Source organism: Mucilaginibacter litoreus (assembly GCF_042676805.1).
Lineage (GTDB): Bacteria > Bacteroidota > Bacteroidia > Sphingobacteriales > Sphingobacteriaceae > Mucilaginibacter > Mucilaginibacter litoreus.
This window is the reverse complement of record NZ_JBHTHZ010000013.1, coordinates 403700-461370: the sequence shown is the minus strand read 5'-3', so window position 1 is coordinate 461370 and position 57671 is coordinate 403700. Positions and strand designations below refer to the sequence as shown.

Below are 57671 nucleotides of genomic sequence, written 5' to 3'. Positions count from 1 at the left end.
AAAGTAAGGCCTGAGCAGGGTTTATTAAAGATACGTAAAGAACTGGGGTTATATGCCAACCTGCGCCCTATCATGTTATTTGATGAGCTGCTGGATGCATCAAGCCTTAAGCCGGAGATTCTGCGCGGTACAGACATCCTGTTCTTTCGTGAGCTTACCGGTGATGTTTACTTCGGCGAAAAAAATCGCAGTGAAGACCGTAACACCGCCTCAGATCTGATGATCTATCATCGCTATGAGGTTGAACGTATCGCTACGAAAGCTTTTGAAGCAGCACAGGCACGTAATAAACGCTTATGTTCTGTTGATAAAGCCAACGTACTGGAAGCATCCCGCCTGTGGCGCGAGGTAGTGCAGGAGTTATCCAAGCAATATCCGGACGTTGAAACCGAGCACATGTTTATTGATAATGCCGCAATGCAGCTGGTGAAGAATCCTAAAAAGTTTGATGTGGTATTAACCGCTAACCTTTTTGGTGATATCCTTACCGATGAAGCATCGCAGATAGCAGGCTCTATGGGTATGCTGGCCTCTGCATCCGTTGGCGATGGTACCGGCTTCTTCGAGCCTATCCATGGTTCGGCGCATGATATCGCAGGTCAGGACAAAGCTAACCCGCTGGCCTCTATCCTTTCGGTAGCGCTGATGCTGGAAATAAGCTTCGGCCTTAAAGAAGAAGCCAAAAAGATCACCGACGCTATCGACAAAACTTTAAAGAACGGCTACCGCACCGGCGATATTGCCGATGCCAATACCGACAAAGCAAAAATATTAGGCACACAGGCCATGGGCCAAAAGGTGCTGGAGTATTTGTAAATAAGCCCCACTTAAGCCCTCCCCTGACGGGGGAGATTTAGAGGGGGCTAAAATGAACTAACATGAAGTGGAACGCTGAATTATATGATAACAAACACTCTTTCGTATTTCAATACGGCGAAAGCGTGCTGGAATTATTGGATGTAAAACAGGGCGAACACATCCTGGACCTGGGTTGCGGTACAGGGCATTTAACCAATGAGATACAAAAACTTGGCGCAGTGGCAACAGGTATTGATGCATCTCCCGACATGATCAAGAAAGCAAGGGACACCTATGGTAACGTTGATTTTTTTGTTGCCGATGGTGCCGACTTTCATTTCGACGAACAATTTGATGCGGTATTTTCAAATGCTACGCTGCATTGGATAAGGAACGCTGATTCAGCGATAAAATGCGTATATGATGCGCTTAAGCCCGGTGGCCGTTTTGTTGCCGAAATGGGTGGCAAAGGCAATGTATCTAAACTGATAGCTGCTACCAAGCGGGTGTTGGAGCAGCACGGCTATCACAAACAAGCCAAAACGCAGATATGGTACTTCCCATCCCTGTCGGAGTATACCAGCCGGTTAGAGGCACAAGGTTTCAGGGTAACATTTGCGGCACATTTTGATCGCAAAACGCCGCTGCAGGATGGCGATCAGGGTGTGGCTAAATGGATAACCATGTTTGCACCGTTGTACCTGGTTGGCATCCCCGAGGAAGAAAAAAAACAAATGTTAAAAGAAGTAACTGAACTGCTGGAACCGCAATATAATGAAAACGGCCAGTGGTATGCAGATTACGTTAGACTAAGATTTACAGCAGTAAAAGAGATGTGAGACATGAGATTGCTCACAAAATATTTTTCATCCTGAAATAAAATTAAAATTGATTAGAGGTACGAGTATAAAATCTCATATCTAAAATCTAATATCTAAAATCTAAAAATATGTTACACGATCCAAACCGCGTTTACGTTTTTGACACCACGCTTCGCGATGGCGAGCAGGTACCGGGTTGCCAGTTAACAACCCCCGAAAAGATTGAGATAGCCCGCGAGCTGGAAACGCTTGGCGTGGATATTATTGAGGCAGGTTTCCCGGTATCAAGTCCGGGCGACTTCCAAAGTGTTGTGGAGATATCAAAAGCGGTATCAGAACCAACAGTTTGTGCGCTTACACGTGCCAATAAAGGTGATATTGATGCGGCAGTTGAAGCTTTAAAATATGCAAAGCGCCCACGTATCCATACAGGGATCGGCTCATCAGACCAGCATATCAAACATAAATTTAACAGCACCCGCGAGGAAATTTTAGAGCGTGCTGTTGATGCTGTTAAGTACGCTAAAAAGTCGGTAGAGGATATTGAGTTTTACGCCGAAGATGCCGGCCGTGCCGATGTTGTTTTCCTGGCGCAAATGGTAGAAGCCGTAATAGCTGCCGGTGCAACGGTAGTAAACATACCTGATACAAATGGCTACTGCCTGCCCGACCAATATGGTGCTAAGATCAAATTCCTGAAAGAAAACGTAAAGAACATTGATAACGCCATCATATCCGTGCATTGCCATAACGATTTAGGTCTGGCTACAGCTAACTCTATTGCCGGGTTGCAAAATGGCGCACGCCAGATAGAAGGAACTATTAATGGTATTGGCGAACGTGCAGGCAATACCTCTATTGAAGAAGTGGTGATGATCTTGAAAACACACGGCACTCTTGGCCTGCATACTAAAATCAACAGTAAAAACTTTTATGAGATGAGCCGCATGATCAGCACCCAGATGCGTATGCCGGTTCAGCCCAATAAAGCTATTGTTGGGGCTAATGCTTTCGCTCACAGCTCGGGTATACATCAGGATGGATTCCTGAAAAACCGCGAGAACTATGAGATCATCAAGCCAGAAGATGTAGGTTTCCCAAGCGCCAGCATTGTACTCACTGCCCGTAGCGGCCGCCATGCACTGAAATTCCACCTGGAAAGGCTTGGCCATACCCTTTCAAAAGACGAACTTTACGAAGTTTACCAGCGCTTTTTGACATTGGCTGATAGTAAACTTGATATAAATGATGACGACCTGCAAGGCTTAATGGCCCATAAGCTGGTATAAAATTAAGTGATGGATACCGATACGCAATTGCATTTAGATTTTGATGCCGCCTACGCCAGGCTTAAGGATGTGGTGCGCCATACACCGCTGGAGTATAACATCCGTTTGTCTGAAAAATATGAATGCAATATTTACCTAAAGCGCGAAGACATGCAATTGGTGCGCTCTTATAAGTTAAGAGGTGCATTTAACATGATCAGTCAGCTAAGTGCCGAAGAACTAAGCCGGGGCGTGGTTTGCGCCAGTGCGGGCAACCATGCCCAGGGCGTGGCTTACTCATGCAAAAAAATGGGCATTAAAGGCGTCATCTTTATGCCCGAGATCACCCCAAAACAAAAGGTTAAGCAAACAGAAATGTTTGGGAACGGCAATGTAGAGCTGGTTTTAACCGGTGATACTTTTGACGATTGCCTGCGCGAAGCCCTGGTTTATACCCAAGAGCATGGCATGACCTTTATCCCCCCGTTTGACGATTACCGCACCATTGAAGGCCAGGGCACCGTGGGTGTTGAAGTACTGAAAGATCTGCCAGATCCGGAAGTTGCTATTATGCCTATTGGCGGCGGCGGTTTGGCGGCCGGTATGGGCAGCTACTTAAAGCAGGCCGTGCCTGGCATCACCTTAATTGGTGTTGAACCAGAGGGCGCCCCCTCTATGCTTACATCAATGCAAAACGGTGAAAACATTACACTTGCCGATATCGACCGTTTTGTTGATGGCGCCGCGGTTAAACGTGTAGGCGATAAAACATTTGCTATCTGCCGCGAGATTCTGGATGATATGCTTACCGTTCCGGAAGGGAAAGTTTGTACCACTATATTAAAGCTTTATAATGAGGACGCCATAGTAGTTGAACCGGCTGGCGCGTTATCTGTAACAGCGCTTGATGCTGTAAAGGACCAGATAAAAGGCAAAAACGTAGTATGCGTTATCAGCGGCGGTAATAACGATATCGACCGCATGGCCGAGATCAAGGAAAAATCTTTGCTGTACGAAGGATTAAAGCATTACTTCATTGTTCGCTTTCCGCAACGCCCGGGTGCGTTAAAACTGTTTGTAACCAAGGTTTTAGGGCCGGGTGATGATATTACACGTTTCGAGTTCATTAAAAAAACCTCAAAGGAAAACGGACCGGCGCTGGTAGGCATAGAGCTTAGAAACGCCGAAGACTACCCTGCCTTGCTGCAGCGTATGCAGGAAAACCGCTTTGATATCATTGAGATAAATAAGGACGCTACTTTGTTTGAGTATTTGGTGTAAGCTTAGCTTATAACAAATACCTTCATGTCTTTGCGGGGGAGGTACGACGAAGCAATCTTGGCATATCCGCTTGTCCTGTGAGATTGCTTCACTACCGTTCAGAATGACATGACTTTTTATCCTTTCAACATCTTCATAGCCTCTTTTGCAGCTATTTGCCCGGATATCAATGCAGGTGGTACACCAGGGCCGGGAACGGTGAGCTGACCGGTATGCAGTAAGTTTTTAACGTGTTTTGACCGCATGGCAGGTTTAAAAAAAGCGGTTTGAGATAAAGTGTTGGCGAGGCCATAAGCGTTACCCTTAAACGAGTGGTAATCGGCTTTAAAATCATCCAGAGCGTAACTGCGTTTAACAACAATGTTGTTGCGTATGCTTTGCCCGGTAATATGTTCAAACCGGTCCATCAGCAAATCAAAATACTTTTCCCTTGTTTCCTCATCATCCCTCAGATCCGGAGCTATAGGCATTAAAAAAAACAGGTTCTCCCCACCTTCGGGAGCGGCATCAGGGTCGGTTTTAGAGGTACAGCAAACATAGAACAATGGCTTTGTTGGCCATTGTGGCTGTTTATATATTTCATTGGCATGCGCATCAAAATCCTCGTCGAAAAACAAATTGTGATGCTGTATGCCTTCAATTTTTTTATCAGTACCTATATAAAATAATAAACTGGATGGCGACATGGTACGGCTATTCCAGTACTTCTCATTATAATTTTGGGCTTTCCGGGATAACAGGTGCTGATCTGTATGTTCATAATCGGCTCCGGAAATTACAAAGTCTGCTGTAAAATCGCCTTTGTTGGTTACAATAACATCGGCCCGACTTTCAAAAACGTTTATCCTGGTCACTTCGGTGTTCAACTTGATGTCAACGCCGTAGCTTTCTGCAATGCTTACCATCGCTTTAACAATCTCGTTCATGCCACCAATTGGGTACCAGGTACCCAGTACCAGGTCGGCATAGTTCATCATGCTGTACATAGCGGGTGTATCTTTTGGCGTTGCTCCTAAAAACAACACCGGGAACTCAAGCAATTTTATCAGCTTTGGGTTTTTAAAATATTTGCGTACATGGCTGCTCATGCTGGTAAGCAACTGCATACTCATACTCTTCATGATAAGCTGCAGATCAATAAACTCTGTCAGCGAGTGTGAAGGCCGGAAAACATAATCGCTCATGCTCACCCTGTATTTATAAGCAGCCTGTTTCAAAAACGCTCTTAGGCCGGCACTGCTTCCCGGCTCAATATCCTCAAACAGTGCTTCAAGCTGCTGCATACCGGCAGGAACATCTAATATATCACCTTTACCATAGTAAACCCGATATCCCGGATCAAGGCGCTTTAATTCATAAAAGTCAGACGGCTTTTTGTCAAACAATGCAAAAAAGTCCTCAAAAACATCAGGCATCCAGTACCAGCTTGGCCCCATATCAAAAGTAAAACCATCTTTTTCCCAAATACGGGCCCTTCCTCCTGGCTGGTCGTTTTTTTCTAAAAGGGTAACTTTATAACCCTTTTTTGCTAATAAGCATGCCGAAGCAAGCCCCGCGAAACCTGCACCAATTACAAGTATGTGCTCTTTTTTACTCATTTGCTGCCAATTTAAGCATTTACTAACAAGGCGCTGAAAAACAATACGAGTTTCCTTTTGTACATTTGGGTAATGAACCTATTTGACCAAACATGCTTTGAATGCAGCAAGCTTATTACCACTAAGTACAGCACATCGTTTAGTACTGGCATACGTGCGTTTGATAAACGGTTTCGTTACCCGGTTTATGCCATATACGGTTTTGTACGCTATGCCGACGAAATTGTGGATACTTTTTACGGCCACAATCAGCGCGAACTGATCGATGATTTTCAAGCGGAAACCTTCAAAGCTATCGATCGCGGCATCAGCACTAACCCGGTATTGCAATCATTTCAGCAGGTAGTTAACCAATATCACATCGAAAAAGATTTGATAGAGGCATTTATTACTTCGATGAAGATGGATCTTGACAAAACCGAGTACAATGATACCGGCTACAAAAACTACATTTATGGCTCTGCAGAAGTGGTTGGATTAATGTGCCTGCGCATTTTTTGCGAAAACGATCCTGATTTGTACAACAAACTGGTCCCTAAAGCCCGTAGCCTGGGTTCGGCGTTCCAAAAGATTAATTTCTTAAGAGATATAAAAGCGGACTATGAAGACCGCGGACGTACTTATTTCCCTGAGGTGGATTTCAGCAATTTTACTGAAGAAGACAAGCGACTGATAGAGGCAGACATTAAAAAGGATTTTGACGATGCTTTTGAAGGTATAAAGCAATTACCCAAAGGTTGCCGCCTGGGTGTATATGTTGCTTATATCTATTATCTTCAGTTATTTAAAAAAATAAGTGCTACCTCAGCCTGTACAATTATTAACAAGCGGATAAGAGTATCCGATTCGCAAAAGCTGCGTTTGTATTTTAAAGCCTTATTGCATCGCAAACTGAATTATATTTAACCGATGACTGTAACATTAAATATGCAGAAGCTATCCACTTTTGGACGTTTGTTGACAATATTGCTCATAACAACGCTTAGTACCGCTTTTACTACTGATGATGCCGTACAACCTAACCTGCACCACATACGCAAATTACTGGTTACTGCTCTTGACAGTAAAAAAGTTACCGATTCTTTATATAACAACCTTACAAGCATCAAAGACAGGCATCCTTTAATAAACGGTTACATAGGTACCCTGCAGGCTTTAAAAGCAAAACACGCCTGGAACCCGTATTATAAGATCAAACATCTTAACGATTCTGAAAAAACCTTTAAAGAGGCGGTCAGTCATGATCCGCATAATATCGAGATCCGCTTTATGAGGTTTTCGATAGAGCACAACGTACCAGGCTTTTTAGGCTTTAACAAAAACCTGGTTACCGACAGGCAGGAGATGGTGCGGCAAATTGAGAATAAAAACTATTCTTCAGCCGATAAAGCGCTGGTAAAAACGATCATTGACTTTTTAATAGAGTCCAAACGCTGTACACCTGCAGAAAACAACATGCTCAAGCAAACATTATCCGCTTTATAGTGAAATACACCTATCTGATCATTAACCTGCTGACAGTATTTTTCCCGGTGATATTATCATTTGATAAGAGGGTGCAGTTTGTCAAAAGCTGGAAATTCATCTGGCCGGGGATGGCCATTACCGGCTTGATATTTTTGTTTTGGGACGTATTGTTCACCATTTATGGCGTATGGTCATTCAATAATAAATATATCATCGGCCTTAAATTCTTCGGCCTGCCGTTAGAGGAGGTTCTATTTTTCCTGACCGTGCCGTTTGCCTGCATTTTTATTTATGCCTGCCTTAATTATTATATAAAATGGCAGATGAGCCCAAAAGCAGCAAAGTTTATCACTCTTGTTTTGATCGCCATTTCCTTTATAATGTTAATATCTTATTACAACCATCTGTATACAGCGGTAACTTTTGCGCTGCTGATTGTAACGCTACTGGTATTATTTAATAAGAGCTGGCTACCGCAGTTTTATTTGGCCTACCTTGTGTCGTTATTGCCGTTTTACCTGGTTAATGGGTTGCTTACCTCTATCCCGGTAGTATTGTATAATAACTCTCAGAACATGGCCTTCAGGGTTGGTACAATCCCTTTCGAGGATCATTTTTACAGCATGGCATTGCTGATGATGAATATCGCCTTTTTTGAATACTTCCGCAATCGCCGTAATTTTACTACATGACCGATCTGCCTTTATATACCCGATCACAACTTGCCCTGCGTAACGGGCAGGATAAACCGCAGATATGGGTCGCTTACAAAGGGGTTATCTATGATGTTACCCAAAGCCGGCTTTGGCGTAACGGCAAACACTACGAACACTGGGCCGGGCAAGACCTTACCGACGAGTTAGCTGATGCACCACATACAGCAATAGTGTTTGAAAAATTTGAAGCAGTAGGGTGTTTAAAGTTACAGGCATAAAAAAACCCGCCACGTAGGCAGGTTTCTTTATATATATGTTGAGTTTATTTGCTTATTCGTTTTCGGCATATACCGGTTTGGCAACACCATTATCATAAGCTTTTAAGTTCTTTTTAAGTAATTTACGAGCTACGTGTATGCGTGTTTTAACTGTACCGATAGGGATATCCAGGTGATCTGCTATTTCGTGATATTTATGGCCTTCAAAATACATGGTGAAAGGCACATAATAGTCAGATGGTAAACGGTCTAACGCGCGTTTGATATCGTCCATCACAAATTTTGATTCACCCTGATTTTTAGTTGAACTGAACACCAGGTTTGGAGACGAAATCTCATCGCTCTTGGTAACAAAAGTGCTCATCTTAACAAAACGGCGATAATTGTTAATGAAGGTATTTTTCATGATGGTATACAACCACCCTTTTAAATTAGTACCTTCTTTAAACTTATTATAATAAGTTATGGCTTTCAACATTGTATCCTGAACAAGGTCGTTAGCATCGTCTGCGTCATGAGTAAAGTGTAAGGCATAAGACCTTAATGAACTTGCTTGACGTAATACCAGGGTGTTAAACTCAATCTTTGTCATTCTGTTAATGTTTTGTATTTGTATTTATACAAACACGATACCATTAATGACAATACAGGTAAATTTGGACTGTGCTATACACCCTTAAGTTTTAGAAAATATAATTTGCCTTTAACAGTTATACATCATAAATAACTTATAATCAGCATATTAATTTAATCAACCATTATAAGCAGATTTAAGCCCTTCTTAAATGATTAAAAAAAATGTTACAACATTAAGTGTTTGTAAATGAGAGTTGTAAAAAACTTACCGGCTAAAACAGAGGCGCTATTGTATGATATTTACTTCACGTTGCAGGGTAACGCCAAATTTATGATACACACTGTCTATAATTTGCGACGAAAAATTATACACTTCTTCTCCGGTGGCCCCTCCATGGTTCACTAAAACCAGGGCCTGGTTCTTCCAGGTGCCAGTATTTCCTACAATTTTACCCTTCCAGCCGCATTGTTCAATCAGCCAGCCGGCAGCAAGCTTTACCTGGCCATCGCCTGCAGGGTAGTTTACTACATCCGGAAACTGTTGTTGCAGAGCTTGAAACTCCCCGAGGCCAATCACCGGGTTTTTAAAAAAGCTACCCGCGTTGCCGATAGTTGATGGGTCGGGCAGTTTAGATACGCGGATATGAGCTACAACCTGCGATACATCCTTAATAGTAGGTTCGGTAATATCACGGTTAGCCAGTTCCTGCTCAATTGCCCCATACTTCAGGTTGATATTTGGCTTTAGCGATAAATGAAATTTTACAGAGGTGATGATATACTGCCCCGCCAGTTCGCTTTTAAAAACACTTTCACGGTAACCAAATTTGCAGTCGGCCTTAGTAAACACTTTAAATGCGCCAGTAGCAATCTCAAAGGCACGGCAGCTTTCAAATACATCTTTAAGCTCTACCCCGTAAGCCCCTATATTTTGTATAGGCGATGCGCCTACAGATCCGGGTATCAGGGTCAGGTTTTCCATACCGGCGTACCCATGATCTACGCAGTAGTTCACCAGGTCGTTCCATACCTCTCCTGCCCCGGCCTCAACAAATACATCCTCATGATTGATGCGGTGTTCAATGCCGCGAATGTTTAGCCGTATTACTAAACCATCAAAATTATTTACCAGTAACATATTGCTACCGCCGCCCAGTACCAATCTTGGCAATTGCTTCCACTGCTCATCGGCAAACAACTCCGTTAAATCATCTTCGTGATTGATCTCGACAAAGTAGCGGGCATTTACATCTATACCAAAAGTGTTAAAGTTTTTTAGTGATATGTTTTCCTGAATTTGCAGCATGTGGCGGGTATATTTATAGTGTGGCGAATTTCGCGAAAAATCAGGAAGCGTTAGCGATTAACTGCCTGATTATTTAATGTGATCAGATAATACTGGTTTAAAGCCGTGTTTCTTTTAAAACTGTTAATAAACGGCATGGTCAGGTTTTCGCGGCCATAATTGTCAAAGGTTTTCAGCACATTGAATAATACTCCTTCGCTTTTCAATTGATCAAGCACCTGCCTTTCGGTAAAAATAATCTGTCCGGCTTGCTTTTTCGCATCATTGGCATCGATATATTTAACCGGCTGTTTCATGTAAAAGTCAAGGCGGTTGCTGGTAACAGATGATACAAGTGGTTTGCCAGGATAGTTTTTGTTCATAAAATCAGCCGCCGATACATCGCCTTTATAGCTAACCAGTAACGGATATACAACAGAGATAACATAAATGTTGACACAGATTACGACACAGCAACTCAACAAAAACACCGGCTGAAAGGCGGCGCCTCTGTTTTTATAAATGTAACCCGTTAACAACACCAGCAACATTACTATCACAATGAAAATCCACAGCTTTTGCGGTGCAAACAAAATATTTAAAGCTATCAGTACTATAAGCAATAACCCGCAAATGATGTATTGGCTGATATTAAAAAATTTAAGCTCTGCACCAACGGTAAGTCGTCTTAAAAAGACAGCGAGTATCATGGCGAAGAACGGGAACAGTATGTTGGTGTAAAAAGGCAGTTGAAATTTTGAGATGGAGAAGATGATCAGCATAGGAACCGATGCGCATAAAGCTACATACTCCGGCTGGCCCACACCTTTAAGTAAGTTGCGGATATTTTTAAAAAGCGCATAAAAAAACACAATAGCCCAGGGCAAAAAGGCCCAAAGCAGCGTATGTAAAAAGAAAAAGATGCTGCCGTGAGAATTGCGTATATAGCTGTTATTATTAAACCGGCCGAATTGGCTCTCCCACAAAAACCAGTGTATGCCCGACATCCCTGTACGACCGAACACTTCTTTCTCTGGATGAAGATCAAACTGGGTATATAATGTATAGATCTCTGGCAGGATAAATACTGCTGTCAGTAATACAGCCAGCAGCCATTTCCAATGAAACAAACCTTTAAAATTTTTCTTGAACAGGTAATCGCCGATAATGGCAAACCCTATCGGAATCAGCAGATAGATGCCTTTGGTCATTACGGCGCATCCGGCAAATAATGACGCGAGTAAGATATCGCCCCAGGTAAACCGTAGCTTTACCTTATAAAAGTGATAAACGCTTCCCATCAGTAAGCCCATTATATAAGGCTCTGCACGAACATCAGTATTAGACATGATGACATGTTGAGAGGTAAGCAAGATCAATACGCTTATCAAAGCGGTTTCAAAGCCGTAAAATTTTCTTGTCAGCAAGTAAGTGTACACTACTGACATCAGGAAAAATATTAGTGCGGGTAATTTATAGGCCACCGTATTTACACCGAACAACTTAAAACTTAATGCAGCCACCCAAAACGGGAAATGGGGTTTATCCAGCCAGTCGCGGCCATGATAGATGAGGTCCGCAAAGTTATTGGTATGCGCCATATTGCGGGCCAGCAGGCTGTACAATGCGGGGTCATCAGTAAAAAACTTAACAGTTATACCAGCCAGGTTAAGCAACACCCCCAACAATATAAATACAATTAAAGGCCTTGTTTGTATAGGTGTTGCGTGTAATGCCGTCCGGGTATTCATTTAAATAAATGTATAAATTAATTGTTCCACGGCAAAAATTTGGGTTGGGCGGCCGCAGCTACTGCAGGTTTAACCGCGTTGAGCTTTTCGCCATTCAGTACACGCTCATACATATCAAGGTACTGCAATGTCATACGCCCTATGTTAAAGTTATCAGCGGCATATTGATGACATAGCTGATTGTCGTAAGCATCGGCGTTCTGCAAACCGTTTACCAAAGCAGAGCGGCTATCCGATAACAAACCCAAACCGGTTGGTACCAGCTCCGGTAAGGCACCGTACGGTGTGCCGAAAACCGGGCAGCCATAGTACAGGCTTTCAATAATGGCAATGCCGAATGGCTCATGCCATAAAACCGGGAAAAGCAGGGCTTTTGACGCGTTCATTACCACGGCCTTTTGCCTATCATCAACCATACCTTTAAACCGTACATTTAAGTTTGGCGTAAAGCGGAAACCCATTTTAATGTTAAGGCGATTGCCGCCAAGTACAATCAGCTTATTATGGCTCTTTGTGGCAACGTCTATAGCACCCCGTACATTTTTTACCCGCCAGGCGGCTTTTGCCAGGAAGTGTGTATGATTACGTTGCTTATTAAGATCGGGAATGGGATAATCGGCCAGATCGATACTGTTATGCACATAAGCAACAGCCCCGTGGCGCTGCGCGTGGTTGGATGATACAAACACCGAGTTTTCATGCATCTGCGTACCAACCGGCGGGTTTACATGAATGGTGCTGATAAATGGCTTTTTGCCGAACCCCTCTACAGGATATTGAAAATGAACGATGTCGGTATCATCAGGCACCTGCTCGGCAACATCCCTGTTGTAATCCCTCTCAATAACCTTTGCAAACGGGCAGTATGAACCCTGGTTAACCAGGTAAGTAACCTTGTGCCCTATCCTGTCAAGCTCGCGGCCCAGCCACCATATAATGCGCTCGGTACCGCCATATTTTGTTACCGGTATCTGGTTGTTACTGACGATAAGGATGTTCATTGCAGCGCAAAAGTAACAATTAGCGTTTAAACCATTTCCGGTTTGTTACCAATAATCCAAATTCCTGCGATGGCCATTTTTCCGTCGACTTATGGTGTATCTTATGCGCCCGGCGGATGCCGTTCAAATAGCGGTTGTTGGTTTTGAAACTTTTGAAGCGGTTATGAATAAACCAGTCGTGAAAAATGAAGTAGATGATGCCGTATACACTGATCCCTGCCCCTATCCAGAAGCGGTAATCTAAAATAATATGCCCTGCCCACATCAGCCACAAGGCCAATGCTGCAAAACCAATACTGAAAAGGTCGTTCAGCTCGAACCAGCCATGGCGTTGCTGGTGGTGCGTTTTATGGATAAACCAAAGCGGCCCATGAAAAAGATATTTGTGCATTGCCCATGAAAGCAGCTCCATTGAAGCTATGGTACCTATTAATATCCCGGTATTTAATAATGCCTGCATTATTCAGTTAACTTTAAAAATAGGCAACAGTTTTACAATTGTAATACACCCGCACGCCGGGTGTTCGATTCCGAACGATTCTACCACCTTGTACCATTTCAATATATTGATTATCAATAAATTAAAATAATGGCATAACATTTTATATCATTATATTGATATTAACGATTATGATAAAGAACTACTTTAAAATAGCCTGGCGCAATTTATGGAAAAACAAGGGTTTTTCTTTGATCAATATCATCGGCCTGGCAACCGGCATGTGCGGTGCTATCCTGATCTTTACCTGGATACAGAACGAGTTAAGCTTTGATCGCTTTTATAAAAATACAGACGATCTGTACAAAGTATGGAACCGGTCTGACAAGGATGCCGGCGGTAATATTTACACCTGGGATATTACATCATCACCTATCGCTCCCGAGCTACAACAAAACTTTCCGGAAATAAAGGCAGTTGCTCGCGTATACTGGCCCAACGACCGCCTTTTTAACTACAAGGATAAAAGCATAGTAGCTAATGGGCTCGACGTAGACCCGCAGTTTATAAGCATGTTTGGCTTCCCGATGCTAAATGGTAACGAGCACGCGCTAAACGACCCCAAAGGCATAGTACTTACTGCCAGCCTGGCCAAACGCATTTTTGGTAACGAAAATGCAACGGATAAGGTACTGCGAATAAACGATAATGAAACTTATAAAGTAACGGGCGTTGTTGCTGATCCACCCACAAATACCCAATTTCAATTTGATTACCTGGTATCACTTGAACCGAACATTGGCAAGTTTGCGCCTCATAACTGGGCAAATGGGTCATACAACACTTATGTACAATTAAAAAAAGGTGCCAATGGCCAAAACTTGAATAGAAAAATCGAGAACATAATGCGCAATCATGATGCATCGCTGCATTATGGCCTATTTTTGCATCCGGCAAGTAAATGGCACCTGTACTCAAGGTTTGAAAACGGAAAACCAGCCGGAGGCGCTATAGAAACAGTACGTTTACTGTTGGTTATTGCCCTGCTTGTATTGCTCATTGCATGTATCAACTTTATGAATCTGAGCACCGCACAGAGCGAAAAACGCGGTAAAGAGGTAGGGGTTCGCAAAGTAATTGGTGCTAACAGGTTTGCTATAATCAAGCAATTCCTGGCAGAATCAGTATTGATCACAACCATAGCTGGAGTAATTGCTGTAGCCCTTGTACAGCTAACTTTACCGGCATTTCACGAGCTGACCGGCAAAAAGCTGACTATAGATTACAATAATCCTTATCTATGGCTGGCGGGTGCTGGCTTTGTGTTGATTACTGGCTTGCTTGCAGGCAGTTATCCGGCATTTTATCTGTCATCTTTCAGGCCGGTTAAGGTTTTAAAGGGCTTATTTAAAAGCAGGGCCCAGGTAATTACCCCACGCAAGGTATTAGTGGTTACACAGTTCACTATAGCTATTGTGCTGATCATCTCAACTATTGTTATTTACCAGCAAATAAACTATGTACAAAACCGGGATAATGGTTATGTTAAAAATAATTTGATAGAGCACCCTATCAATGGATCGATAGGTAAAAATTTTGAAATAATCAAAAACGAGTTATTGAACAATGGCGTAGCATTAGCTGTAAGTAAAACCAGTTTACCGGTAACCATTGATGGCAGTAACGGCTCGGGCTTTAACTGGGGCGATATGGACCCTAATCATAAAAATATAGGCTTTAGCAATTTTGCCACTACCGGCGATTTTGTAAAGACATTTGGTTTTAAACTTATGGCAGGCAGGGATATCGATTTTAACAAATTCCCTTCAGATACTTCGGCCGTCTTAATAAACGAGGCGGCATTACAAACCATGGGCTTCAAAGACCCTATTGGCCAAACCATAATGGCCGGCACCAACCCGCTTAAAGTGGTGGGCGTAATAAAAAACTTCATTATCGGCTCGCCCTACCAGGCAGTTGGCCCGATGATCATTTATGGTACCAACAGATGGTTTTATAATACTATGACGATCAGGCTTAACGATGCTAATTCGGTTTCGAAAAATTTAAAAGTTGCACAAGCGATATTTAAAAAACACAACCCGGCTTATCCTTTTCAATACCAGTTTGTTGACCAGGAATATGCCCAAAAGTTTAAGGATGAACAGCGTACCGGCAAAATAGCTTTCACCTTTTCGGCGCTAACCATATTAATATCCTGCCTTGGCTTATTCGGACTTGCTGCCTATATGGCCGAGAACCGCGCCAAAGAGATAGGCATACGTAAGGTGCTGGGAGCTGGTGTTGCCAATCTGATGCAGTTGCTTACCCGCGATTTTGTATTGCTGGTGCTGATATCAGTTGTAATTGCAGCGCCTATCGGCTGGTGGTTCATGAGCAAGTGGCTGCAGGATTTTAGCTACCGCATTCAACTCAGCTGGACCATCTTTTTATACTCGGGTATACTGGCCGTGTTAATAGCCATTATAACGGTAAGCTTCCAGGCGGCGAAAGCGGCTATGGGCAATCCATTAAAAAGCATTAAAACCGAATAAGCTTATATTTCAATAAAAAAAGCGGCTGCCTCGATCGGGGCAGCCGCTTTTTTTATCATTGAAGACTTAATCCTTACTAAGACTATTATATCAGGAAATACAGTTCCTTTGTTATACTAAATATCAACAGGGCATAAATCTTAATTTTGTGAAAAAACTGCTATTGGTGTTAATAAGGTGCAATCAATCTGACTTGTCTTTTTATCTTCTCCTTCAAACTCCATTAATCTCATTAACGCTGCATCGGTTCCATTATTAACGCCCTTTTTGTTAACAATACATCCAGCTTCCATCTGATAAATAAATGGCAGTATAAATGGTTTACTTTCTACTGGCCTGTTGTTAACTTTCTTAGGATTCCACAGCCCGCTTGTTGAAAGGATAAGTTTTGTTAAAATATTTCTGAAAACTGGAGGAGTATCCTTATTTTCTGAAAATGATAACTTAGTTACATTACCTGCCGAATCAATCGAAAATTTTGCAAACGTAACAGATATCAAACAAACATTTAAGTCGTGTTTCTTTCTGATTTTATCCAACTCAGTCAAAAGAAACTTGCGTAACGCAGCATCTCCGGTTTTAAATTTGGCTTCCTCTATACTTGTTTGGCCAAATGATGTCGTTGGAGTAAGACAAAATATAAGCAGGATTATTTGAAAAAATAATAGCTTATTCACAACTGGTTCCTTTGACGCCATCTTTAAAAGTTTTATTTGTGTTTACTATATCACTTAGTGTTAGGTTGCAAGCTAATATTACGAAAATTCGTTATTGCTGGTTGGCACTAACAACTTTAGGGCAGGTAGGAGGATCGACCGAACAACTTTGTGATGGCGGTGGCGGCAACCCGTCATCACCGGGCGACAGCGGTGGTGGCACATAGTTAACCGCCACCAGCTTAACTTAAAGTTTTAAAAAAACGACGTAACGCTTATCATTAATGTTGCTGCACAGGCTTAACAAGCTGCTGATCATATATGCCCAGTTTTTATAACCCGCATAAATAAAAACCCAGTTAAGGGCTTTTATGCTATTTTTTAATTTACTTTCTTAAACATGGCTTGTAAGGGTAACGAAAAGGAGTAGTCATAGGTACCAATATGAATACCTTCATTATTGCTGAGTTGCCACTTTGCAATGTTTTCCTGGCCGCTCTGTATTTCAAATGTCACAGTGCCTCGTTTTGATTTTTTACCTAAGTCAGTTATTAAGAAATCGATTTTATTGTTATTCAATTTCTTATCAACAAAGCCACCTGCCCTTATTGGTTTTATAGCTGAAGAGGATTGTAAGATCTGCTCTCCTTTTTTTAAAATATAATCACCTACAATTACATCGATATAAAAACCATTACCAGAGCCTTTATTATATTTTTTCTCCAAAATCAAATTGATAGTAAATATGGTATCGTTACTCGTATATTGCCACTTACCCGTAAATTTTTTTAATTCCTGTTGAGCAAGGTAGGGTATATTTGATGTTTGACCCTTTACACAAGACAATGTCGTTATAAGAATTAATGTGAAAAGATATTTCATAGTTCGATCTAATTTTTTTGCCATTGTTAGTGTTGTCAACTAACATATTTCAGCGCTGGCAGACAATTATATTTCCTTGCCTGCCTAATTAAAGCCTTTTAACATATTATCAAAGTCGGCAAATGTTTGATTCGTTTTCCGCCTTAGAATTTAATAAGTGGAACCAAATAATCTACGGCAATATAATTTTTATACTGTGAGCCTGTGAATGACGCTTTTATTTGTTGCCGGAGTAAACTATCAATATGTTCTAATTCATTAGTTGTTATAATCGTTCCATCTGATAATGTGTAATTAATATCTGTCAATATTCCAGTCGTTTCGAAAATAAAGCTGATAGCAATTTTTTCCTGATTTTCATGAAGTCGCTGTCTTTTTGCCTTCAAGACATCATTTATAATGTTATTCACTTTGGCAATGTCAACATGTATATCTGATTTTCGAAAGGGAATATCTGAACCGTCCTTTCGCGATGGAAGCGGTCCTTTGTATTTATTTTTCTCAGGAAAGACAGATATTGTCTTTGAGTCTTTCAATAAGAATTTAGATTTCATTATTTTAAATTTTTGATTATTTACCGTAGTAGTGCCTTGAACTATTTTGTTTTGAGCACAACTGGAAAGAGTTTGAAATATCACAATTAATAAAAGAAGAATATTACTTTTCATATTACTGACAGTTTGATTTGAATAATAGATTTACCAATGCCGTTGGCGCCAAAGATATTGTAGCACTTGCAGACAATTATATTACTCAATGGTGGCTTAATAACCAGTATTACTCAGGCAACCAGTAACATCCATTTAAAGTTGGCTAAAGATTTAGAGGATGACAAGACTCTATTGAAGCTTTTGCACAAGCTCAACGAGTTGATAACTATACCTTACCGGTAGTCCATGAAATGTAATGAATGGTTCGTCAAGCTACTAATTATTAAGATTATAGCTTATAATTTATAGCACCTTTTTTAATATCATCGAAGTCGGAACTGAAAATGTTAGATCAAATTTCTCGTCGCCAACAATTACATGCTCAGTATTGGTTAGTAACCATTCAGCCTTGCCGAGTTGATTTGGCGATAACTTAAAAGTTACATTGCACCTTTTCGAATATTTTCCTACATCCGTAAAAATAAAGTGTAATGTATAAGGGTCATTTTGATTTTCCAAACTTCCACTGGTAATTGTGACATCCTGACTATTTAAATCACTAATGACCTTTCCTTTTTTTATCAAAGAATACTTACCCTGCACTAAATCTATATAAAAGTTATTATTACCTCTGTTTATATGAACTTTTTCTTTATAGAGTTGTAAAGTCAAGGTAATGGTATCATTACTAAACTGCCATTTACCCTCAAATTTTTTCAAGTTAGGTTGAGCAAGATAGTTATTGCCTGAAGACTGTCCAAGGGCTCTAAAGCAACAAAATATTACTAATATTATAAAAAGTGTTAAATATTTTCTCATTTGTAATTTATTTACAGTTAATAATAACAATTGAATCATTAATGCCATTCGTTTCCTTTAAGGTATATGTATCCCATGATGAAAAGGTGTTATTGCCTTTTAAAATCGTAAGGCCCGAATCTTGCAATGCAGATAACAGAGCCATTTCATGGGCTGTAACCTTGTCTTTGCCTGTAACTTCATACGTAATTTCTTTATTAGAGTAATATAATTCGAATTGTTTAAAGTTCGCATCATTATTCAAATTACCGGCAGCAAACGTTGCAAATTTGGCAGGGTCATTCACTTTCATTATATAAGTTGTCCCACTGGCTGTTACTACACCAGCGGTAAACGTACTTATGTTAGCAATTTTATTTTTCTGTTGTAAATCATAAATCGCTTTAACATCGGTACCAGAAAATGTAGGTAATGTACCCGTGTAATGTGTATGTATGTATCCTGAGAGCGGTGTTGTAGGTGATAAACTTATAAAGGCTTGCCCAGCAGGGCCCTGAACAGCTTTGTAAGAGCCACTTGCATCAATAGTGTATCCTGTTTCGTAGGATAAAGTAACCTTAGATTTCAAATCATTCATTTTGCTTTTAAAAGCAGCGTCCTGCACTAATTTTTTTGCTTGCGCACATGGATCTTCTTCCACAGGACAAGGCTCCCTCGGAGGATCGACCGAACAACTTTGTGACGGCGGCGGCGGCAAGCCGTCATCACCAGGCGGCGGCGGTGGCGGCACGTAGTTAACCGCTACCTTATTGCCATTGTCAACTGATGCTACTGCAGGCGGAATACATGGGCGTATTACCGGTGGCCCGGGGTGGCTGCCTGCAGGGCAAGGTGGCGGCGGTGGTGGCGGCCCACTACCTCCGCCGCCTTGTCCGGAGCCGTCATCTACCATTGTACAGGTCGTAGTCAGGTATTCATCGTACCAGTACTCTCCATCCTTATAATAAACAATGTACCAGTCGGTACACTCTTGTTTCATATAATTATCTTTCAGATCATCTGTATGTACGCTGTTTATCTGCTGGCTACCGGCTTTAACCTCAGGTGTACCTGGTTCCATCAGTTTACCGTTGTTGTAACCATATCCTCCAAGGTAATCGCCTTTTGGGGTAAAATATAGTACGCTACCCGTAAAATCAGCATCATGTTTACGGTAAGTATTGTGCCCTAATTTACTCAGATCATTACCTACATAGCTTGAGTCGGCAACTATGGTCAAAATGTAGGCATTATACTTGGTACTGTCATGTATCACTAAATAATAACTCCTACTGTACTTAGGGTTAAAGCGTTTGGTATTAAGTTTTACGCTTGATGCAAACTTCGACGCCGGGTCTATAGGCATTTCGATAACGCTTTCCCCGTTTCTGATATAAGCGTTAGGATGCTGCCAATCGGGTTTAATCCATTGCGTAAGGTCATGATTTTTGCCGGCGCCTTGGGTTTGCAACCCGCCACTTATTTTGTTGGTCACGGGAAAGGTGTTTTCATACCATGCCCTGGCTTCGTCGATCTGGGAGTTTGATTGTGCCTGACTGTTATTGTTGTCTTTTCTGCAACTATAAATTATCAGCGCAGCAATCAAAAAAGTAAAAAATAATGGCAGTTTGAGTAAGGTTGTTTTAGGTTTAAGTGTCATTGCAATAGATAAGGTTGATTGCGTATCAGTTAATATCAAAGACTTAATTAACCCTCACATATTAACTTCCCTAAGATATACACTTTTAGTTAAATACCAAGCATTTTAAAAATATTTAAATTTTGAAAATTTAGCAAGAAGCTATTGATGTGTATAATAGCCAACAGCCACACTTATCCGCGAAAATCAATACTGCAAAGTGCTTTAAATAACAATCCCGGCTGCTTTAGTAGCCGGGATTGTTAAAGACGCTGACACTGTAATGTCAGCCAAATTATGATATATCTGATTTATATATATTTACGCATGTTCACGGTGTTCACCTGTGTATTCGTGAACATCTATCTATATATGGATAGCCCTGTTTTCGGTAGCGGCTAAACATGCTTCGCGCATAGCTTCGGTATAGGTAGGGTGCGCGTGGCTTGCACGGGTCACATCCTCTGCCGATGCACGAAACTCCATCGCTACTACAGCCTCTCCAATCATATCAGCAGCCCGCGGGCCGATCATGTGTACGCCTAATATTTCGTCGGTAGTGGCATCTGCCAATACTTTCACAAAGCCGTCGGTATCGCCGCTGGCACGCGCACGGCCGCTCGCTTTGAATGGGAATGAGCCTGTTTTATATTTAACGCCCTGCTCTTTTAATTGCTCTTCGGTAAAACCTACGGCAGCAACTTCAGGCCAGGTATAAACAACGCCCGGTATCAAGTTATAATTGATGTGTGGCTTTTGCCCGGCAATGATCTCGGCAACAAAAGTACCTTCATCCTCTGCTTTGTGTGCAAGCATAGCGCCTTTAATTACGTCGCCAATAGCATAAACACCTTTAACGCTGGTTTCCAGGTGCTCGTCAACGGTAATCTTGCGTCCACGTTCTTCAACGGTAAGTCCTATCTTGTCTAAACCTAAACCATCGGTATAAGCAACGCGGCCAACCGCTACCATACAGTAGTCGCCTTTAAGCTCCTGCTTTTCGCCTTTTGCATTATCAAAGGTTACGGTTACTTCATCACCTTCAACGGTGGCACCGGTTACCTTATGGTTTAGGTAAAACTCCATGCCCAGCTTTTTAAGCACTTTCTGCAGCTCGCGGCCCAAGGCTTTATCCATTGTTGGGATAATACTGTCCATAAACTCAATCACAGAAACTTTAGCCCCTAAACGCGCGTATACCGAGCCCAGCTCCAAGCCAATAACGCCGCCACCAATCAATATAAGGTGCTTAGGTACTTCTGATAATGTCAAAGCCTCGGTAGAGGTGATGATGCGTTTCTTGTCAATTTTAAGAAAAGGCAGGCTTGATGGTTTTGAACCTGTAGCAATTATCACTTTTTCGGTGGTCAGCTCAGTAGCTGTGTCATCAGCCTTTGTTACAATGATGGTGTTTTTATCTTTGAACGAACCAACACCCTGGTGCACATCAATTTTGTTCTTCTTCATCAGGTAGCTGATACCGCTGGTATTGGCATCAACAACTTCCTGTTTGCGTTTGATCATCTGGCCGAAATCAATGCCCAAGTTCTCCAGCTTAATGCCATGGGCAGAGAAAGCGTGGGCAGCGTTGTGATAATGTTCAGATGAATCGAGCAGTGCCTTTGAAGGGATGCAACCTACGTTAAGGCAGGTTCCTCCAAGTGTGTTATATTTTTCAATTATAGCAGTTTTTAACCCAAGTTGGGCGCAGCGAATGGCGGCTACATAACCACCCGGGCCAGACCCTATAACGATAACATCATATTGCATAGTAGTGTATTTTGGTGGCCAAAGTTAACGATTATAAACCCCTTAGTAAACAGTATTTTGATTTAATGTACTGAGGCTGACAAAGCCTAACAATTATCACCAGGCGACCGCACAATTAACAGCTTAGAGCGTTACCCCCGGTCCGCGCTATCCGCTTATACTGCACAGGCTTTAGCCACATTGCTGGTATCCGCTGCTATCGCTAACGCATATAGCATTGTAACAGTATTAACACCAGTTAGCTTATTTATAATATACTTAGTAAATTACGCTCATAAACTATTCTGACTGACAATATGAAAAAATTTTACGCTTTATTGCTTGTTTTAAGCACCGTCTGTTGTGGCGCTTTTGCACAGAGCAGCTATGTAAAAGAGCATTACACCAAAAAGGATGTGTACATCACCATGCGCGATGGTATAAAACTTTTTACATCTATTTACACACCTAAAGACGCTGCCAAGGATAAAAAGTATCCGATGATTATGCAGCGCACCTGCTATAGTATTGCACCTTATGGCGAAACTAAATATCCCGGCCAGGTAGGTCCATCTAAATTTATGATGGAAGAAGGCTACATATTTGTTTACCAGGACGTTCGCGGGCGTTACAAAAGCGAGGGCACCTGGACCAACATGACGCCTGTTATTGATAACAAGAAAAGCAAAAAGGACGTCGACGAAGGTTCTGACACTTATGATACTATCGACTGGCTGATAAAAAATGTGCCTGACAACAACGGTAAAGTTGGCCAGTGGGGCATCAGTTATCCTGGTTTCTATACTGCTGCCGGTATATTGAGTAACCACCCGGCGCTTAAAGCTTCATCGCCGCAGGCACCTATTTCTGATTTCTTTTTCGACGATTTTCACCACAACGGGGCTTTTATAGAAGGTTACTTTTTTACTTTCCCGGTGTTTGGCATCCAGAAAAAGGATACTACGTCAACCAGTTGGTTCCAGAATGCCATGTTCAACCCCGGCACACGCGATGGCTACCAGTTCCTGCTTGATTTAGGCCCGCTAAGCAACGCCGACAAATATTACAAGGACAATTTCTTTTGGCAGGAAACAATCAACCACCCTAATTATGATGAGTTCTGGCAAAAACGAGGCTTGTTAAAACATTATAATAAGGTAAAACCTGCCGTAATGCTGGTAGGCGGTTGGTTTGATGCCGAGGACCTGACCGGCCCCCTGGCTATTTATAAAACTATCGAAAAGAAAGACCCGAATGCTTATAATACTATAGTGATGGGGCCGTTTGGCCATGGTCGCTGGTCGCGCGAGACGGGGCATACCATGCACAGCAACGTTTATTTCGGCGACAGCATTGCTACCTTTTATCAAACACAAATGGAGCAAAAATTCTTTCATCACTTTTTGAAAGAGAACGGCGACAAAAACTCCGGCCTGCCCGAAGCCTACATGTACGATACCGGTAAAAAACAATGGGATAAGTTTGATAAATGGCCTTCCCCTGCTGCTACGCATGTCAAATTTTACCTGAACAGCGATGGCAAACTGGCCGATACAGCACCATCTGCTCAAGGCAGCACCAGCTTTATGAGCGATCCGCTTAAACCGGTGCCTTATACCGAAGACAACACCACCACTATGGGCTTTACGCCGCATAACTACATGAGCGAAGATCAGCGCTTTGCCGGCCGCCGTACTGATGTGCTGGTTTTCCAGACTGATGTATTGAATGATGATATTACCCTTGGCGGCGAAATAATGGCTAACCTAAAGGTGGCTACAACCGGCAGCGATGCAGATTGGATTGTTAAGCTGATAGATGTTTATCCTGCTGATGAAAAAAATAACCCATACATGCCTAATAAGAACATTATTTTAAGTAATTATTGGCAAATGGTACGTTCGCAGATCATGCCCGCACGTTTCCGCAACAGCTTTGAGAAGCCTGAGGCTATGGTACCAAACCAAAAGACCGACGTCAACTTCCACCTGAACGATGTACTGCACACCTTTAAAAAAGGCCACCGTATCATGATACAGGTACAAAGTACCTCGTTCCCGCTGTATGCGCGTAACCCACAAAAATTTGTAGAAAATCCGTACAAAGCAGTAGCCAGCGATTATCAAAAAGCTACGCATACCGTTTTCAACGATAGCTTTATTGATGTGGAAGTTTTAAAATAATATAGTGAGTGATGAACAGAGAATGGTGAGTGGTCGCCATTTCAACAATATTCAATTTAATAATACTGATTCAGAAAAATGAAATTATATCAAAAGCTTATCAGCTTTTCAATGCTGGCATTAGCGCCAGCCTTAGCCCATGCCCAACTCGGCGAGCATAAAGAAACCTTTACCCGTGCGGATACCCTGCGCGGTATGCTTACACCGTTGCGTACTTGTTACGATATCAATTATTATCACCTTGATGTGAAGTTCGATATAGAAAACAAGTTTATAAGTGGCAATGTGCTTTTTAAATACACCGCCACACAGGATTTTAATAAATTGCAGTTCGACCTCTTCTCTAATCTAAAAGTTGAAAAGGTATTGTATAAAGGCAAGGAAATACCCTATTCCCGCGAGTACAATGCTGTATTCATTACATTTCCTCAAACTATAAAAAATGGCAGCAAGGATGAATTTACTGTATTTTATTCGGGCAACCCAACTATTGCCAAGCGTGCTCCCTGGGATGGGGGTGTAGAATATAATATAGATTCACTTGGGCATAACTGGGTATCTACGGCCTGCCAGGGCATTGGCGCCAGCATTTGGTGGCCAACTAAAGACCATCAGGCCGACGAGGTTGATAGTGCACTGATCAGCATTAGCGTACCTAAGGGTTTAAAGGATGTAAGCAACGGCCGGCTGCGTAAGGTAACTCAGTTAAAAGATGGCTATACCCGCTTCGATTGGTTTGTAGCCAATCCTATCAATAACTATGACATTGAAGCCAATATTGGCGATTATGTACATTACAGCGATACTTACATGGGCGAAAAAGGCAAGCTTACAATGGATTTCTGGCCCTTAAGTTATAATTTAGAAAAAGCCAAAAAGCAATGGGGTGACAATGCCAAACCTATGCTTAAAGCTTTTGAACACTGGTTTGGCCCTTATCCGTTTTACGAGGATGGCTATAAATTGGTAGAAACCCACCATTTAGGCATGGAGCACCAAAGTGGCACAGCTTACGGTAATCATTATCAAAACGGCTACCTTGGCCGCGACTTATCAGGTACAGGCTGGGGCCTGAAATGGGATTTTATTGTAGTGCATGAGAGCGGCCATGAATGGTTTGGCAACAACATCACTTCAAAAGACGTAGCCGATATGTGGATACATGAAAGTTTTACCAATTATAGCGAGTCGTTATTTATTGAAGCTAACTGGGGCAAGCAGGCCGGCCAGGAGTACGTGCACGGCACCCGCATGGCTATACAAAACGATGGCCCCATTGTAGGCCCTTATAACGTTAACAAAGAAGGGTCGGGCGATATGTATTACAAGGGCGGTAACCTACTGAACATGATCCGCACGGTTATTAATGATGATGAAAAATGGCGCAGCATTTTACGTGGGCTTAATCAAACTTTCTATCATCAAACCGTTACTTACGATCAGGTTGTGAATTATATCAATGAGCAAAGCGGTAAAAATCTGAGCGCTATATTTGAGCAGTACCTTAAACATGCCAACATCCCTACACTGGAGTTTAATACTATAAACGGCAAACTGATGTGCAAATGGATAGCGGATGTCCGCAAGTTTGATATGCCTGTTCGTGTACGGTTAAAAGGCGGCGAATATCAGTTCATCAACCCCAAAACACGTTATACACCTGTTACAATAGAAGGCGCAACAAAAGATAATATAGAGGTAGATACCTTTAATTATTACATCGGGGTATTAATAGAGTAATGATATCGTTTCATTAGTGAGATGGAGCAAACTCAGCATGTACGCTTATATTCTGAGATTTGCTTCACTCTTGTTCATAATGACATTTATTTTATCTCTCCTGCAACTTTTCTGATACAATTGCATCTAATAGTTAAACAACTAAAACGATGAAAACACTAAAAACTTTTTTAATGGCGGGCATTTTAGTTGCCGCCGCAGGCGTTGCCAAAGCGGATGTGCAGGACCGCCATCTCAGCGGCTTTAATGCAGTGAGCATTGCCGGCTCTTACGATGTGTATATTACGCAGGGTTCATCAGAATCTGTTAAAGTGGATGCACCATCAGATATAATCGACAAAATTGTAACTGAGGTTGAAGGTGGTGTGTTGAAAATCCACACCAAAAATAACACCAGCTGGAATTGGAGCGGCAATAAAAAAATGATAATATATGTAGGTATTAAAAACGTTAACGCCGTTAGCCTTGCTGGCTCTGGCGATGTTTATTTTAAAGACGGGTTAAAAGCGCCTTCATTGAAACTTAAACTTACAGGCTCCGGCGATATTAGCGGAAAGGTAGATGTTAAAAACCTGGAGAGCAGTATTGGAGGTTCTGGTGATATCACTGTATCAGGTCGTGCAGATAACTCTGTAGTCAGCGTAGTGGGCTCGGGAGATTTCACCGGCCAGGGCTTGGCTACCCAAAATACACAGGTTAAAGTTGCCGGCTCGGGCGACGCACGCATTAACGCGTCTGAAAAGATAGAAGCATCCGTTGTAGGCTCGGGCGATATCCATTATACTGGTGCGGCTAAAGACATTTCCAGCTCAAAAGCCGGCAGCGGCAGCGTGAGCAGGATGTAAATTATAGATAAAGGATAATAAGAGTAAGGATAAAAGATAAAGACTCATAATAACAAGGAAGGCCCCGAATAATTGGGGCCTTCCTTGTTATATCTCTGTTTAACTTATGCTATTTGTTTGCTTAATTTATCGGCAAGTATTGATTTTGGTACAGCGCCAATTTGCTTGTCAACAATTTCGCCTCCTTTAAAGTATAATAAAGCAGGGATATTGCGGATGCCATACTTCATTGATATACCGGGATTATTATCAACGTTTACTTTACCTACAATAGCTTTGCCTTCGTAGTCTTTGGCAATTTCTTCTACTACAGGGCCAACCATTCTACAAGGGCCGCACCATTCTGCCCAAAAGTCTACCAATACCGGTTTATCTGATTTAAGAACAAGTTCTTCGAAGTTTGCATCAGTTATTTCTAAAGCCATGATTTCTATATTTTAAATATGTTATACAAATATATACTAATCAAAACGCTTGCCACAAGTGCATGCATGACAATGTGACAATGAGATTATCAACAATTACAAACCTGACAGAAACTTTATTTTATAATGGCTTAGCAGGGTTACTTTTTGTGTGGAAAAAGCATTACACTTATTTGTTACCGTTTAAGCTTTTTAATAGGATTTCTTTTGGTATGAAAGATTGATATAATTAATATGAGCTGCCTTTGGGGATAAAATTTATAAATAATAAGATATGGAAAGTCGTTTATTTTACATTCTCTGATATCATACTTTTTTGCAGGATATAACAATGGGGTCGTTGAAATAGATGATATCTTTCGATCTGAACACCTTTCAAAGCGTTCTCCTAAACCAGGCAATCGCTGTTCGTACCAAGCATAAGCATGTTGATATTCAGCATCTGCTTTTGGTTCAAATTCAATATTGTACACAATTGCTACTTTGCTGATTTCGCTTTATTTTTTACGTCCATCCAGGATATAGTGTGTGTCTTGCCTGCTTCAAAATCCTCTACCCGGTTTTTCATCTCTTGCAAAAAACCTTCATCCTCCCATAGGTCAAGCTCTTCAACAATATCGTCTTCTACCATTGTATATATTGCCTCCAGCTTTTTGTCGTCTGCAAAGCGAATATATTCATGTAACCTTTCCCGGATCGCTTCAGTAGTCATGTATATTTTGTTTAAACAAATCTACCTTATAATAATAAAGATAACAAATCGCATCTTACTGCAGTACCGCCCTTGCATTCGTCAGGTTATATATCTCTTCCATTAGGTCATCACTTGGGCTGACCCTGAATTGTTTTGAAGACAGATCGACAGACATGGCCTCTTCGCCATCCATGATCTTAAAGCGCAACTGGCAATTCCGGGCAGGATATTTCTCATTGTTAACGTTAACTACTTCCAGCAGGTTATCAAGCAACTGATTATTCAATGCCCGCACATCTAAACACACCGTTAAAGATTTGCTGAGCTTATCGCGCATTTCAGATAACAGGCACATAGTAGTAATGCGCAGGTCCCAGTTATCTTTCTGGCGGAACTTTTCTTCGATGTTGCCTTTGATGTGCAGAAAATAACCATCCACCATCAGGTTACGGAATTTTACATAATCCTCACCAAAAAACGCGAACTCGTAAGAGTCGTTATAATCCTCCAGCACAAATGCCCCAAACGGTTTACCCATTTTGGTAAATTTATGCTGCACACTGGATACCAATCCTCCAATACATATCTCTCCTCGCTTGCGCAACTCGGCAAATTTGGCCATCACATCCTCCCCCCCTTCGCCGGAGCGTGCCTTTTGCACCACCTTTAATTCGGTGATTGTAGTATTGCAATACTTATCCAGTTCCAGCTTATAGTTATCCAATGGATGTCCGGTAAGATAAATGCCAATTACATCTTTTTCGTATTTCAGCTTTTCTATCAAACCCCATTCTTCAGCTTCGGGCATGGTAGGCTCTGGTATATATGATGCTACCGAACCGCCAAACAGCGATGCCTGTGAGCTGTTCTGGGTATTCTGGTAATCGTTGGCATATTTTATCAGGCGCTCTACACCGGTTAAAAGGCCATTTTCAGTTTTAGCGAAGAATTGTGAACGCTTTAAGCCAAAGCCATCAAATGCGCCGCCATAAACCAGATTCTCGTACGATTTACGGTTAACATTACGCGTATTTGATCGCTGCGCAAAATCATACACAGAGGTATACGGTCCATTTTCTATGCGCTCTTCAATAATACTTTCAACAGCTTTCTCGCCCACACCTTTAACACCTGCCAAGCCAAAGCGGATAACGCCGTTTTTGTTAGCCGTGAAAGACATATAACTTTCGTTAATATCCGGGCCCAACACCTCAATACCCATGCGGCGGCACTCTTCCATAAAGAAGGTGATCTTCTCCATACTGTTCTGGTTGTTCAATACCGCTGCCATATACTCCGCAGGGTAATGCGCCTTCAGATAGGCAGTTTGATAGGCTACAAACGCATAACAGGTGGAGTGCGATTTATTGAACGCGTATTGCGCAAAGGCTTTCCAGTCAGTCCATATCTTGTTCAGTTTATCTTTAGGGTGGCCTTTAGCCATTGCCCCTTCCATAAACTGGGCTTCCATTTTATTAAGTACCTCTATCTGCTTTTTACCCATTGCCTTACGCAAAACGTCGGCATCGCCCTTACTAAAGCCTGCCAGCTTTTGCGATAAAAGCATCACCTGCTCCTGGTATACAGTAATACCATAGGTTTCGCCCAGGTATTCTTCCATATCCGGCAAGTCGAACACAATTTCTTCCTGCCCGTGCTTACGCTTAATAAAGTTAGGGATGTACTCTATTGGGCCCGGGCGGTAAAGGGCGTTCATGGCTATTAAGTCCTCAAACTTATCGGGCTTAAGGTCGCGCAGGTACATTTGCATACCATCACTTTCAAACTGGAACGTACCATTGGTATCCCCACGCTGGTAAAGGGCATAGGTTTCCTGGTCGTCCAGCGGAATGTAATCGATATCTATCTCAACGTTATGGTTTTGTTTGATCAGGCGGAGGGCATCCTTAATAATGGTAAGGGTTTTAAGGCCCAAAAAGTCCATCTTAATAACGCCGGCATCCTCAATCACACGGCCGTCATACTGGGTAACTAACAGATCGGAGTCCTTAGCTGTCGCAACAGGGACAATCTCTGTTAAGTCGTAAGGCGCGATGATAATACCCGCGGCATGCACACCAGTATTACGTACCGAGCCTTCCAACTTTTCAGCCTCGCGTAATACTACCCCTTTCAAGTCGTTCGACTTGTAGATCTCCTGTAACTCTGGTACCTGTTCTATTGCCGTTTTAAGGTTAATCCCCAGGGTTTCGGGTACCAGCTTTTTAAGCGCGTTCACCTCGCTTAGCGGCATATCCAATACACGCCCAACGTCCTGTATACTGGTACGGGCAGCCATAGAGCCGTAAGTAATAATTTGCGCTACCTGGTTTTTACCATACTTATCTACCACATAATCAATCACCTTTTGCCGACCAGAATCGTCAAAATCGGTATCTATATCGGGCATGCTCTTACGATCCGGATTAAGGAAACGCTCAAAAAGCAGGTTATACTTCAGCGGATCGATATTAGTGATACCTATACAATAGGCCACAACAGAACCTGCCGCCGAACCACGGCCGGGCCCAATAAATACACCCATATCGCGGCCTGCCTTAATAAAGTCGGCCACAATCAGGAAGTATCCCGCAAAACCCATGGTGCGAATGGTGAAAAGCTCGAAGTTGATGCGCTCTTCGGCTTCGGGGCTGATATCTTTATAACGCTCCTTAGCACCCATAAAAGTAAGGTGCTTAAGGTATTCCCATTGGTTCAGCGTATCGGCATCAGGCGTAATTTCGCTATGTATCTTGAACTCCTGGGGGATTACGTAATTAGGCAGCAGGATATCCCGTTTCAGCTTCAAGGTTTCCACCTTGTCAACAATCTCATTGGTATTATCTAACGACTCGGGTACGTCATGAAACAACTTACCCATTTCGGCCTGTGTTTTAAAGTAAAACTGGTCGTTAGGGAACCCGAAGCGATAACCTTTACCACCTTCTTCGTCGGTAGCTATCGGGGTGCTTTGCATATCGCCTGTGTTTACACAAAGCAAAATATCGTGCGCGTTAGAGTCCTGCTGATCCACGTAATGCGAATCGTTTGAACAGATTACCTTGACACCATATTTTTTGGCAAATTTAAGCAGTGTGTTGTTGATGATCTCCTGCTCGTTTATCTCATGGCGCTGTAACTCTATGTAATAATCTTCACCAAAAAGATCCAGCCACCATTTAAATTCTTTTTCAGCGGCTTCTTCACCGTCGCGCAAAATGGCCTGCGGTACGGATGCACCTATACAACAGGTAGTGGCTATAAGCCCTTTATGATATTTTAAGATCAGCTCCTTATCAATACGGGGCCATTTGCTGTAAAGGCCTTCCATATAACCAAGCGAGCACAACTTCACCAGGTTTTTATACCCTTCAGGGTTTTTAGCTAAAAACAGCTGGTGATAACGCTTATCTTTTTTCTCTTTAGAAAACTGTTTAACATGCCTGTCATCAACCACGTAAAACTCGCAGCCTACAATGGGTTTAACGTTATGCTTACCAGCTTCGGCAACGAACTTGAAAACGCCGAACATGTTACCGTGATCGGTAATGGCAAGGGCTTTCATTCCATCGGCAGCGGCCTTTTTATATAACTTGGATATATCGGCGGCACCGTCGAGCAGCGAAAACTGGGTATGTACGTGTAGATGCGAAAAATCGGGCATGGCAAATCTGGGTCAACTAATCTCGTGGATTACAAAATTACAAATTGAGATGGTGTATCCGACAAGCATTGGTAATTTGTTTTTAACATTTTACCCATTTGCTTTGTGACTACTATCACATATTCTTTACAAACAATTTAGTTTTAAACCGTGTTAAAAACCATACAATCATCGATAGCATGCTATTTGTACAACTATAAGTAATAACCATAACCTTTACTAATTTGGAACGATTTGGACGTATAGCCCTTAAAACTATTCTTTGGATTATCGCTAGTGTCATCTTTTTGGTGTTACTTGTAGTAATTTTGATACAGGTACCTGCTGTGCAAAATTTCGCGAAAGATAAGGCCGTAACTTTTTTGCAAAATAAAATCCACACCAAGGTCGAGATAGGCCATATAAGCCTTGGCCTGCCTAAAATGCTGGTACTTGAAGATGTTTATTTTGAGGATCAGAAAAAGGACACGCTTATAGCTGGTGATAAACTTAAGGTAGACATCTCTATGCTAAAGCTGTTAAAAAGCCAGGTAGAGATCAATGAAATTAACCTGCAAGGCATAACTGCCAAAGTAAGCAGAAACGCCGACAGCACCTTTAACTTCGACTATATTTTAAAGGCATTTGCCGGGGAACAAAAAAAGGAACCTAAGCCAGAGGATACTACCTCTACCATGAAGTTTTCGATTGATAAGATCATCCTTGATCGCATCAACCTGGCTTATAAAGATGTCACTACGGGTAACGATATTAAATTCCTGCTTGGCCATTTTGATACCCGCATTAAAGATTTTGACCTGGATAAGATGAAATTCACTATCCCGAAGATCAATCTGAGTGGTATAAACGCACGCATTATTCAAACGCCGGCCGGTTCTTCTATACAACAGGCAGCAACTATTGATACGGCTACTACCCCGCTTAATCTTGACCTTACCCTGGGTGATATAGATGTATCCAAGGTTAAGGTTGACTACCGCAGTAACGAGATGAAGGCTAATGTTGATTTGGGCAAATTTTTGGTGAGTATGGATAAAATAGATATGAAAAACCAGCACGTAGGTATCAAATCTATCACACTGGACCAAACCACCGCCGGCCTGATCCTCGCAAAACCCACAACTGTTGCAAAAGCGGTCGACAAAACAGTAAAAAAAATTGATACACTTACCTCCCGTACCCAGGCCAAAGGATGGACCGCTGCTTTAGGTAAGATTACCTTTACTAACAACAACATTAAGTTTGATAACAATGCGCAGAAAGCCCTGCCCCGCGGCCTGGATTTTGCGCACATGGGTATTAAAAATTTAAATGCCGATGCTGAAAATATAGTTTATACACCCGATACCATTTCCGGCCGTATCAACTCGTTTACATTTACAGAGAAAAGCGGGTTAGCAATAAATAAGTTCCATACCAGCTTTTTCTACGGCCCTAAAAACGCTTACCTGAAAGATCTGCTGGTAGAAACGCCCCGCTCAATCATTCAAAAAAACTTAGAGGTAGGTTACCCATCTATCGAGTCGCTTACCAAAGACCTGGGCAAGCTAAGCATCAATGCAAACCTGGATGGCAGCAAGCTTGACCTTAAGGATGTATTGCTGCTGATGCCTACTATGGCATCTATGGAGCCGTTTAAATCATCGCCTAACTCGGTCATCAAGATCAACGGGCGTGTAAATGGTACGGTTAATAACCTGAGGATCCCTAACATCGAGATAAGTGGTTTTGGCAATACCTATGTAAAAGCTTCGGCCACCATGCGCGGCCTGCCTGATGTTGAGAAATCATATTTTGACCTTACTATAAATGATTTCCGCACAACGCGGTATGATATAGCACGCCTGGTGCCTAAAGGGACGATACCGCCAAACGTAAGCATACCCGAAAACATGGACCTTAAAGGCAACTTTAAGGGTAGCATGAAAAACTTTAATACTAAAATGGCATTGCGCAGCAGCTACGGCGCTGTGGACCTGACCGCCCAGATGCGTAGCGGAAGACGCAAAGGCAGCGAAACTTATTCGGCTAATATTAAAGCAAACAACTTAAATGTAGGTGCCTTAACCAAGCAGCCTCAAACAGTTGGCTTTATTACGTTAAGGGCAAATATCAGTGGTGCAGGGCTTGATCCTAAAACTGCCAGCCTTAAATTTAATGGCGACGTAGTGAGCGCCAATGTAAAGGGTTACACCTATCGCAACCTGGTAATGAAAGGATCGGCAAGTAACGGCAGTTACGTTGCCAACGCCCGTATGCGCGACCCTAACATTAATTTTAGCCTGGATGCCAAGGCTAACATGAACAAAAAGTATCCATCAGTAAACGCTACTTTATTGGTAGATAGCATTGACCTGCAAAAACTAAATTTTGTTAAGGACCCTATGCGTTTTCATGGAAAGATAATTGCTGATGTGCCAACTGCCGATCCGGATTATTTAAATGCTAACATTTTAGCTACCGATTTATTGGTTGTAAATAAAGGTGAGCGTATAGCTTTAGATACCGTAAGCCTTATCTCAACCGCTAATGCCGATAGCAGCACCCTGCGCTTTAAAACACCAATTTTTTATGCGCACATGGCCGGCAAGTATCAACTGACACAAATTGCGCCCGCCATACAGGATGTAATAAACAAATACTACGATACCAACCTGGCAGCCGGGGCTAAAGCCGGGCCAACGGTTAAATACTCACCACAGCAGTTTACCTTTGATGCACGTTTTGTTAAAACGCCTTTGGTAACCAAATTTGCGCCCGACCTAAAACAGCTCGACCCGGTTTTGTTCAACGGTAGCTTTAACAGCACCTCGGGCGAATTGATCGTTAACGGCTCGGTACCGACTGTAGTATACGGCACAAACACTGTTAACAACATGAAACTGGCAGTAAACACTGGTAACAATGCGCTTAACTATAACCTTACTGTAGATGAAGTTAAAGTTGGCTCATCGCTTGACCTGTTATACACCAGCATTTCTGGTAACGCTCAAAACAACAAACTGGGCATCAGCCTGCAGATAAGAGATAAAGAACGTAAGGAGCGTTATCGCATAGCTGGTATATTCAGCGCTTTACCAAACGAATATCAGTTCAGCTTTTTACAAGACGGCCTTTTACTTGACTACACTGCATGGAGCGTAAATGCGGACAATGCCCTGCAGTTTGGCAACAAGGGTATACTTGCACGTAACTTCAGCATCACTAACAATAACCAGGTGTTAAGCGCCAACAGCTCTGGTGGCATGAACTCACCGATAACCGTTGATTTTAAAAACTTCCAGATAGAAACCCTGACCAAGCTTGCGCAGCAGGATTCATTACTGGTAGGCGGTACAATAAACGGCAATGCGGTGGTAAGCAATTTCCAGAAGTCGCCTGTGTTTGAATCCGCGCTTAATGTCAGCAATTTTAGTTTCAGGGGTGATACCGTGGGTAACATCGCTTTAAAGGTTAACAATCAAACTCAAAACGCTTTTGCTGCCAATGTAAGCATAACAGGTAAAGGCAACCAGGTTGATCTGAACGGTTTGTACTATACCACTCCAGAGAGCCGTTTTGACATGAACCTTAATATTGTTAACCTGAGTATGAAGAGCATCCAGGGCTTTTCATTCGGTGCTATACGTAACTCAAGCGGTAATATTACCGGGGCATTAAAGATCACGGGTACAACCAGCGCCCCGGCTGTACGCGGCGATATCAATTTTAATAAGGTAGCCTTTAACGTATCTATGCTTAATTCCTACTTCACCATGCCTCAGGAAAGCATAACATTTAACGATGAAGGTATCCGCTTTAACGATTTTACACTGGTGGATTCTACCAATAGCAAAGCCGTTATATCGGGTTCAATCTATACTAAAACCTATACCGACTTTAAGTTTGGCATGAATATACGTGCTAATAATTTCAGGGTGATCAATTCTACTAAAGCAGATAACAAGCTATTTTATGGAAAACTGTTTGTAGATACCGACATCAAAGTGCGTGGCGACATGGCCAAACCGGTTGTTGATGCGACTTTAACCGTAAACGAAAAAACCGATCTGGCTATTGTACTGCCAACCAGCGACCCTGGTGTTGAAGACCGTAAAGGTGTGGTGGAATTTATTGACCAAAGTGCTCCCAATACCGATTCAATTCTTATTGCCCGTCAGCTCGACTCGCTTAAACAGTCGGAAGTTACCGGATTAGATGTAAACGCAAATGTAAATATTGATAAGAATGCCAACTTTACCATCGTGGTAGATGAGCGCAATGGCGACATTGTACAATTGAAAGGTGAAGCTCATCTTAACGGCGGTATCGACCCAAGCGGTAAAACCAGCTTAACAGGTACTTACACAGTTAATCAGGGTTCATATAATCTGTCGTATGCTACAGTGTCCCGTAAGTTTAATTTTAAACAAGGAAGCACCATTACCTGGACAGGCGACCCTACAAGTGCCAATATCGATCTGACAGCTACTTATGTAGCCAATGTCCCTCCTATCGATCTGGTAGCTAATCAGATCGACCAAAACTCCACCATGTACAAGCAAAAGCTTCCGTTTAACGTAAACCTTAACTTAAGGAACGAATTGATGAAGCCGGACATTAGCTTTGATATTGTACTGCCCGACAGCAATTACAACGTATCTGCCGAAGTAACCAATACGGTAGAAACCCGTTTGGCCCAGGTAAGGTCTGATCCTAACGAAATGAACAAACAGGTACTGGGAGTACTGGTACTTGGCCACTTTATTGGCGACAACCCATTGCAAAGCCAGGGGCCAAGTGCCGGTGTTGAAGGCGCCATCCGTAATAGCGTAAGCGGTTTGCTTACCGATCAGTTAAACAGTCTTGCGGGCGACCTGATACAAGGTGTCGATTTAAATTTCGGTGTTACATCCGGCGAGGACTACTCTTCCGGAACTCCTACTAACCGAACAGATCTGAACGTTGGGTTATCCAAACGTTTCCTTAACGACCGGTTGACGGTAAGCGTTGGCAATAATTTTAATCTGGAAGGCGCGCAGGCCGGCCAAAAAACATCAAACATCGCTGGTAATGTTTCGGTTAATTACAAACTGAGTAAAGACGGCCGGTATTCCTTACGGGCTTACCGCAAAGACGAGTTTGTGGTGATCCAGGGGCAAATTATTGAAACCGGCATCGGTTTCTCGTTAACTGTAGATTATAACCGCTTCCGCGAAATATTCCGTAAACGCTCACCTGAAGAGAAAGCCATGCGAAAACGCTATAAAGAGGAACAAAAAGAAAAAGAAAGACAAGAAAAAGAACAGCAGCAGAAAGATAAAGAGCAGCGAGAAAAAACCCAGACCTCAACAATATGATCAAACGTTTAATATATTTATCGTTCCTTGCCTTGGTATTAAATGCCTGCAGCACTACAAAGTATCTACCTAAAGGCGAAAAACTTTATACAGGTGGCGAAGTAAAGGTTGATGATAAAGCTATACCTAAAAAAGATGCGAAAGCATTAAGCTCCGAACTCAAAACATACATCCGCCCTAAACCAAACTCATCCCTTTTAGGAATGAGGATAAAATTGTGGCTATACTACAAAACCAAAAACCGCAGTAACTTTATACAAAAATTTCTGAGCAAATACGGCGAACCGCCCGTATTGGCCAGCCAGGTAGACCTGGAAAAAAACAGCGAGATAATGCAGAACCGCCTGCAAAACATCAGCTATTTCCAGGCGACAGTGAGCGGTGATACCATTGCTAAAGAAAAAACGGCCAAGGCCGTATTTACAGCCAGGACCGGCCCTTCTTACACTATACGCAATGTAACTTTCCCCAATGCCACAGATAACAACCTGGATACAGCTGTTAAAGGGACGATGAAAGAAACCTTTTTGAAAAAAGGTGATAAGTATAATTTGGATGTAATTAAAAATGAGCGTATCCGTATTGATACACGTTTGAAAGACGAAGGCTTTTACTTTTTTGCACCCGAACAATTAATTGTTAAGGTTGATAGTACTATTGAAAACCATCAGGTGGATATGATAGTAAGTATTAAGCCTGAAACACCTGCAGAGGCACGTGAAATATATACTATCAGAAATATTTATGTGTACCCTAATTACTTTTTACGCGATACCAACCTTCATTTGGATAAAGCCGTACCTTACCGATGGTATAATTTAATAGACCCGCGTAAAACCGCAAGGCCGTATATGTTTGCTAACACCGTATTGCTGCATCCCGGCGATGTGTATAGCAGGACAACCCATAATAATTCGCTTAACAGGTTTATCAATTTAGGCCCTTACCGCAATGTGAAAAATAAGTTTGAGGATGTAACACCCGATTCGCCAAAGCTTGATGTTTATTATTTCCTTACACCATATAAACGCAAGTCTTTACAATTAGAGCTCTTAGGGCGTACTACCTCTGCCAACTATACCGGCTCGCAAATCAACCTGAGCTGGAAGAACCGTAACGCCTTTAAAGGTGGCGAACTGCTTACTGTTACATTATTTGGAAGTACCGATGTGCAGGTAGGTGGCCAAAACAGCGGTTATAACGTTTATCAATATGGTATACAAACCAGCCTGTCATGGCCAAGGCTAATCACTCCATGGAGGGTAAGTTCCTCTAACGCTTATATACCCCGTACTGTATTGCAGTTAGGGTACTCATCTGTAGTAAGGCAAAAGTTATATTCGCTTAACTCATTTACCGGTTCATTTGGTTACCAGTTTAAAACTGACGAACACAGAATGCATGAGCTGAACGTGCTTGAAGCCACCTACGTTAAACCGCGTAATATTACTCAATTGTATGCTGATAGTATCAAGAAGTCAAATAACCCTGCGCTTAAGCATGTTATTGATCCGCAGTTTACATTAGGGCCAAGTTATGCCTACACTTATGATAACACAACCGAAGATTACCGTACCAATAGCCTTTATTTCCGTGGTAAGTTAAGTTTATCTAACAATCTTTACGGATTGATTACAGGCGCGGATACGCTTGCAGGTAAAGACAAAAAGCTTTTTGGTACCACTTTCAACCAATATGTTAAGGCGGAAAGTGAGATTCGATTCTTCCATAAAATAAGTTCAGGTACCAAAATAGCTACAAGGTTGTTAGCTGGCGTAGGTTTACCTTATGGCAACTCAACCATTTTACCATACAACCAGCAATTTTTTATAGGTGGCCCTAATAGTTTAAGGGGGTTCAGGCCAAGATCTATTGGCCCGGGTACGGTTGACCCTACCAATGCGGATGGTAACACGTTTATTGCCGATCAGTCGGGCGACGTAAAACTGGAAGCTAACGTAGAGATAAGGCAAAAACTTTTCAGCATTGTTTACGGTGCGTTATTTGCAGATGCCGGTAACATCTGGAACGCCAAACCACACCAGCCAGGCGGTACTTTCGGCCCTAATTTCCTGAAACAACTGGCTGTAGATGCTGGTTTTGGTTTAAGGTTTGATGCCACGATACTTGTTCTGCGTACAGATCTGGGCTTCCCGCTGGTAAGGCCATTCCCATCTGTTGATGGCGCTTCGCGCACGATAAGCCCAAGTTTTAAAAACGCGATACTTAATATTGCTATCGGTTATCCATTTTAATTCCATTAGCTTAACTTTTATATTTTTGAGCCGGCAAATTATAATTGCCGGCTTTTTATTTGATCAATGGCTGAGAAACGAATAAAGAACAAAATAATAATCCCCCTTACCATTATTGATCTTCATGGAGATGGCTATCATCCGTTAGTAGATATAGTGGTATTTGGCCTGGCATTTAAAGTCGTATTAGATACCGGTGCCTCACGCACAGCTTTTGATCATCAGTTACTTATTGAAGCCAATACCGAAGCTGCCATTACTGCCAGCGACAGACTATCAACGGGGCTGGGAACTAATAGTATGCAATCGTCAACCGCCATTATACCAAACATTAGTATAGGCGACTTTATTATTCCTGAAATTGAAGTGGCCGTGCTCGATCTTTCAACCATCAACCATGCTTACAGCCAGATGGGGCACCCTCAGGTGTTAGGTGTATTGGGCAGCGATGTGCTTGTGAAATACAAGGCTGTTGTAGACTTTGGTAAAAAGAAGCTGCTGCTTAAATAACTTATTTGGCAAACTTAAATTCATCGTTATAAAGCTTAATTATAGCTACGTTATAAATCACACCCAAAGTGATGAAAATCGCAGGAATAATATAGCCGCTACCTCCCCATATTACGTTAAATATAAATGTAGCCCCAAGTTTTGGCAGCCATAATATCAATGCTCCTGAAAGCCAAACCGGAAACCACGCTGTAAAAACAAAACCCTTATCGCGTGCAGAGCCTGTCCTGTCGCCAAAAGCATAGCCAACTTTAAAATTCCTGAACAGAGCAAGTAACGATGGACAAAAAGCAATTGCTACTACTATACCTTCTATAGTTGCAGGTGGTAGATGCAGCGTGTTAAGCACAAAGTATATGGCTGCACCAAATGGCAGGTAGTAAAAAACAACCGGAGTCTTTAACTGCTCGATAAAAAAATTACGGAACTTTTTATTGCAATCATCTGCAATAGATGAAGCGATCCTTTTCTCAATATCAGGCAGTTTGTTGTGCCCCCCAAAATCCTGATTTATGATATTGTTTACAGCATCCTGAAAATCAATATCCTCAGGCTGATGCTCTAAGGCAGACAGGATATGATCGAAGATCTCTTCAAAGCTTTCCCTGAACTTGAGTTCCTTTCTCAGATAATCCTTCAGGTTATTTAATTGTTGGGATGTAGGTTTCATTTGGTTGTTGATCTAAGATTTAACAGTACTTGTAATTGGTCAATAAATGCCTGGGCCTCTTTTAACTTGTTCCGTACTTCCTTCCCACCCTCCTTTGTAAGCCGGTAATATTTTCTTACGCGGTTATCAACCACTTGGGTATATGTCTCTAAAAATCCATCAGCTTCCAGTTTATGCAAAGCAGGATAAAGCGCCCCCTCCGTCAGCAAGAGCTCTCCATCCGACAGTTCTTTTACTTTCTGAGTGATTTCATAACCATACATTTCACTGTTATCTTCCAATAACTTTAGTATAATGGTTTGTAAACTGCCTTTAAGCATTGAATTTGAAGCCATAGATCAAATATATAACTTTTATATATACCTAAGAAAATTATATATTTAATTTGACCACAAAAAAACGCCCGGCTTTCAACCGGGCGTTGTATATGAAAATTCAAATTGATTAGGTGTCGATACGCGCGTAACGTGCATTCTTTTCAATAAACTCGCGACGCGGAGCAACTTCATCGCCCATTAACATAGAAAAAGTGCGGTCGCATTCGGCAGCGTTTTCAATGCTCACTTGTTTAAGCGTTCGTTTAGCAGGGTTCATGGTTGTTTCCCAAAGCTGCTCAGCGTTCATCTCTCCCAAACCTTTGTAACGCTGTACATGCACACTATCCTCTTTGCCGGCACCTTTAAGCCTTTGTATGGCCAAATCACGCTGCTGGTCATTCCAGCAATATTCCTGTTCTTTCCCCTTTTTAACCTGATATAGTGGAGGAGATGCGATATAAACATACCCATACTCAATCAACTCTTTCATGTAACGGAAAAAGAAGGTCAGGATAAGTGTGGTGATGTGCGAGCCGTCTACGTCGGCATCCGTCATGACCACAATTTTATGATACCGCAGTTTGGTAAGGTTGAGCGCTTTGGCATCCTCAGGGGTACCAATGCTTACGCCAAGCCCGGTGAACATATTTTTTATTTCCTCATTCTCATAAATCTTGTGTTCCATGGCTTTTTCCACGTTAAGTATTTTACCACGTAATGGTAAAATAGCCTGGAATTCACGGTCGCGCCCCTGTTTGGCAGTACCACCTGCCGAGTCACCCTCTACCAGGTAAATCTCGCAAAGTGTCGGGTCACTGTTAGCACAGTCGGCCAGTTTACCGGGCAAGCCAGATCCGCTCATTACGCTTTTGCGCTGCACCATTTCGCGTGCTTTGCGTGCGGCGGCACGGGCGGTAGCTGCAAGGATAACCTTCTGCACTATCATCTTAGCCTCCCTGGGGTTTTCTTCCAGGTAATTACCTAATATCTCGCCAACAGCCACGTTTACAGCACCACTCACCTCGCTGTTACCCAGCTTGGTTTTGGTTTGCCCTTCAAACTGGGGTTCCGCAACTTTTACAGATATAACAGCGGTTAAGCCTTCCCGGAAGTCATCACCTGTAACATCAATCTTAACATTCTTAAGCAAGCCTTCTTTATCAGCATAAGCTTTAAGCGTACGGGTTAATCCCATTCTGAAACCGGCAACGTGTGTACCACCTTCAATGGTATTGATGTTGTTTACGTATGAAAATACATTCTCAGAGTAAGTATCGTTATACTGCAGGGCCAGTTCTACTGGTATCCCTTGTTTTATACCTTCTACATAAATTGGCTCGGGTATGATAGGTACACGTGTACCATCAAGATATTTAACAAATTCTTTTAAACCACCTTCAGAGTAATATTCTTCGGTTACAAAGCTACCGTTCTCATTAGTCTGTCTTTCATCTGTAAGGGTTAGTTTGATACCTTTATTCAAAAAAGCCAACTCGCGTAAGCGGGTTGCCAGTGTTTCAAACTTATACTCGGTAGTAGTGGTAAATATCTCAGGATCGGGCTGAAAAGTTTGTATGGTACCTGTCAGGTCAGACTCGCCGATGGTTTTAACATCAAACATAGGCTTACCGCGCTCATATTCCTGGGTAAAAATCTTACCTTCACGGTGTACAACGGTTTTCACATGGGTTGATAACGCGTTAACGCAACTTACACCCACACCGTGCAAACCGCCAGATACCTTGTAAGTATCCTTATCAAACTTACCACCGGCATGCAATACGGTCATAACAATTTCAAGGGCAGATTTTTGCTCCTTAGTATTGATACCTGTAGGTATACCACGGCCGTTATCTTTAACTGTTACCGAATTTCCTTTATGGATGGTGACATTGATAGTATCGCAATAGCCGGCCAGCGCCTCATCTATCGAGTTATCAACCACCTCGTAAACCAGGTGATGAAGGCCTTTGACACCTGTATCACCAATATACATAGAAGGCCTTTTGCGAACTGCCTCCAATCCTTCTAAAACCTGTATGTTATCCGCCGAATAATTTGATTTATTCTGATTTTCTTCGCTCATATTTTACTAAACACTAACGTTCTCCAGTAAGGAGTTTAACAAACAAAAATACGATTTTAAGAGCGAAATCCGCTTAATAATGTGCAACAATAGTACGATTGTTGATAAATATGACCCGCTATAAACATGTAATTAATGGATAGGAAACTTGAGTTAAAAAATTATATTTGTCAAAATTTTATAGTTCAATATCAATGAATATCAAAGCGTCATTAGTTACAAAATCAGTATTAGCTTTAACCCTTGCGGCAAGCGTAGCTGCCTGCAATCAAAATAAACCTGCTGATAAACCTGCTGCTTCAAATACTGCATCATCGGCTCCGTCAAACAAGCCCGAAATAGTTTTTATTAACCAGGATTCTGTCGTGTCGCAATATGATTATATTAAAGACATGGATAAACGCCTGGAAAGCAAGGGTAAAGCAGCCCAAAGCGATGTGCAATCCCGCCAGAATGCTATACAGCGCGAAGTTGCCGAGTATCAAAAAAATGCTGCTACCATGAGCGCCGATCAGCGCCAAGCTACCGAGCAGCGTTTAAATCGCAAGGCACAGGAGTTTCAGCAATATCAGCAAAACGCCGGTGCCGCCGTTCAAACCGACCAGATGAATGAGCAAACCAAACTCTACGAAAAGCTTATTGATTTCACCAAAACCTACGCAAAAGAAAATGGCTATAAATTGGTGTTAACTTTCAAAAAAGGCGATCCTACCATGTTATATGGCGATCCAAATCTGGACGTAACTGCCGATGTTATCAAAAAACTTAATGAAGCATACGCAAAGGATAAAAAATAAGATTTGACATGTGTTCTGCAGCATGCAGATTAACAGTTTATATAATGAACTTGAACCCCGGCTGTTAGTTGGGGTTTTTTGATGGATTGAATTATGGAAAACGTACACAAGGAATTTATGCGGATGTCCATTGAGTTGTCCAGATATAATGTTGAAAGTAAACAAGGCGGCCCATTTGGCGCTGTCATCGTAAAAAACGGTGAAGTGATAGCCGCAAGTGCTAATAAAGTTGTACCTGATAATGACCCCACCGCACATGCCGAGGTATCGGCCATACGCTTAGCCTGCCAGCAATTAGGTACTTTCAGTTTAGATGGTTGTGTAATATACACCAGTTGCGAGCCCTGCCCTATGTGCCTTGGCGCTATTTACTGGGCAAGGATTAGCAAAGTTTACTATGCCAACACCAAAAAAGATGCTGCTAATATTGGTTTTGACGATCACTTTATTTATGGCGAACTGGAATTACCCATGAGCAGCCGTAAACTACCTTTTGAGCAGTTGATGCATGAGGAATCGCTGGAGGTATTTAAACAGTGGGAAATGACCGAAAACAAAACCGATTACTAATGCTTACATCCACAAACAGTCCTGCCAATCGGTAAACATGTGGAACAGCAACCCTACGGCAATAACCCTCGTTTTTGGAAAAAAAAGCAGGATAAAATAAGCAGCAACAGCGTAATAAGAATGTAATGGATGATAGCCAATACTACATCTTCCCGCATCAAAAACCGGTGTGGCAAAAAGGTGGTCGGCATCTACCAGCATAGTTGCAACCATAATTAGCCAGGCTTTTTTCCATTGATTCCTGAAAAACAAATAAGCTATAAACCCCGGCGCTAAAAAATGCAGGCTATAATGCAAAATCGTACGCAACACACCTGAAATAGCTATTGTGGCGGTGGTTGTAAAAGCCGGCATGTATTAATTGATCAACGCTTTTACCAGTTCCTCCAGATCACTCAGGTAAAGCATGTTCGGGCCGTCGCTCAGGGCATGGTCCGGGTCAGGATGGGTTTCAATGAAATAACCACTGGCACCAAAGGCCTTCGCCGCGCGCGCCATAGAAGGTACAAACTTACGGTCGCCCCCTGTTTTGCCGCCAGCGCCTCCCGGCCGTTGTACCGAGTGGGTGCAGTCCATACAAACAGGATAGCCAAATTCGTTCATATCGGCTATATTCCTGAAATCAACTACCAGGTTGTTATAACCAAAAGAGTTCCCCCGCTCGGTAAATATGATCTGCTCGTTACCAGCTTCTTTTACTTTTTGTGCCGGATAAAACATATCCTGGCCCGATAAGAACTGCGCTTTTTTTATGTTCACCACTTTGCCCGTTTCTGCGGCAGCGACCAGCAGATCGGTTTGGCGGCATAAAAAAGCAGGTATTTGTAAAATATCTACCACCTCGGCACATGCAGCCGCCTGGAAAGGTTCGTGTATATCTGTAGTAACCGGCAGACCAAACTTCTCCTTTACATTATTTAGCATTTCCATTCCTTTGGCAAGCCCCGGGCCGCGGTAAGAATGTATGCTGGTACGGTTTGCCTTATCAAACGAAGATTTGAAAACAACAGTAACCGGGTATTTGCTGCCAATTTCTGCAACCTTCTCTGCTACTGTGTAAAGCAGGTCCTGGTTTTCCATAACACAGGGACCAACAATAAAGAAAGGCTTTTGGACAATTTGATTATATAATGTCATTATCTTTTATCTTTTTACGGGCAAGTTCAAGGTCATCGGGTGTATCAATTCCTTTTTCAAAATTTTTCACCTCTATCATTTTTATTTTATAGCCATTCTCAATGGCCCTTAATTGTTCAAGTTTTTCTGATGCCTCTAAAAAAGACACGGGCATCGTAACATATTGTTTCAAAAACGAGGCCTTAAAAGCATATATGCCCATGTGCTTTTTATAGATGGAGGTATCATCTACCTCCACATCGCGGGAATAAGGTATAGCAAACCTTGAAAAATAAATGGCATGGCCATTGATATCGGTTACCACTTTTACCAGATTAGGGTTGCTCAATTCATCCTTATTTTGCACAGGGGCACAAACACTGGCCATTACTGCATCGCTTTGCTGTAATGAGGTTATCAGCCTGTCTATAATACCGGCATCAAAAAAAGGTTCGTCGCCCTGCACATTTACCACAATGTCGCATTGTACCTGTTCAATCACCTCAGCAACACGGTCGGTTCCGCTTGGGTGCTGATCACTCGTCATCAGCACATTGGCAGTGAACATTTTGCAAATATCAAAAACATCTTTGCTATCTGCTGCTATCCATATCTCCTGGTGTAAGGTTGCTTTTTGACAGGCTTCATATACCCGCTGTATTACAGGTTTACCACCCAAGTCAAGCAATACCTTATCAGGTAAGCGGGTTGATTTTAAGCGCGCAGGAATAACTATAACAGCTTTCATAGTTACACCTGGTTAAATATCTGATACACCCCTGTTAATATATTCTGCGCATTGCCTACCAGCACCGTAGTTATTTTGCGCTCTATCATCAGTTCTTCTGCATCAAAAACCAAATCATCTTCGTTTACCATTACAGGATTTGTACTCATTAAATCCGTGACAGATAAATGATAGATATCTTTATACTTAACTAATCCACGGCGCAAGTCGCCGTCTGTTATAACACCAGCTACATTACCTGGCGAGCCAACTATAACCATTCCCAACTTACCCTCAGACATTTTTAACACCAGTTGTGTAAACGACGAATCTGTACTGATGAATGGCAGTTTTTCCGTGCGCATCAGATCTTTAACCTTTACCAATAGTTTACGACCAAGACTGCCACCGGGATGAAAGCGTGCAAAATCGGCAGGAGTAAAATCCTTAGCGGTCATCAAAGCAATTGCCAGCGCATCACCCATTACCAAAGTAGCAGTTGTAGATGATGTGGGTGCCAACTCTAACGGGCAGGCTTCCTGCGGCACTTTCACATTAAGATGATAGGTGGAATTTTTTGCCAGGGTAGAGTCCGGCCTTCCGGTTATGGCAATAAAAATATTGTTATTATGCTGCAAATAGGGTACAATTTTCAGCACTTCTTCTGTTTCGCCGGAGTAAGATATCAGTAGCACTATATCTTGCGGAAAGATCATCCCCAGATCGCCGTGAAAAGCTTCACCGGGATGCATAAAAAAGCTTGGTGTTCCCGTACTGGTAAATGTGGCCGAAATTTTACGGCCTATGTGGCCCGATTTACCCATACCGCAAACTACCAGCCTGCCCTCAGATTTAAGGATTGCATTTACAGCCAGATCAAATTGTTCGTCAATAGCCGACGAAACTGAGTTTAGTGAAGCAATCTCTATATCGAATACTTTTTGTGCAATACTTTTCATGATAGCTGTATAGCTGCCGGTTTTCTACGCACGCAAAAGTACTTAAAATATCGAAGTATTGTTAATGAGCAAAACTATCTAAGTCACCGCTTAAAAGGCATTTTCTTCGCCTTTGGCACTATTCCATACAGTCAGGAATATGATCTTAAGATCAAGCAAAAATGACCAGTTTTCCAGATACCAAACATCATACTCAATACGCTTTGCCATTAATTCGGTATAAGGAGTTTCGCCACGCAGCCCATTTACCTGTGCCCAACCGGTAATTCCGGGTTTAAGAAAATGCCTTAGCATGTACTTATCAATCAGGCTGGCGTACTGCTCGGTGTGGCTAAGCATGTGTGGCCTTGGGCCTACTACAGACATATTGCCAATTAACACATTGAAAAACTGAGGAAGTTCATCTATACTGGTGCGGCGCATAAAGGCACCTATCTTTGTAACACGGCTGTCGCCGCGGGTAGCCTGTTTTTTATCTGAATCATTGTTTACTTTCATGCTTCTGAACTTAAAACACATGAAAGGCTCATTTTCGCGGCCTGACCTCAGTTGTTTAAAAAATACAGGTCCCCTTGATTCCAGCTTTATTAAAATAGCAAGTATCGGAAATAACCAACTAAAGAAAAATATGATAATGAACAAGGAAAACACAATATCAAACAGTCGTTTAATAAACCGGTTCAACATGTTTTCCAAAGGTTCTGCTCTTACAGAAATTACAGGAATGTGCCCGAACGACTGAACAAAAACAGGCTTTATACCATAATTGTAATATTCCGGTACAAACTTAAAGCGTATCATATTTTTATCAGCATCCACTATAAGTTTTTCTATTTTGGATGACTCCGATACCGGTAAGGTGCAGAATATTTCGTTTATACTGTTATCAAGTACGTATTTGATACAGTCATCAACCGGACCAAGATACATCTCTTTATTATCGACAGCATCGGGATCATCATCAAAAAAACCGGCTACTTTATAACCCTGGTTTGTATATTTCTGAAAAAAGGCCTGCAAATCTTTGCCTATTCTTCCGCATCCTACAATAATAACGCTGCGGGAGTCGTTCAGCCTTGCACGATCGCTTCTGCGAAGTATCAGGAACAGGAGTTTCCAGACAGCCAGCAATACGCCAAAAAACGTTGATGAGCTAAACAGAAAATCACGTGTAATTAAATAGGTATTTGTGCTGTTAACTATGATAATAACACAAATGAGACTTATGAATATTAAATAAGTTTTAATAACATGGCTGAAAGTCTTGATGGAGTCTTTATGCAATACATGTTGATACAAGCCAGTTATATTGGCAGATAATAACCATGTAAGATTAAACAGAAGCACAACCGGAAGATAGTTTTTATTGTACATCCAGAATATGCTTTCCCGACCCTCTATCTGGTAAGCAGCCACCATTCCCACATTCAGGCATATATAATCTACGATAAGGTTTATAGTTTTAACAAATGTGGAGTATCTGTGATTCATAGAACAGGGGTACTTAAATACTAAAAGATAATAATGCTATTAATATATTATTAGATTTTTTCAAATATAACTTTAATAATTGCAACAATATCTTTACTTTATAGCAAATATAAAAAATGTTTCAGATAACAATAATTAATTCATCTTCAATTTTTTCTTAAATTTTAGGCTGATTATAACCTGGCATCCACTATATTTCTTGGTAAAACTGCCTTCGAATCAAATATAACGCCGTTTTCAGACAGATAACTAACCAAGTCAAGCGATTTAAAGTTATCGTGAGCAACAGCAAGGACAATAGCATCATAAACTTTATCTATATTATCCTGTATATTAATGTCATATTCTTCTTTAACCTTTTTTGCATTGGCTAACGGGTCATAAACATCTACTTTCATTTTAAATTCACATAACTCATGGTAAATATCCACCACTCTGGAGTTACGGATGTCGGCACAGTTTTCTTTAAAAGTAATACCCAATATAAGTGCTCTCGCATTTGCAATATTTTTACCCTTGTTAATTAATAGCTTAACAACCTTATTGGCTACAAATACGCCCATATTATCGTTAACCCTTCTTCCTGAAAGTATCACTTCGGGATGATAACCAAGCGATTGAGCCTTATGAGCAAGGTAATAAGGATCAACGCCTATACAATGGCCACCTACAAGCCCGGGCCTGTACCGCAAAAAATTCCACTTAGTTGCTGCAGCATCAAGCACATCATTGGTATCGATGTTCATCCTGTCAAATATCAGAGCCAGTTCGTTTACAAACGAGATATTTACGTCTCTTTGGGCATTTTCTATTGCTTTGGATGCTTCGGCAACTTTTATACTTGGCGCTTTATGTGTGCCTGCTTCAATTATAGAGGCGTACAACTTATCTACACTTTCTGCAACCTGGGGAGTTGACCCACTGGTTACTTTTTTAATTTTGGTGAGGGTATTGATTTTATCTCCGGGATTTATCCTTTCAGGGGAGTAACCAACAAAAAAGTCATTGTTAAATTTCAATCCGGAAGCTTTTTCAAGCAAGGGAATGCACTCTTCTTCTGTACAACCCGGATAAACTGTAGATTCATAAATAACCAGGTCACCCTTTTTTAATACCGAACCCAGCATTTCGGTTGCATTGAGCAAAGGGTCAAGGTTGGGTGCCTTGAACTGATCTATGGGTGTAGGTACAGTAACAATGTAAGTGTTATAATTTTTAAGCTGATCTTGTTCAGCAGAAAACTTAAGGCCTTCCAATGCATCTGGCCGGCTATCTGCCATTATAAGTCTTATATCAGCGCTTTCCACTTCATTTAACACATCGTTTGCGGCATTAAGTTCATTAACGCGGTTAACGTTGGTATCAAAGCCCAATACCTGATACTTTTTTGCAAATTCTACAGCTAAAGGCAGCCCTACATATCCTAATCCAATAATCGCAATCTTGTGATCTGTAAAATTTTCTTCCATGTATAAATGCTTAATCAGCCCGCTTTAACTGTTAATGAAGGTTTATTATTTTTTGAAATTGTGAACCACGAAAAACTTTGTGTGTTTGTGTTTATTCAAAAAAATCGTCTTTTAGTCCGTCAATCTCACGCCTGTCCCGTTTAGTTGGTCGCCCTGTACCACGATCCCGCTTAAGTATAGGCGCATGAAACATAGATTTAAATGCCACTGTTTCTTCTTCGGGTGTTATATCCTCATAAAACATTATAGCCGTTTTTGCATCCACCCGATTTTCTAACAGGCCGGTAATTTTTATGACTTTCTTTTCTATCCCTTTAGATACGTTGTACACCTCTCCTATTTTAACCTCGTGCGATGGCTTTACATTACTTCCATCCAGTTTTACACGGCCGGCCCTGCAAGCATCGGCAGCCAATGTGCGGGTTTTAAATACACGTATAGCCCACAAATATTTGTCAATCCTAAGTTTTTCCTTATCCGGCATATCAATTGTGCTATCTTAAAACTTAACACTCTAATCAACAAATGTCCCTAAAAATCCTTTAATTTGACAAAATTTATTTTTTCGTAGTAATGCTTAATTTAAAGAAACTTATTGAGGATGCCTGGGAAGACCGCAACCTTTTAAACTTTAATGAATATACCAACGCCATTGAAGCCGTGATTGACAGGCTTGACAAAGGCGAAATACGTGTAGCTGAATTAATAGGCAGCCGCTGGCACACCAATGATTGGGTGAAAAAAGCTGTCATATTATACTTTCCTACACGTGCAATGGAAGAAATTAAAACCGGCCCTTTTGTATTTCATGATAAAATGAAACTCAAAACCAATTATAAAGAGCTTGGAGTGCGTGTGGTACCTCATGGCCTTGCCCGCTATGGCGCTTATTTGGCCAAAGGCGTTATCATGATGCCGTCTTACGTAAATATAGGTGCTTATGTTGATGAAGGTACCATGGTTGATACCTGGGCTACTGTAGGTTCATGTGCACAAATTGGTAAGCATGTGCACCTGAGCGGCGGTGTAGGTATTGGCGGTGTGCTGGAGCCGGTACAGGCTTCGCCGGTTATTATAGAAGATAATTGCTTTTTAGGCTCTCGTGCGATTGTGGTTGAAGGTGTGCATGTAGAGGCAGAAGCGGTATTAGGTGCAAACGTAGTATTAACTGCCTCAACCAAGATCATTGATGTAACCGGTTCTACACCTGTTGAATATAAAGGCAGGGTTCCGGCCCGCTCAGTTGTGATACCAGGCTCATATACCAAATCTTTCCCTGCCGGTGACTACCAGGTGCCTTGCGCGCTTATCATTGGCAAGCGTAAAGAGTCAACAGATAAAAAGACATCGTTAAATGATGCGTTAAGGGATAATAATGTTGCTGTTTAAGTAGCAGGTTGATCAGGTTGATTAAGTGAGTAGTTTTGTTGTTTTTAACTCTTCGCTTAATCAACCACTCACTTAATCAACAAAAAGATGAAGATACTTATCCGCCTTCCTAACTGGCTTGGCGACATTGTGATGAGCACTGCCTTCATTAGCGCTGTAAAACAACAATACCCCACAGCGACAATTGATATTGTAATCAAAAAAGAACTTGCCGGCATTGCAGCTTTCATTGTGGGCATAAATCACATTCATCTTTTTTCAAAACAGGAATACAAAGGGCTTGGGGGAGCATATCGCTTTGGAAAAGCCTTAAAAGATCATCATTATGATCTGTATTTTAACTTACCTCAATCGCTTTCCTCATTGGCGATGGCTTGGGCCAGCGGTACTAAAAAACGCATAGGTTATGCCAAAGAAGGCGGAATTTTTCTGCTAACTAACGCTATTAAGCAACCTAAGGGTGTACACAGAGTTGATGAATATCTGTATTTGTTAGAAAAGTCTGCCGGCGCTATCGCTCCAAAACCAGAAGTATCCTTAAACGGTAATTTCTCAGCTTCAGCCAACAATGCCATCGTTAACTTTAACTCTGAAGCATCATCCAGGCGAATGCCAGTTGAAAAAGGGAAAAGCCTAATCAACTCGCTTACCAGCATGTTTAAAACAACGCAATTTGTTTTTGTTGGTTCTTTTAAAGAAGCCGGATTCATTGAAAGTTTGTTATCAGGCTTGGAAAACCAGGAGAGGCTGCATAATTACGCCGGTAAAACCGATCTGAAAGGACTTGCTGAACTAATTTCACAAAGCAAGGTTGTTTTAACCACCGACTCGGGGCCCGCGCATCTGGCCAATGCACTGAATGTTCCTGTAGTTGTTTTGTTCGGCGCAGGTAATGAGCTAAACACCGCACCTTATAACCCAAAAGGGTTAAATATAATACGTGCAGCTAAGTTAGATTGCGAACCTTGTGTACGTAACGTTTGTAAATTATATGGCGTGCCCAAGTGTATGCAACTTTTAGACGAAAATAAAATAATAAATGCATTAAGTTTGCATCTTGACAATGCTTAAAGACGAAGTAAATAAGGCACTGAAAATTGTGCAGGATGGGGGCATCATACTTTATCCTACAGATACCATCTGGGGCATTGGCTGCGATGCTACCAATACCGAAGCTGTGAAAAAGATATATGCTTTAAAACAGCGCGAAGAAAGCAAAAGTATGATCATCCTGGTAGATGTTGATAACAAGCTGCAAAGCTATATCAACGAGGTGCCAGACATTGCTTATGATTTAATTGAGTTTGCAGAAAACCCGCTTACACTGGTAATGCCAGGCGCAAAAAACATTTCACCTGCCCTTATAGCAGAGGATGGCAGCGTTGGCATCCGTGTTAGCAGCCATCCGTTTTGCCAGCAGCTCATACAGCGTATGCGCAAGCCACTGGTAAGTACATCGGCAAACATAAGTGGCCAGCCCTCTCCTGAGTACTTTTCAAAAATAAGTCAGGATATCATAGATGGTGTTGATTATGTGGTTGACTTGGACCAGCATATCACCCAGATCAAAAAGCCATCAACCATTATGCGGCTTGCACCGAACGGCGCTTTTGAATTTATTCGCCGTTAAAGGTTATAAATCGTTAAATTTGTGGTGCAAATACAAGCCTGTTCGCAGTATTAACTATGAAACAACACCTGCAACATCCGGTATTTTCTGTTATTTCTAAGCTTGCAGCTCAACATAATGTTCAGGCTTTTGCAATAGGCGGCTACGTGCGCGATATATTTCTTAAACGCCCTTCTAAAGATATTGATATTGTGGTACTTGGCAACGGTATTACATTTGCCGAAGCAGTAGCAACACAGCTTAATGTTAAATTAGCTGTTTTTAAAAATTTTGGCACTGCTATGCTTCGCTATCAGGATGTAGAAGTGGAGTTTGTGGGTGCCCGCAAAGAAAGTTACCGGTCCGACTCGCGTAAGCCAATTGTTGAAAACGGCACTTTAGAAGACGATCAAAAACGCCGCGACTTTACTATAAACGCATTGGCTATAGCCCTTAACCCGGATGTTTACGGTGATTTAATAGATCCATTTAATGGCATTGCCGATTTGGAAACGAAACTTATACGTACGCCGTTAAACCCTGGCGATACTTTTTCTGATGATCCCCTGAGAATGATGCGGGCCATACGTTTTGCCTCACAACTTAACTTTAAAATAAATGACGACGCTGTATCAGCCATTAAAAGCAATTTACAGCGCATAAAAATTGTATCGCAGGAACGCATTACAGATGAGCTGAACAAGATCATTTTGTCTCCTAAGCCATCGTTAGGCTTTAATTATTTGTTTGATACAGGGTTGTTGCACATTATATTCCCGCAAATGGCGGCGCTTTATGGCGTGGAAGTAATAAATGGCAAACGACATAAAGACAACTTTTACCATACCCTGCAGGTACTGGATAATATTTGTGAACACACAGACGATTTATGGTTACGCTGGGCCGCCATATTACATGACATTGCCAAACCCCCAACTAAACGGTTTGAAGCCGGCCACGGCTGGACGTTTCATGGGCACGAGGACAAAGGCGCCCGCATGGTACCCAAAATATTTGCACAGCTCAAGCTTCCGCTTAACGAGAAAATGAAGTTTGTGCAAAAGCTGGTGCAGCTTCATTTAAGGCCGATAGTATTATCACAATCCGTAGTTACAGATTCCGCCGTACGTAGGTTACTTTTTGAAGCAGGTGATGATATAGAAGCACTGATGCTGTTGTGTAAAGCAGACGTAACCACCAAAAACGAGTACAAGGTTAAAAAGTACCGTCAGAATTTTGAACTGGTACAACAAAAATTAAAGGACGTTGAAGAGCGGGATAGTATACGTAACTGGCAACCCCCTGTTAGCGGGTTGGATATAATGCAGCTATTTGGGATAGCCGAGGGCCGCGAGGTAGGCATTATCAAGAATAAAATCCGTGAAGCGATACTGGAAGGCGAAATATCAAATGACCGCGAAGCGGCAATTAAGTACACAATTGAAAAAGGAGCGGAAATTGGCTTGAAAGTTGTGGCAAGCTGATTTTTAATAAACATATTATTTTTGACAAAAAAACTTTACTTATAAAATGGCACTATACAGGTTCAGGGTAACTTTTGAGGATTATGATGATGTTTCGCGGGATATTGATATCAAATCAAACCAAACGTTTGAGGATCTTCATAAAGCAATACATCAGTCTACCGGCTACAACCCCGAGTTTCCTTCATCTTTTTATGTAAGCAACGACCAATGGATGAAAGGCGACGAGATTACCTATTTGCCAAACCAAAAACGGATTGAAAGAAAAATTCCATTGATGGATAAGTGCAAGCTAAGCAGCTACATCGACGATCCGCACCAAAAATTTTATTATACTTTTAACTTCGACAGGCCATTTGATTTTCATGTAGAGCTAATGAAGATCATCCTTGAAGAAAATCCTAATATTACTTATCCAGCCGTTATACGATCTGTAGGCGAAGCACCTAAACAGTTTGGTAACGTATTTAATCCCACTGTAATATCATCTGCAGATGAGGATTTCGATTTCCTAAATGAAATGCATTACACGCCGGAAGATGCTGAGGATTTCTCTGAGGTTACTGACGCTGATGCAACCGAAGAAAAACATGGAAATGACGAAGAGGAAAATGAAGAGGATGAATTTGGCTTTGGCGATGATGAGAACTTTGAAGAAGACGACAGGCGCAGCGGCCGCGATGAAGACTATTGATCAGTAGAAGGCCAAAAGTCATATACATATCGGCATTTAGCACAACATTTGCTTCAATGTTGTTAACTATATGATTAATGAACCATGAATGCTCCTGTAAATACTGATACGCCAACATTAATAGTAATAGCCGGCCCTACAGCTTCTGGTAAAACTGCAGCAGCTATACAACTTGCGCAGCATTATAACACGGTAATTATCTCGGCCGACTCGCGGCAGTTCTTCCGTGAAATGAATATCGGAACTGCCAAACCTACGGATGCAGAACTGGCTGCTGCCCCGCATTACTTTGTAAACTCGCATAGTGTTATCGAGCCTTTCTCGGTAGGCGATTTTGAGCGGGAGTGCCTTATCTTGCTTGATGAGCTGTTTAAAACCTACAAGGTAGTAATATTGGTTGGCGGTTCCGGCTTATATATTAAAGCCATTACCGAAGGGTTTGACGACTTACCTACTGCTGACCCTGACATCCGCGACCGGCTGAACACTGAAATGGCAATTAGAGGCATTGGAGTACTGCAGGAACGCCTGAAAGAAGTTGACCCGGAATACTGTAAATTAGTTGACATTAATAATCCTCAACGAGTAATAAGGGCATTAGAGGTTTATGAAAGTACCGGCAAACCCTTTTCATCCTATCAAACACAAAGCAGCAAGAGCCGCCCGTTTAACGTAATAAAACTGGCGCTGGATATGCCGCGCGAAATACTTTACGAACGAATAAATCAACGCGTAGATTTTATGATTAATGAAGGTTTATTGCAGGAAGTGGAATTGCTGGTTCCCTATCGCCACTATAACGCGCTAAACACTGTTGGCTACACAGAGTTATTTGATTACTTTGAAGGAAAAATAAGCCTTGATGCAGCGGTTGATCTGATTAAACAAAACACCAGGCGCTTTGCAAAACGACAGCTTACCTGGTTCAGAAAAGATAAAGACATTATCTGGTTAGATGCAGGAGATACTAATTTGACTGCCAATATGCTGTCTGCAATAGATAATATCTTACCTCACGTTAATTAATATAATAAATTATCTATTTTCGAGTACGGACTGAATATAAGCGCCATAGCCGCTTTTATTGTATTTATGCGCCAAAACTTGTAATTGCTCTGCATCTATATATCCCATCAGGTAGGCTACTTCTTCAATACAACCGATCTTTTTGGATTGCCTTTTTTCTATAACCCGTACAAATTCTGTAGCATCACTTAAAGAATCAAAAGTACCGGTATCCAACCATGCAGTTCCCCTGTCCATTACGCCTACATTTAAATTCCCGTTTTCAAGATAGACTTTGTTAATATCGGTAATTTCATATTCCCCCCTCGCAGAAGGTTTAATATTTTTAGCTACCTCTACAACGCTATTATCATAAAAATACAAGCCGGGTACCGCAAATTTTGACTTGGGATGCTTGGGCTTTTCTTCGATAGAGATGGCCTTGTTATCCTTATCAAACTCAACTACACCATATCGTTCAGGATCAGCTACCGGGTAAGCAAATATTGCGGCGCCATTTACATCATTAAAGCTTTGTATCAGCTTGCTGAAACCTGAGCCATAAAATATATTATCACCTAATACCAGGCCTACCTTATCATTTCCGATGAAATCAGCGCCGATTATAAAAGCCTGGGCAAGGCCGTTAGCCTTTTCCTGTATGGCATAGTCAAACCGGCAGCCAATGTCTTCACCTGTGCCTAAAAGGCGCTTAAAAGCAGCGTTATCTTCTGGCGTTGTAATAATGAGAACCTCGTTGATACCTGCCAGCATCAAAACAGACAAGGGGTAGTAAATCATAGGCTTATCATAAATAGGCATCAATTGCTTACTTATTGCTTTTGTAATTGGATAAAGCCGTGTGCCCGATCCGCCTGCTAAAATAATCCCCTTCATAGGTCCCGATGTTGAATAATGTTAACGTAGTTTATCTATACAAACCTCAAGGCTTTCCTGCCACTGGGGTATTCTTATACCAAATATCTGTTTAATTTTTGATTTATCCATTACAGAATAAGCTGGGCGCTTAGCCGGTGTTGGATACTCTGATGTTGAGATAGGTATCACGTTAACGCCCGTTTTGGCCAGACGGTGTATTGCCTCAGCAAAAGTAAACCAAGTGGCGGTGCCTTCGTTGCTGTAATGATATACACCGTATTTAACTCCCCCTAATGTAATGATTTGAGTAATTGCCTTTGCCAGGTCTATTGCATAAGTAGGTGTTCCGGTTTGATCATTGATCACTTTTATTTCTCCTCTTTCCTTACCGATCCTGAGTATGGTTTTAACAAAATTATTACCAAACTCCGAGTAAAGCCAGCCCGTGCGTATAATAAAATATTTGTTTAATAACTGTGGTATAACTAACTCTCCGGCCAGCTTGCTCTCACCGTAAACTCCCAAAGGCCTGGTTAAGCTTTTTTCTGTAAGAGGTTCATTTCCGTTGCCAGCAAAAACAAAATCTGTTGAGATATGGATCAGTAT

The 57671-nt window shown here is 41.8% G+C and carries 51 protein-coding genes (2 of these 51 running past the window's edge); 23 read left to right on the top strand and 28 right to left on the bottom strand.

The genetic code is table 11. The annotated features are described in order from the left end of the window. The 4 genes from leuB to ilvA all read left to right on the top strand — a co-directional run. Nucleotides 1–816, top strand: the 3' portion of a protein-coding gene (leuB, locus tag ACFQZX_RS15400; protein ID WP_377117084.1) for a 3-isopropylmalate dehydrogenase. The gene continues 255 nt to the left of window position 1, outside the view; 816 of the gene's 1071 nt are visible here — the last part of the coding sequence; the start codon falls outside the window, past its left edge; its stop codon occupies nucleotides 814–816. A gap of 62 nt (nucleotides 817–878) precedes the next feature. Further along, nucleotides 879–1637 carry a class I SAM-dependent methyltransferase gene (locus ACFQZX_RS15395; protein ID WP_377116979.1) on the top strand — a complete coding sequence of 253 codons (759 nt, stop codon included), beginning with the start codon at nucleotides 879–881 and terminating at the stop codon, nucleotides 1635–1637. A gap of 110 nt (nucleotides 1638–1747) precedes the next feature. After that, nucleotides 1748–2908 (top strand): 2-isopropylmalate synthase, encoded by a 1161-nt coding sequence (locus ACFQZX_RS15390; protein WP_377116977.1) that lies wholly within the window; start codon nucleotides 1748–1750, stop codon nucleotides 2906–2908. 9 nt (nucleotides 2909–2917) lie between these two features. Next, on the top strand, nucleotides 2918–4168 hold the full coding sequence (gene ilvA, locus ACFQZX_RS15385; RefSeq protein ID WP_377116975.1) for a threonine ammonia-lyase IlvA: 1251 nt from the start codon (nucleotides 2918–2920) through the stop codon (nucleotides 4166–4168). Between the two features lie 116 nt (nucleotides 4169–4284). Here ilvA and ACFQZX_RS15380 read toward each other — a convergent pair whose 3' ends face one another. Then, a complete protein-coding gene (locus ACFQZX_RS15380) occupies nucleotides 4285–5766 on the bottom strand; it encodes a phytoene desaturase family protein (protein WP_377116973.1) in 1482 nt (493 codons plus the stop codon). A 72-nt stretch (nucleotides 5767–5838) separates the two neighbouring features. Between ACFQZX_RS15380 and ACFQZX_RS15375 the strand changes: the two genes are divergently transcribed. Genes ACFQZX_RS15375 through ACFQZX_RS15360 form a run of 4 tightly spaced genes read left to right on the top strand, consistent with a single transcriptional unit; the run spans nucleotide 5839 to nucleotide 8167 of the window. After that, nucleotides 5839–6672, top strand: coding sequence for a phytoene/squalene synthase family protein (locus tag ACFQZX_RS15375; protein WP_377116971.1), 834 nt, complete (start codon nucleotides 5839–5841; stop codon nucleotides 6670–6672). Nucleotides 6673–6675: 3 nt separating this feature from the next. Then, nucleotides 6676–7251 (top strand): hypothetical protein, encoded by a 576-nt coding sequence (locus ACFQZX_RS15370; RefSeq protein WP_377116969.1) that lies wholly within the window; start codon nucleotides 6676–6678, stop codon nucleotides 7249–7251. Beyond that, nucleotides 7251–7925, top strand: coding sequence for a lycopene cyclase domain-containing protein (locus ACFQZX_RS15365; RefSeq protein ID WP_377116967.1), 675 nt, complete (start codon nucleotides 7251–7253; stop codon nucleotides 7923–7925). The genes ACFQZX_RS15370 and ACFQZX_RS15365 overlap by 1 nt, the downstream gene beginning before the upstream one ends. Next, nucleotides 7922–8167, top strand: a complete 246-nt coding sequence (locus ACFQZX_RS15360) for a cytochrome b5 domain-containing protein (RefSeq protein WP_377116965.1) — start codon at nucleotides 7922–7924, stop codon at nucleotides 8165–8167. The genes ACFQZX_RS15365 and ACFQZX_RS15360 overlap by 4 nt, the downstream gene beginning before the upstream one ends. Nucleotides 8168–8219: 52 nt before the next feature. On the opposite strand, the gene ACFQZX_RS15355 is transcribed toward ACFQZX_RS15360, so the two are convergent. The 5 genes from ACFQZX_RS15355 to ACFQZX_RS15335 all read right to left on the bottom strand — a co-directional run bounded on the left by ACFQZX_RS15355 (nucleotide 8220) and on the right by ACFQZX_RS15335 (nucleotide 13240). Then, nucleotides 8220–8759, bottom strand: a complete 540-nt coding sequence (locus ACFQZX_RS15355; RefSeq protein WP_377116962.1) for an RNA polymerase sigma factor — start codon at nucleotides 8757–8759, stop codon at nucleotides 8220–8222. 270 nt (nucleotides 8760–9029) lie between these two features. Further along, the gene (gene murB, locus ACFQZX_RS15350; RefSeq protein ID WP_377116959.1) at nucleotides 9030–10049 is read right to left on the bottom strand and encodes a UDP-N-acetylmuramate dehydrogenase; all 1020 of its coding nucleotides are present in this window, start codon (nucleotides 10047–10049) and stop codon (nucleotides 9030–9032) included. Nucleotides 10050–10099: 50 nt separating this feature from the next. Continuing rightward, a complete protein-coding gene (locus ACFQZX_RS15345; protein ID WP_377116957.1) occupies nucleotides 10100–11779 on the bottom strand; it encodes an ArnT family glycosyltransferase in 1680 nt (559 codons plus the stop codon). A 17-nt stretch (nucleotides 11780–11796) separates the two neighbouring features. Continuing rightward, a complete protein-coding gene (locus tag ACFQZX_RS15340; protein WP_377116955.1) occupies nucleotides 11797–12780 on the bottom strand; it encodes a glycosyltransferase in 984 nt (327 codons plus the stop codon). Nucleotides 12781–12799: 19 nt separating this feature from the next. Further along, nucleotides 12800–13240 carry a sterol desaturase family protein gene (locus tag ACFQZX_RS15335; RefSeq protein ID WP_377116953.1) on the bottom strand — a complete coding sequence of 147 codons (441 nt, stop codon included), beginning with the start codon at nucleotides 13238–13240 and terminating at the stop codon, nucleotides 12800–12802. Between the two features lie 170 nt (nucleotides 13241–13410). On the opposite strand from ACFQZX_RS15335, the gene ACFQZX_RS15330 reads away from it, so the two are divergent. Then, nucleotides 13411–15774 carry an ABC transporter permease gene (locus ACFQZX_RS15330; RefSeq protein WP_377116951.1) on the top strand — a complete coding sequence of 788 codons (2364 nt, stop codon included), beginning with the start codon at nucleotides 13411–13413 and terminating at the stop codon, nucleotides 15772–15774. Nucleotides 15775–15914: 140 nt separating this feature from the next. On the opposite strand, the gene ACFQZX_RS15325 is transcribed toward ACFQZX_RS15330, so the two are convergent. The 6 genes from ACFQZX_RS15325 to lpdA all read right to left on the bottom strand — a co-directional run bounded on the left by ACFQZX_RS15325 (nucleotide 15915) and on the right by lpdA (nucleotide 22169). Then, nucleotides 15915–16472, bottom strand: a complete 558-nt coding sequence (locus ACFQZX_RS15325; protein ID WP_377116949.1) for a hypothetical protein — start codon at nucleotides 16470–16472, stop codon at nucleotides 15915–15917. 339 nt (nucleotides 16473–16811) lie between these two features. After that, nucleotides 16812–17336 (bottom strand): DUF6705 family protein, encoded by a 525-nt coding sequence (locus ACFQZX_RS15320; protein WP_377116947.1) that lies wholly within the window; start codon nucleotides 17334–17336, stop codon nucleotides 16812–16814. A 119-nt stretch (nucleotides 17337–17455) separates the two neighbouring features. Continuing rightward, nucleotides 17456–17980, bottom strand: coding sequence for a hypothetical protein (locus tag ACFQZX_RS15315; protein ID WP_377116945.1), 525 nt, complete (start codon nucleotides 17978–17980; stop codon nucleotides 17456–17458). A gap of 285 nt (nucleotides 17981–18265) precedes the next feature. Beyond that, nucleotides 18266–18781 carry a DUF6705 family protein gene (locus tag ACFQZX_RS15310; RefSeq protein ID WP_377116943.1) on the bottom strand — a complete coding sequence of 172 codons (516 nt, stop codon included), beginning with the start codon at nucleotides 18779–18781 and terminating at the stop codon, nucleotides 18266–18268. Between the two features lie 7 nt (nucleotides 18782–18788). Further along, nucleotides 18789–20420: a hypothetical protein gene (locus tag ACFQZX_RS15305; protein ID WP_377116941.1), complete on the bottom strand. Its 1632-nt coding sequence runs from the start codon at nucleotides 20418–20420 to the stop codon at nucleotides 18789–18791. 345 nt (nucleotides 20421–20765) lie between these two features. Continuing rightward, nucleotides 20766–22169, bottom strand: coding sequence for a dihydrolipoyl dehydrogenase (gene lpdA / locus ACFQZX_RS15300; RefSeq protein ID WP_377116939.1), 1404 nt, complete (start codon nucleotides 22167–22169; stop codon nucleotides 20766–20768). Between the two features lie 296 nt (nucleotides 22170–22465). Here lpdA and ACFQZX_RS15295 point away from each other — a divergent pair, with 296 nt between their 5' ends. The 3 genes from ACFQZX_RS15295 to ACFQZX_RS15285 all read left to right on the top strand — a co-directional run bounded on the left by ACFQZX_RS15295 (nucleotide 22466) and on the right by ACFQZX_RS15285 (nucleotide 26916). Then, nucleotides 22466–24331 carry a CocE/NonD family hydrolase gene (locus ACFQZX_RS15295; protein WP_377116937.1) on the top strand — a complete coding sequence of 622 codons (1866 nt, stop codon included), beginning with the start codon at nucleotides 22466–22468 and terminating at the stop codon, nucleotides 24329–24331. A 78-nt stretch (nucleotides 24332–24409) separates the two neighbouring features. Continuing rightward, entirely contained in the window at nucleotides 24410–26071 is a 1662-nt protein-coding gene (locus tag ACFQZX_RS15290) for a M1 family metallopeptidase (RefSeq protein ID WP_377116935.1), read from the top strand. A 149-nt stretch (nucleotides 26072–26220) separates the two neighbouring features. Then, nucleotides 26221–26916: a head GIN domain-containing protein gene (locus ACFQZX_RS15285; RefSeq protein ID WP_377116933.1), complete on the top strand. Its 696-nt coding sequence runs from the start codon at nucleotides 26221–26223 to the stop codon at nucleotides 26914–26916. A 104-nt stretch (nucleotides 26917–27020) separates the two neighbouring features. Here the strand turns inward: ACFQZX_RS15285 and trxA are convergent, their stop codons facing one another. From trxA to dnaE, 4 genes are all read right to left on the bottom strand, one after another. Further along, on the bottom strand, nucleotides 27021–27341 hold the full coding sequence (gene trxA / locus ACFQZX_RS15280) for a thioredoxin (protein ID WP_377116931.1): 321 nt from the start codon (nucleotides 27339–27341) through the stop codon (nucleotides 27021–27023). A gap of 176 nt (nucleotides 27342–27517) precedes the next feature. Further along, on the bottom strand, nucleotides 27518–27814 hold the full coding sequence (locus ACFQZX_RS15275; protein ID WP_377116929.1) for a type II toxin-antitoxin system RelE/ParE family toxin: 297 nt from the start codon (nucleotides 27812–27814) through the stop codon (nucleotides 27518–27520). 5 nt (nucleotides 27815–27819) lie between these two features. After that, nucleotides 27820–28053 (bottom strand): hypothetical protein, encoded by a 234-nt coding sequence (locus ACFQZX_RS15270; protein WP_377116927.1) that lies wholly within the window; start codon nucleotides 28051–28053, stop codon nucleotides 27820–27822. 55 nt (nucleotides 28054–28108) lie between these two features. Further along, on the bottom strand, nucleotides 28109–31699 hold the full coding sequence (gene dnaE / locus ACFQZX_RS15265; protein ID WP_377116925.1) for a DNA polymerase III subunit alpha: 3591 nt from the start codon (nucleotides 31697–31699) through the stop codon (nucleotides 28109–28111). A 224-nt stretch (nucleotides 31700–31923) separates the two neighbouring features. Between dnaE and ACFQZX_RS15260 the strand changes: the two genes are divergently transcribed. From ACFQZX_RS15260 to ACFQZX_RS15250, 3 genes are all read left to right on the top strand, one after another. Further along, the gene (locus ACFQZX_RS15260) at nucleotides 31924–37038 is read left to right on the top strand and encodes a translocation/assembly module TamB domain-containing protein (protein WP_377116923.1); all 5115 of its coding nucleotides are present in this window, start codon (nucleotides 31924–31926) and stop codon (nucleotides 37036–37038) included. Beyond that, nucleotides 37035–39293 (top strand): translocation and assembly module lipoprotein TamL, encoded by a 2259-nt coding sequence (gene tamL, locus ACFQZX_RS15255; protein ID WP_377116921.1) that lies wholly within the window; start codon nucleotides 37035–37037, stop codon nucleotides 39291–39293. Before ACFQZX_RS15260 ends, tamL begins: the two co-directional genes overlap by 4 nt. A 66-nt stretch (nucleotides 39294–39359) precedes the next feature. Then, nucleotides 39360–39803 (top strand): aspartyl protease family protein, encoded by a 444-nt coding sequence (locus ACFQZX_RS15250; RefSeq protein ID WP_377116919.1) that lies wholly within the window; start codon nucleotides 39360–39362, stop codon nucleotides 39801–39803. A gap of 1 nt (nucleotide 39804) precedes the next feature. Here ACFQZX_RS15250 and ACFQZX_RS15245 read toward each other — a convergent pair whose 3' ends face one another. The 3 genes from ACFQZX_RS15245 to gyrB all read right to left on the bottom strand — a co-directional run bounded on the left by ACFQZX_RS15245 (nucleotide 39805) and on the right by gyrB (nucleotide 42876). Further along, the gene (locus ACFQZX_RS15245; RefSeq protein ID WP_377116917.1) at nucleotides 39805–40473 is read right to left on the bottom strand and encodes a hypothetical protein; all 669 of its coding nucleotides are present in this window, start codon (nucleotides 40471–40473) and stop codon (nucleotides 39805–39807) included. Then, entirely contained in the window at nucleotides 40470–40808 is a 339-nt protein-coding gene (locus ACFQZX_RS15240; protein ID WP_377116914.1) for a PadR family transcriptional regulator, read from the bottom strand. Before ACFQZX_RS15240 ends, ACFQZX_RS15245 begins: the two co-directional genes overlap by 4 nt. Nucleotides 40809–40917: 109 nt before the next feature. After that, nucleotides 40918–42876 carry a DNA topoisomerase (ATP-hydrolyzing) subunit B gene (gene gyrB, locus ACFQZX_RS15235; RefSeq protein ID WP_377116911.1) on the bottom strand — a complete coding sequence of 653 codons (1959 nt, stop codon included), beginning with the start codon at nucleotides 42874–42876 and terminating at the stop codon, nucleotides 40918–40920. 194 nt (nucleotides 42877–43070) lie between these two features. On the opposite strand from gyrB, the gene ACFQZX_RS15230 reads away from it, so the two are divergent. Continuing rightward, a complete protein-coding gene (locus tag ACFQZX_RS15230; RefSeq protein ID WP_377116909.1) occupies nucleotides 43071–43673 on the top strand; it encodes an OmpH family outer membrane protein in 603 nt (200 codons plus the stop codon). Nucleotides 43674–43766: 93 nt separating this feature from the next. Next, complete coding sequence (locus tag ACFQZX_RS15225) at nucleotides 43767–44243, top strand: nucleoside deaminase (RefSeq protein WP_377116907.1); 477 nt, start codon at nucleotides 43767–43769, stop codon at nucleotides 44241–44243. 3 nt (nucleotides 44244–44246) lie between these two features. Here ACFQZX_RS15225 and ACFQZX_RS15220 read toward each other — a convergent pair whose 3' ends face one another. The 7 genes from ACFQZX_RS15220 to ACFQZX_RS15190 all read right to left on the bottom strand — a co-directional run bounded on the left by ACFQZX_RS15220 (nucleotide 44247) and on the right by ACFQZX_RS15190 (nucleotide 50489). Next, on the bottom strand, nucleotides 44247–44597 hold the full coding sequence (locus ACFQZX_RS15220) for a DUF6122 family protein (RefSeq protein ID WP_377116905.1): 351 nt from the start codon (nucleotides 44595–44597) through the stop codon (nucleotides 44247–44249). Between the two features lie 3 nt (nucleotides 44598–44600). Continuing rightward, on the bottom strand, nucleotides 44601–45380 hold the full coding sequence (kdsA, locus tag ACFQZX_RS15215; RefSeq protein WP_377116903.1) for a 3-deoxy-8-phosphooctulonate synthase: 780 nt from the start codon (nucleotides 45378–45380) through the stop codon (nucleotides 44601–44603). After that, nucleotides 45367–46107 (bottom strand): 3-deoxy-manno-octulosonate cytidylyltransferase, encoded by a 741-nt coding sequence (kdsB, locus tag ACFQZX_RS15210; protein WP_377116901.1) that lies wholly within the window; start codon nucleotides 46105–46107, stop codon nucleotides 45367–45369. Before kdsB ends, kdsA begins: the two co-directional genes overlap by 14 nt. Nucleotides 46108–46109: 2 nt before the next feature. Further along, nucleotides 46110–47045 (bottom strand): KpsF/GutQ family sugar-phosphate isomerase, encoded by a 936-nt coding sequence (locus ACFQZX_RS15205; protein WP_377116899.1) that lies wholly within the window; start codon nucleotides 47043–47045, stop codon nucleotides 46110–46112. Between the two features lie 90 nt (nucleotides 47046–47135). Continuing rightward, the gene (locus tag ACFQZX_RS15200) at nucleotides 47136–48536 is read right to left on the bottom strand and encodes an undecaprenyl-phosphate glucose phosphotransferase (protein WP_377116897.1); all 1401 of its coding nucleotides are present in this window, start codon (nucleotides 48534–48536) and stop codon (nucleotides 47136–47138) included. A gap of 173 nt (nucleotides 48537–48709) precedes the next feature. Further along, complete coding sequence (locus tag ACFQZX_RS15195) at nucleotides 48710–50005, bottom strand: nucleotide sugar dehydrogenase (RefSeq protein WP_377116895.1); 1296 nt, start codon at nucleotides 50003–50005, stop codon at nucleotides 48710–48712. 91 nt (nucleotides 50006–50096) lie between these two features. Further along, on the bottom strand, nucleotides 50097–50489 hold the full coding sequence (locus tag ACFQZX_RS15190; RefSeq protein ID WP_377116893.1) for an RNA-binding S4 domain-containing protein: 393 nt from the start codon (nucleotides 50487–50489) through the stop codon (nucleotides 50097–50099). A gap of 89 nt (nucleotides 50490–50578) precedes the next feature. Between ACFQZX_RS15190 and ACFQZX_RS15185 the strand changes: the two genes are divergently transcribed. From ACFQZX_RS15185 to miaA, 6 genes are all read left to right on the top strand, one after another. Then, nucleotides 50579–51394 (top strand): 2,3,4,5-tetrahydropyridine-2,6-dicarboxylate N-succinyltransferase, encoded by an 816-nt coding sequence (locus ACFQZX_RS15185; RefSeq protein ID WP_377116891.1) that lies wholly within the window; start codon nucleotides 50579–50581, stop codon nucleotides 51392–51394. 87 nt (nucleotides 51395–51481) lie between these two features. Further along, nucleotides 51482–52465 (top strand): glycosyltransferase family 9 protein, encoded by a 984-nt coding sequence (locus tag ACFQZX_RS15180; RefSeq protein ID WP_377116889.1) that lies wholly within the window; start codon nucleotides 51482–51484, stop codon nucleotides 52463–52465. Then, nucleotides 52458–53024 (top strand): L-threonylcarbamoyladenylate synthase, encoded by a 567-nt coding sequence (locus ACFQZX_RS15175; RefSeq protein ID WP_377116887.1) that lies wholly within the window; start codon nucleotides 52458–52460, stop codon nucleotides 53022–53024. The genes ACFQZX_RS15180 and ACFQZX_RS15175 overlap by 8 nt, the downstream gene beginning before the upstream one ends. Before the next feature lie 56 nt (nucleotides 53025–53080). After that, the gene (locus ACFQZX_RS15170; protein ID WP_377116885.1) at nucleotides 53081–54487 is read left to right on the top strand and encodes a CCA tRNA nucleotidyltransferase; all 1407 of its coding nucleotides are present in this window, start codon (nucleotides 53081–53083) and stop codon (nucleotides 54485–54487) included. Between the two features lie 46 nt (nucleotides 54488–54533). Then, a complete protein-coding gene (locus ACFQZX_RS15165; RefSeq protein ID WP_377116883.1) occupies nucleotides 54534–55181 on the top strand; it encodes an IS1096 element passenger TnpR family protein in 648 nt (215 codons plus the stop codon). An 84-nt stretch (nucleotides 55182–55265) separates the two neighbouring features. Next, nucleotides 55266–56207, top strand: a complete 942-nt coding sequence (miaA, locus tag ACFQZX_RS15160) for a tRNA (adenosine(37)-N6)-dimethylallyltransferase MiaA (RefSeq protein WP_377116881.1) — start codon at nucleotides 55266–55268, stop codon at nucleotides 56205–56207. Between the two features lie 9 nt (nucleotides 56208–56216). Here miaA and rfbA read toward each other — a convergent pair whose 3' ends face one another. After that, nucleotides 56217–57083: a glucose-1-phosphate thymidylyltransferase RfbA gene (rfbA, locus tag ACFQZX_RS15155; RefSeq protein ID WP_377116879.1), complete on the bottom strand. Its 867-nt coding sequence runs from the start codon at nucleotides 57081–57083 to the stop codon at nucleotides 56217–56219. Nucleotides 57084–57104: 21 nt separating this feature from the next. Further along, nucleotides 57105–57671, bottom strand: partial view of a dTDP-4-dehydrorhamnose reductase gene (gene rfbD, locus ACFQZX_RS15150; RefSeq protein ID WP_377116877.1) — the 3' portion only. 288 nt of this gene lie beyond the right edge of the window; the window shows 567 of its 855 coding nt (coding positions 289–855); its start codon lies off the right edge, out of view — the gene reads right to left on this strand; it ends in the stop codon at nucleotides 57105–57107.

Bases quoted from the DNA above. Each gene is read 5' to 3' on its own strand.
- ACFQZX_RS15395 (WP_377116979.1), top strand. From the start codon at position 879: ATGAAGTGGAACGCTGAATTATATGATAACAAACACTCTTTCGTATTT.
- ACFQZX_RS15390 (WP_377116977.1), top strand. From the start codon at position 1,748: ATGTTACACGATCCAAACCGCGTTTACGTTTTTGACACCACGCTTCGC.
- ilvA (WP_377116975.1), top strand. From the start codon at position 2,918: ATGGATACCGATACGCAATTGCATTTAGATTTTGATGCCGCCTACGCC.
- ACFQZX_RS15380 (WP_377116973.1), bottom strand. From the start codon at position 5,766: ATGAGTAAAAAAGAGCACATACTTGTAATTGGTGCAGGTTTCGCGGGG.
- ACFQZX_RS15375 (WP_377116971.1), top strand. From the start codon at position 5,839: ATGAACCTATTTGACCAAACATGCTTTGAATGCAGCAAGCTTATTACC.
- ACFQZX_RS15370 (WP_377116969.1), top strand. From the start codon at position 6,676: ATGACTGTAACATTAAATATGCAGAAGCTATCCACTTTTGGACGTTTG.
- ACFQZX_RS15360 (WP_377116965.1), top strand. From the start codon at position 7,922: ATGACCGATCTGCCTTTATATACCCGATCACAACTTGCCCTGCGTAAC.
- ACFQZX_RS15355 (WP_377116962.1), bottom strand. From the start codon at position 8,759: ATGACAAAGATTGAGTTTAACACCCTGGTATTACGTCAAGCAAGTTCA.
- murB (WP_377116959.1), bottom strand. From the start codon at position 10,049: ATGCTGCAAATTCAGGAAAACATATCACTAAAAAACTTTAACACTTTT.
- ACFQZX_RS15345 (WP_377116957.1), bottom strand. From the start codon at position 11,779: ATGAATACCCGGACGGCATTACACGCAACACCTATACAAACAAGGCCT.
- ACFQZX_RS15340 (WP_377116955.1), bottom strand. From the start codon at position 12,780: ATGAACATCCTTATCGTCAGTAACAACCAGATACCGGTAACAAAATAT.
- ACFQZX_RS15335 (WP_377116953.1), bottom strand. From the start codon at position 13,240: ATGCAGGCATTATTAAATACCGGGATATTAATAGGTACCATAGCTTCA.
- ACFQZX_RS15330 (WP_377116951.1), top strand. From the start codon at position 13,411: ATGATAAAGAACTACTTTAAAATAGCCTGGCGCAATTTATGGAAAAAC.
- ACFQZX_RS15325 (WP_377116949.1), bottom strand. From the start codon at position 16,472: ATGGCGTCAAAGGAACCAGTTGTGAATAAGCTATTATTTTTTCAAATA.
- ACFQZX_RS15320 (WP_377116947.1), bottom strand. From the start codon at position 17,336: ATGGCAAAAAAATTAGATCGAACTATGAAATATCTTTTCACATTAATT.
- ACFQZX_RS15315 (WP_377116945.1), bottom strand. From the start codon at position 17,980: ATGAAAAGTAATATTCTTCTTTTATTAATTGTGATATTTCAAACTCTT.
- ACFQZX_RS15310 (WP_377116943.1), bottom strand. From the start codon at position 18,781: ATGAGAAAATATTTAACACTTTTTATAATATTAGTAATATTTTGTTGC.
- ACFQZX_RS15305 (WP_377116941.1), bottom strand. From the start codon at position 20,420: ATGACACTTAAACCTAAAACAACCTTACTCAAACTGCCATTATTTTTT.
- lpdA (WP_377116939.1), bottom strand. From the start codon at position 22,169: ATGCAATATGATGTTATCGTTATAGGGTCTGGCCCGGGTGGTTATGTA.
- ACFQZX_RS15295 (WP_377116937.1), top strand. From the start codon at position 22,466: ATGAAAAAATTTTACGCTTTATTGCTTGTTTTAAGCACCGTCTGTTGT.
- ACFQZX_RS15290 (WP_377116935.1), top strand. From the start codon at position 24,410: ATGAAATTATATCAAAAGCTTATCAGCTTTTCAATGCTGGCATTAGCG.
- ACFQZX_RS15285 (WP_377116933.1), top strand. From the start codon at position 26,221: ATGAAAACACTAAAAACTTTTTTAATGGCGGGCATTTTAGTTGCCGCC.
- trxA (WP_377116931.1), bottom strand. From the start codon at position 27,341: ATGGCTTTAGAAATAACTGATGCAAACTTCGAAGAACTTGTTCTTAAA.
- ACFQZX_RS15270 (WP_377116927.1), bottom strand. From the start codon at position 28,053: ATGACTACTGAAGCGATCCGGGAAAGGTTACATGAATATATTCGCTTT.
- dnaE (WP_377116925.1), bottom strand. From the start codon at position 31,699: ATGCCCGATTTTTCGCATCTACACGTACATACCCAGTTTTCGCTGCTC.
- tamL (WP_377116921.1), top strand. From the start codon at position 37,035: ATGATCAAACGTTTAATATATTTATCGTTCCTTGCCTTGGTATTAAAT.
- ACFQZX_RS15250 (WP_377116919.1), top strand. From the start codon at position 39,360: ATGGCTGAGAAACGAATAAAGAACAAAATAATAATCCCCCTTACCATT.
- ACFQZX_RS15245 (WP_377116917.1), bottom strand. From the start codon at position 40,473: ATGAAACCTACATCCCAACAATTAAATAACCTGAAGGATTATCTGAGA.
- ACFQZX_RS15240 (WP_377116914.1), bottom strand. From the start codon at position 40,808: ATGGCTTCAAATTCAATGCTTAAAGGCAGTTTACAAACCATTATACTA.
- gyrB (WP_377116911.1), bottom strand. From the start codon at position 42,876: ATGAGCGAAGAAAATCAGAATAAATCAAATTATTCGGCGGATAACATA.
- ACFQZX_RS15230 (WP_377116909.1), top strand. From the start codon at position 43,071: ATGAATATCAAAGCGTCATTAGTTACAAAATCAGTATTAGCTTTAACC.
- ACFQZX_RS15225 (WP_377116907.1), top strand. From the start codon at position 43,767: ATGGAAAACGTACACAAGGAATTTATGCGGATGTCCATTGAGTTGTCC.
- ACFQZX_RS15220 (WP_377116905.1), bottom strand. From the start codon at position 44,597: ATGCCGGCTTTTACAACCACCGCCACAATAGCTATTTCAGGTGTGTTG.
- kdsA (WP_377116903.1), bottom strand. From the start codon at position 45,380: ATGACATTATATAATCAAATTGTCCAAAAGCCTTTCTTTATTGTTGGT.
- kdsB (WP_377116901.1), bottom strand. From the start codon at position 46,107: ATGAAAGCTGTTATAGTTATTCCTGCGCGCTTAAAATCAACCCGCTTA.
- ACFQZX_RS15205 (WP_377116899.1), bottom strand. From the start codon at position 47,045: ATGAAAAGTATTGCACAAAAAGTATTCGATATAGAGATTGCTTCACTA.
- ACFQZX_RS15200 (WP_377116897.1), bottom strand. From the start codon at position 48,536: ATGAATCACAGATACTCCACATTTGTTAAAACTATAAACCTTATCGTA.
- ACFQZX_RS15195 (WP_377116895.1), bottom strand. From the start codon at position 50,005: ATGGAAGAAAATTTTACAGATCACAAGATTGCGATTATTGGATTAGGA.
- ACFQZX_RS15190 (WP_377116893.1), bottom strand. From the start codon at position 50,489: ATGCCGGATAAGGAAAAACTTAGGATTGACAAATATTTGTGGGCTATA.
- ACFQZX_RS15185 (WP_377116891.1), top strand. From the start codon at position 50,579: ATGCTTAATTTAAAGAAACTTATTGAGGATGCCTGGGAAGACCGCAAC.
- ACFQZX_RS15180 (WP_377116889.1), top strand. From the start codon at position 51,482: ATGAAGATACTTATCCGCCTTCCTAACTGGCTTGGCGACATTGTGATG.
- ACFQZX_RS15175 (WP_377116887.1), top strand. From the start codon at position 52,458: ATGCTTAAAGACGAAGTAAATAAGGCACTGAAAATTGTGCAGGATGGG.
- ACFQZX_RS15170 (WP_377116885.1), top strand. From the start codon at position 53,081: ATGAAACAACACCTGCAACATCCGGTATTTTCTGTTATTTCTAAGCTT.
- ACFQZX_RS15165 (WP_377116883.1), top strand. From the start codon at position 54,534: ATGGCACTATACAGGTTCAGGGTAACTTTTGAGGATTATGATGATGTT.
- miaA (WP_377116881.1), top strand. From the start codon at position 55,266: ATGAATGCTCCTGTAAATACTGATACGCCAACATTAATAGTAATAGCC.
- rfbA (WP_377116879.1), bottom strand. From the start codon at position 57,083: ATGAAGGGGATTATTTTAGCAGGCGGATCGGGCACACGGCTTTATCCA.